The 57,671-nt window shown below is 72.6% G+C and carries 47 protein-coding genes, 1 tRNA gene, 1 pseudogene and 1 riboswitch; of the genes and pseudogenes, 33 read left to right on the top strand and 16 right to left on the bottom strand.

Going from position 1 to position 57,671, the window contains the following annotated elements:
- Window positions 1–544: 544 nt before the first annotated feature.
- The 5 genes from MXD57_RS01400 to MXD57_RS01380 all read left to right on the top strand — a co-directional run bounded on the left by MXD57_RS01400 (window position 545) and on the right by MXD57_RS01380 (window position 9,470).
- Window positions 545–1,333: an ABC transporter ATP-binding protein gene (locus tag MXD57_RS01400; protein WP_250399382.1), complete on the top strand. Its 789-nt coding sequence runs from the start codon at window positions 545–547 to the stop codon at window positions 1,331–1,333.
- Window positions 1,330–3,906: an ABC transporter permease gene (locus MXD57_RS01395; protein WP_250399381.1), complete on the top strand. Its 2,577-nt coding sequence runs from the start codon at window positions 1,330–1,332 to the stop codon at window positions 3,904–3,906. Before MXD57_RS01400 ends, MXD57_RS01395 begins: the two co-directional genes overlap by 4 nt.
- Window positions 3,907–4,217: 311 nt before the next feature.
- Window positions 4,218–7,751, top strand: a complete 3,534-nt coding sequence (gene mfd, locus MXD57_RS01390; RefSeq protein ID WP_250399380.1) for a transcription-repair coupling factor — start codon at window positions 4,218–4,220, stop codon at window positions 7,749–7,751.
- A 206-nt stretch (window positions 7,752–7,957) separates the two neighbouring features.
- Entirely contained in the window at window positions 7,958–8,677 is a 720-nt protein-coding gene (locus MXD57_RS01385; RefSeq protein WP_250399379.1) for an HNH endonuclease family protein, read from the top strand.
- Between the two features lie 49 nt (window positions 8,678–8,726).
- Window positions 8,727–9,470: a GNAT family N-acetyltransferase gene (locus MXD57_RS01380; protein WP_250399378.1), complete on the top strand. Its 744-nt coding sequence runs from the start codon at window positions 8,727–8,729 to the stop codon at window positions 9,468–9,470.
- 24 nt (window positions 9,471–9,494) lie between these two features.
- Here MXD57_RS01380 and MXD57_RS01375 read toward each other — a convergent pair whose 3' ends face one another.
- Both MXD57_RS01375 and MXD57_RS01370 read right to left on the bottom strand, forming a co-directional pair.
- Entirely contained in the window at window positions 9,495–10,247 is a 753-nt protein-coding gene (locus MXD57_RS01375; protein WP_250399377.1) for a hypothetical protein, read from the bottom strand.
- A gap of 146 nt (window positions 10,248–10,393) precedes the next feature.
- Complete coding sequence (locus MXD57_RS01370; protein WP_250399376.1) at window positions 10,394–11,095, bottom strand: hypothetical protein; 702 nt, start codon at window positions 11,093–11,095, stop codon at window positions 10,394–10,396.
- 189 nt (window positions 11,096–11,284) lie between these two features.
- Here MXD57_RS01370 and MXD57_RS01365 point away from each other — a divergent pair, with 189 nt between their 5' ends.
- The 16 genes and pseudogenes from MXD57_RS01365 to MXD57_RS01290 all read left to right on the top strand — a co-directional run bounded on the left by MXD57_RS01365 (window position 11,285) and on the right by MXD57_RS01290 (window position 30,109).
- Entirely contained in the window at window positions 11,285–13,381 is a 2,097-nt protein-coding gene (locus tag MXD57_RS01365; RefSeq protein WP_250399375.1) for an N-6 DNA methylase, read from the top strand.
- Between the two features lie 146 nt (window positions 13,382–13,527).
- Complete coding sequence (locus tag MXD57_RS01360; protein ID WP_250399374.1) at window positions 13,528–14,184, top strand: hypothetical protein; 657 nt, start codon at window positions 13,528–13,530, stop codon at window positions 14,182–14,184.
- A gap of 38 nt (window positions 14,185–14,222) precedes the next feature.
- Window positions 14,223–15,716, top strand: coding sequence for a serine/threonine-protein kinase (locus tag MXD57_RS01355; protein WP_284504977.1), 1,494 nt, complete (start codon window positions 14,223–14,225; stop codon window positions 15,714–15,716).
- A gap of 193 nt (window positions 15,717–15,909) precedes the next feature.
- A complete protein-coding gene (locus MXD57_RS01350) occupies window positions 15,910–16,737 on the top strand; it encodes a glycoside hydrolase domain-containing protein (RefSeq protein WP_250399373.1) in 828 nt (275 codons plus the stop codon).
- Between the two features lie 147 nt (window positions 16,738–16,884).
- On the top strand, window positions 16,885–17,532 hold the full coding sequence (locus MXD57_RS01345) for a SurA N-terminal domain-containing protein (RefSeq protein WP_250399535.1): 648 nt from the start codon (window positions 16,885–16,887) through the stop codon (window positions 17,530–17,532).
- Window positions 17,533–17,860: 328 nt separating this feature from the next.
- Window positions 17,861–18,829, top strand: coding sequence for a nucleoside triphosphate pyrophosphohydrolase (locus tag MXD57_RS01340; protein WP_250399372.1), 969 nt, complete (start codon window positions 17,861–17,863; stop codon window positions 18,827–18,829).
- A gap of 214 nt (window positions 18,830–19,043) precedes the next feature.
- Window positions 19,044–20,339: a cytochrome P450 family protein gene (locus MXD57_RS01335; RefSeq protein ID WP_250399371.1), complete on the top strand. Its 1,296-nt coding sequence runs from the start codon at window positions 19,044–19,046 to the stop codon at window positions 20,337–20,339.
- Between the two features lie 142 nt (window positions 20,340–20,481).
- On the top strand, window positions 20,482–21,537 hold the full coding sequence (locus MXD57_RS01330) for a transglycosylase family protein (RefSeq protein ID WP_250399370.1): 1,056 nt from the start codon (window positions 20,482–20,484) through the stop codon (window positions 21,535–21,537).
- Between the two features lie 176 nt (window positions 21,538–21,713).
- A riboswitch (cyclic di-AMP (ydaO/yuaA leader) is annotated at window positions 21,714–21,886 on the top strand.
- Window positions 21,887–21,890: 4 nt separating this feature from the next.
- The gene (locus MXD57_RS01325) at window positions 21,891–22,568 is read left to right on the top strand and encodes a LysM peptidoglycan-binding domain-containing protein (RefSeq protein WP_250399369.1); all 678 of its coding nucleotides are present in this window, start codon (window positions 21,891–21,893) and stop codon (window positions 22,566–22,568) included.
- 337 nt (window positions 22,569–22,905) lie between these two features.
- On the top strand, window positions 22,906–24,213 hold the full coding sequence (gene eno, locus MXD57_RS01320) for a phosphopyruvate hydratase (RefSeq protein ID WP_250399368.1): 1,308 nt from the start codon (window positions 22,906–22,908) through the stop codon (window positions 24,211–24,213).
- Window positions 24,214–24,335: 122 nt separating this feature from the next.
- Window positions 24,336–24,812 (top strand): FtsB family cell division protein, encoded by a 477-nt coding sequence (locus tag MXD57_RS01315; RefSeq protein WP_250399367.1) that lies wholly within the window; start codon window positions 24,336–24,338, stop codon window positions 24,810–24,812.
- Window positions 24,813–24,912: 100 nt separating this feature from the next.
- Entirely contained in the window at window positions 24,913–25,452 is a 540-nt protein-coding gene (locus tag MXD57_RS01310; protein WP_250399366.1) for a DUF501 domain-containing protein, read from the top strand.
- On the top strand, window positions 25,449–26,420 hold the full coding sequence (locus MXD57_RS01305) for a Ppx/GppA phosphatase family protein (protein WP_250399365.1): 972 nt from the start codon (window positions 25,449–25,451) through the stop codon (window positions 26,418–26,420). Before MXD57_RS01310 ends, MXD57_RS01305 begins: the two co-directional genes overlap by 4 nt.
- A gap of 5 nt (window positions 26,421–26,425) precedes the next feature.
- A pseudogene (locus MXD57_RS01300) lies at window positions 26,426–26,665 on the top strand (GNAT family N-acetyltransferase); the annotation flags it as partial.
- A gap of 561 nt (window positions 26,666–27,226) precedes the next feature.
- Window positions 27,227–28,609: an NAD(P)/FAD-dependent oxidoreductase gene (locus MXD57_RS01295; protein WP_250399364.1), complete on the top strand. Its 1,383-nt coding sequence runs from the start codon at window positions 27,227–27,229 to the stop codon at window positions 28,607–28,609.
- Window positions 28,610–28,819: 210 nt separating this feature from the next.
- Entirely contained in the window at window positions 28,820–30,109 is a 1,290-nt protein-coding gene (locus tag MXD57_RS01290; RefSeq protein ID WP_250399363.1) for an SAM-dependent methyltransferase, read from the top strand.
- 64 nt (window positions 30,110–30,173) lie between these two features.
- Here MXD57_RS01290 and MXD57_RS01285 read toward each other — a convergent pair whose 3' ends face one another.
- Window positions 30,174–32,702 (bottom strand): ABC transporter permease, encoded by a 2,529-nt coding sequence (locus MXD57_RS01285; protein ID WP_250399362.1) that lies wholly within the window; start codon window positions 32,700–32,702, stop codon window positions 30,174–30,176.
- Entirely contained in the window at window positions 32,702–33,520 is an 819-nt protein-coding gene (locus tag MXD57_RS01280; RefSeq protein ID WP_250399361.1) for an ABC transporter ATP-binding protein, read from the bottom strand. The genes MXD57_RS01285 and MXD57_RS01280 overlap by 1 nt, the downstream gene beginning before the upstream one ends.
- Window positions 33,521–33,911: 391 nt before the next feature.
- Between MXD57_RS01280 and MXD57_RS01275 the strand changes: the two genes are divergently transcribed.
- A tRNA-Leu gene (locus MXD57_RS01275) sits at window positions 33,912–33,998 on the top strand.
- A 290-nt stretch (window positions 33,999–34,288) separates the two neighbouring features.
- Window positions 34,289–35,131, top strand: coding sequence for a Bax inhibitor-1/YccA family protein (locus MXD57_RS01270; RefSeq protein WP_250399360.1), 843 nt, complete (start codon window positions 34,289–34,291; stop codon window positions 35,129–35,131).
- A 204-nt stretch (window positions 35,132–35,335) separates the two neighbouring features.
- Here the strand turns inward: MXD57_RS01270 and MXD57_RS01265 are convergent, their stop codons facing one another.
- Window positions 35,336–35,566 carry a DUF4287 domain-containing protein gene (locus tag MXD57_RS01265; RefSeq protein WP_250399359.1) on the bottom strand — a complete coding sequence of 77 codons (231 nt, stop codon included), beginning with the start codon at window positions 35,564–35,566 and terminating at the stop codon, window positions 35,336–35,338.
- 99 nt (window positions 35,567–35,665) lie between these two features.
- On the opposite strand from MXD57_RS01265, the gene MXD57_RS01260 reads away from it, so the two are divergent.
- Entirely contained in the window at window positions 35,666–35,977 is a 312-nt protein-coding gene (locus MXD57_RS01260) for a hypothetical protein (protein WP_250399358.1), read from the top strand.
- A gap of 25 nt (window positions 35,978–36,002) precedes the next feature.
- Here the strand turns inward: MXD57_RS01260 and MXD57_RS01255 are convergent, their stop codons facing one another.
- The 3 genes from MXD57_RS01255 to MXD57_RS01245 all read right to left on the bottom strand — a co-directional run bounded on the left by MXD57_RS01255 (window position 36,003) and on the right by MXD57_RS01245 (window position 39,465).
- Window positions 36,003–36,797, bottom strand: coding sequence for a hypothetical protein (locus MXD57_RS01255; RefSeq protein ID WP_250399357.1), 795 nt, complete (start codon window positions 36,795–36,797; stop codon window positions 36,003–36,005).
- A 273-nt stretch (window positions 36,798–37,070) separates the two neighbouring features.
- The gene (locus tag MXD57_RS01250; RefSeq protein WP_250399356.1) at window positions 37,071–38,291 is read right to left on the bottom strand and encodes an acetyl-CoA C-acetyltransferase; all 1,221 of its coding nucleotides are present in this window, start codon (window positions 38,289–38,291) and stop codon (window positions 37,071–37,073) included.
- Between the two features lie 154 nt (window positions 38,292–38,445).
- A complete protein-coding gene (locus MXD57_RS01245; protein ID WP_250399355.1) occupies window positions 38,446–39,465 on the bottom strand; it encodes an SGNH/GDSL hydrolase family protein in 1,020 nt (339 codons plus the stop codon).
- Between the two features lie 161 nt (window positions 39,466–39,626).
- On the opposite strand from MXD57_RS01245, the gene MXD57_RS01240 reads away from it, so the two are divergent.
- Complete coding sequence (locus MXD57_RS01240; RefSeq protein WP_250399354.1) at window positions 39,627–41,018, top strand: cystathionine beta-synthase; 1,392 nt, start codon at window positions 39,627–39,629, stop codon at window positions 41,016–41,018.
- Window positions 41,019–41,391: 373 nt separating this feature from the next.
- Here MXD57_RS01240 and MXD57_RS01235 read toward each other — a convergent pair whose 3' ends face one another.
- The gene (locus MXD57_RS01235) at window positions 41,392–41,823 is read right to left on the bottom strand and encodes a hypothetical protein (RefSeq protein WP_250399353.1); all 432 of its coding nucleotides are present in this window, start codon (window positions 41,821–41,823) and stop codon (window positions 41,392–41,394) included.
- A gap of 177 nt (window positions 41,824–42,000) precedes the next feature.
- On the opposite strand from MXD57_RS01235, the gene MXD57_RS01230 reads away from it, so the two are divergent.
- Entirely contained in the window at window positions 42,001–42,870 is an 870-nt protein-coding gene (locus tag MXD57_RS01230; protein WP_250399352.1) for a MurR/RpiR family transcriptional regulator, read from the top strand.
- Window positions 42,871–42,967: 97 nt separating this feature from the next.
- Complete coding sequence (locus MXD57_RS01225; protein ID WP_250399351.1) at window positions 42,968–43,552, top strand: hypothetical protein; 585 nt, start codon at window positions 42,968–42,970, stop codon at window positions 43,550–43,552.
- Between the two features lie 123 nt (window positions 43,553–43,675).
- Here MXD57_RS01225 and MXD57_RS01220 read toward each other — a convergent pair whose 3' ends face one another.
- The 5 genes from MXD57_RS01220 to MXD57_RS01200 form a co-directional block, all read right to left on the bottom strand.
- Complete coding sequence (locus MXD57_RS01220) at window positions 43,676–44,050, bottom strand: hypothetical protein (RefSeq protein WP_199210808.1); 375 nt, start codon at window positions 44,048–44,050, stop codon at window positions 43,676–43,678.
- Window positions 44,051–44,060: 10 nt separating this feature from the next.
- On the bottom strand, window positions 44,061–44,561 hold the full coding sequence (locus MXD57_RS01215) for a roadblock/LC7 domain-containing protein (protein ID WP_250399350.1): 501 nt from the start codon (window positions 44,559–44,561) through the stop codon (window positions 44,061–44,063).
- A gap of 34 nt (window positions 44,562–44,595) precedes the next feature.
- Window positions 44,596–45,414, bottom strand: coding sequence for a transcriptional regulator (locus MXD57_RS01210; RefSeq protein WP_250399349.1), 819 nt, complete (start codon window positions 45,412–45,414; stop codon window positions 44,596–44,598).
- Window positions 45,411–45,800, bottom strand: coding sequence for a hypothetical protein (locus MXD57_RS01205; RefSeq protein ID WP_250399348.1), 390 nt, complete (start codon window positions 45,798–45,800; stop codon window positions 45,411–45,413). Before MXD57_RS01205 ends, MXD57_RS01210 begins: the two co-directional genes overlap by 4 nt.
- Before the next feature lie 201 nt (window positions 45,801–46,001).
- Window positions 46,002–47,420 (bottom strand): diaminopimelate decarboxylase, encoded by a 1,419-nt coding sequence (locus MXD57_RS01200; RefSeq protein WP_374114636.1) that lies wholly within the window; start codon window positions 47,418–47,420, stop codon window positions 46,002–46,004.
- Window positions 47,421–47,514: 94 nt separating this feature from the next.
- Here MXD57_RS01200 and hutU point away from each other — a divergent pair, with 94 nt between their 5' ends.
- From hutU to hutI, 4 genes are all read left to right on the top strand, one after another.
- Window positions 47,515–49,179, top strand: coding sequence for a urocanate hydratase (hutU, locus tag MXD57_RS01195; protein ID WP_250399346.1), 1,665 nt, complete (start codon window positions 47,515–47,517; stop codon window positions 49,177–49,179).
- A gap of 161 nt (window positions 49,180–49,340) precedes the next feature.
- Complete coding sequence (locus MXD57_RS01190) at window positions 49,341–50,543, top strand: allantoate amidohydrolase (protein ID WP_250399534.1); 1,203 nt, start codon at window positions 49,341–49,343, stop codon at window positions 50,541–50,543.
- Window positions 50,540–51,877: a formimidoylglutamate deiminase gene (locus tag MXD57_RS01185; protein WP_250399345.1), complete on the top strand. Its 1,338-nt coding sequence runs from the start codon at window positions 50,540–50,542 to the stop codon at window positions 51,875–51,877. Before MXD57_RS01190 ends, MXD57_RS01185 begins: the two co-directional genes overlap by 4 nt.
- Before the next feature lie 38 nt (window positions 51,878–51,915).
- Window positions 51,916–53,091, top strand: a complete 1,176-nt coding sequence (gene hutI / locus MXD57_RS01180) for an imidazolonepropionase (protein WP_250399344.1) — start codon at window positions 51,916–51,918, stop codon at window positions 53,089–53,091.
- Between the two features lie 22 nt (window positions 53,092–53,113).
- On the opposite strand, the gene MXD57_RS01175 is transcribed toward hutI, so the two are convergent.
- Window positions 53,114–54,667 (bottom strand): RICIN domain-containing protein, encoded by a 1,554-nt coding sequence (locus MXD57_RS01175; protein WP_250399343.1) that lies wholly within the window; start codon window positions 54,665–54,667, stop codon window positions 53,114–53,116.
- A 272-nt stretch (window positions 54,668–54,939) separates the two neighbouring features.
- Window positions 54,940–55,833: an RNA polymerase sigma factor SigF gene (locus MXD57_RS01170; protein WP_250399342.1), complete on the bottom strand. Its 894-nt coding sequence runs from the start codon at window positions 55,831–55,833 to the stop codon at window positions 54,940–54,942.
- 249 nt (window positions 55,834–56,082) lie between these two features.
- Between MXD57_RS01170 and MXD57_RS01165 the strand changes: the two genes are divergently transcribed.
- Both MXD57_RS01165 and MXD57_RS01160 read left to right on the top strand, forming a co-directional pair.
- On the top strand, window positions 56,083–56,460 hold the full coding sequence (locus MXD57_RS01165; RefSeq protein ID WP_250399341.1) for an STAS domain-containing protein: 378 nt from the start codon (window positions 56,083–56,085) through the stop codon (window positions 56,458–56,460).
- A 283-nt stretch (window positions 56,461–56,743) separates the two neighbouring features.
- Window positions 56,744–57,304, top strand: coding sequence for an ATP-binding protein (locus tag MXD57_RS01160; protein WP_250399340.1), 561 nt, complete (start codon window positions 56,744–56,746; stop codon window positions 57,302–57,304).
- The last annotated feature ends 367 nt before the right edge of the window (window positions 57,305–57,671 follow it).

The raw sequence follows: 57,671 nt of genomic DNA, 5'->3' as shown, positions 1-57,671 counted from the left end.
GGAGACGGAGTCACGCACGCTACTCGCGGGCTCCGCGGCCGCGCGGGTTTTTCACCGAACTGGCCGGTCGGTATGCATTTCCTGCACAGAACCGTGTCCTGCCCGTGTCGTCACCCGCGGCAACCAGGGCGTTCGCGCCGCGGCCCGCCGGCGCCCGCCCGGGCTGAAGCCGCCCCGCGCCGGCCCGACTTGCACCTGACGCGACGGGAGGGTGGAGCCTTTCCGGGCCGGCGGGTGGAGCGGACCCCGAGCGGGTCTCCACCCGACGGTGGACGACCCCTAGGGGTATCTCCGTACTGCGGGTCGGGGAGGGTTCGTCCCGCCGGAGGACGAGGAAGGCACCCGGCCGTCCTTAACCTGGCTTTACGCCGCAGGGGGTGGCTGACCGAACCGGCGGGGGTGGGGCTTTCCCCCGCACAACAGGGGGCTTCGCACCAGCGCGCGGCACGCCCGACCCACGCCAGACTCGGCGTCGTACCCGGAACACGCGCGACGGAACACCGGGCGCGCCCGACGACCTGTCGACCGACATAGGAGACGTACCGTGACATCGGCTGTGACCATTCCCAGGCACGGGGGCACTGGAGGACCTACGGCCGTTGCCGCGCGGGCCCGGCAGGTCGTCAAGGCGTACGGGTCCGGCGAGACCCGCGTCGTCGCGCTGGACCACGTCGACGTGGACATCGCCCGCGGCCAGTTCACCGCGATCATGGGCCCCTCGGGGTCCGGCAAGTCCACCCTCATGCACTGCCTCGCCGGCCTGGACACGGTGACGAGCGGTCAGATCCATCTGGACGAGACCGAGATCACCGGCCTGAAGGACAAGAAGCTCACCAAGCTGCGCCGGGACCGCATCGGATTCATCTTCCAGGCGTTCAACCTGCTGCCCACGCTGAACGCGCTCGAGAACATCACGCTCCCCATGGACATCGCCGGCCGCAAGCCGGACCGGGCCTGGCTGGACCGGGTGGTGGAGACCGTCGGGCTGGCCGGGCGGCTCAAGCACCGGCCCACCCAGCTCTCCGGCGGGCAGCAGCAGCGCGTCGCGGTGGCCCGCGCGCTCGCCGCCCGCCCGGAGATCATCTTCGGTGACGAGCCGACCGGGAACCTGGACTCGCGCGCGGGCGCCGAGGTGCTGGGCTTCCTGCGCCGCTCCGTGACCGAACTCGGCCAGACCATCGTGATGGTCACCCACGACCCCGTCGCCGCCTCCTACGCGGACCGCGTGCTCTATCTCGCCGACGGCCGGATCGTCGACGAGATGCACCAGCCGACGGCCGAGCAGGTCCTGGACCGCATGAAGGACTTCGACGCCCGGGGGCGCACGTCATGACCGTGCTGAAGACCTCGATGCGCAACTTCTTCGCCCACAAGGGCCGGATGGCGCTGTCGGCGATCGCGGTGCTGCTGTCGGTGGCCTTCGTCTGCGGGACGCTGGTGTTCACGGACACGATGAACACCACCTTCGACAAGCTGTTCCAGGCGACGGCCTCGGACGTCACGGTCACCGCCAAGGACGCGTCCGACACCGGCGAGACCACCTCCCGCACCGGAAAGCCGCCGGTCATGCCGGCCTCCGTGCTCGGCGACGTGCGGGGGGTCCAGGGCGTCACGAAGGCCGAGGGGACGGTGTTCTCCACCTCGGTGACCGTCGTCGACCACGACCTGGACAAGCTCTCGCCCAAGAGCGGCGCTCCCACCATCGTCGGCAGCTGGAACGGCAACGACGCCCGCACGATGAAGATCACCTCGGGTGCGGCGCCCGAGGGTCCCGACCAGGTCATGGTCGACGCGGACACCGCGGACAAGCACCACCTGAAGCTGGGCGACGAGATCGGCATCATCTCCGTCGTGGGCACGCACCACGCGCGCGTGTCCGGCATCGCCACCTTCACCGTCACCAACCCCGGCGCGGCGATCTTCTACCTGGACACGAAGACCGCCCAGCAGACCCTGGTCGGCCGCACCGGCGTGTACACGAACGTCAACCTCACCGCCGCCAAGGGTGTGACCGACGCGCAGCTGAAGAAGAACGTGACCGCCGAACTCGGCCACACCTACAAGGTGCAGACCGCCAAGGAGGTCGCCGACGCCAACCAGAAGGACGTCAAGAGCTTCCTGGACGTCTTGAAGTACGCGATGCTCGGCTTCGCCGGGATCGCCTTCCTGGTCGGCATCTTCCTGATCGTCAACACCTTCTCGATGCTGGTCGCCCAGCGCACCCGGGAGATCGGCCTGATGCGCGCCATCGGCTCCTCCCGCAAGCAGGTCAACCGTTCCGTGCTCGTCGAGGCCCTGCTGCTCGGCGTCATCGGGTCCGTCCTCGGTGTCGGCGCGGGGGTCGGCATCGCGGTCGGCCTGATGAAGCTCATGGGCACCATGGGCATGCACCTGTCCACCGACGATCTGACCGTCGCCTGGACCACTCCGGCCCTCGGCCTGCTCCTCGGCGTGGTCGTCACCGTCCTCGCCGCGTACCTGCCCGCCCGGCGCGCCGGCAAGGTCTCCCCGATGGCGGCGCTGCGCGAGGCGGGCGCCCCGGCCGACGCCAGGGCGGGTGTCGTGCGGGCCGTGACCGGCCTGGTCCTGACCGGTGCCGGCGGCTGGAGCCTGCACCTCGCCGCCATCGCCGACCAGGCCAAGGTCGGCTCGGCGTGGCTGGGCCTGGGCGTGGTGCTGACCCTGATCGGCTTCGTCGCCATCGGCCCCCTGCTCGCCGGCGGCCTGGTACGTGTTCTGGGCGCGGTCATGCTGCGGATCTTCGGTCCGGTCGGCCGGATGGCCGAGCGCAACGCGCTGCGCAACCCGCGCCGCACCGGTGCCACCGGCGCGGCGCTGATGATCGGCCTGGCCCTGGTGGCCTGCCTGTCGGTCGTGGGCTCCTCGATGGTGGCCTCGGCCACCGACGAGCTGGACAAGTCGGTCGGTGCCGACTTCATCATCGAGTCGAGCGGCGGTGCCAAGCCCCTCACACCGGCGGCGGTGAAGGCGGTGCAGGACACCCCCGGCCTCATCAACGTCTCCCGCGTCAAGGAGGTGCCCGCCGAGGTGACCCTGCCGAACGGCAGCGCCCAGAAGCAGAAACTGTTGGCCGCCGAAGCCGCCTACCCGCAGGACGTGCGCCGCACGACCCTCTCGGGCCGGCTGTCCGCCGTCTACGGGCGCGACGCGATGTCCGTCGGGTCGGACTTCGCTGACAAGAACGGCGTCAAGGTCGGCGACACCTTGAAGGTCGCCTTCGACGGGGCACGCACCGCCCGGCTCCGGGTGGCCGCCGTGACCTCGGACGACACCACGGTCGACAAGGGGAGGATGTACACGGCCATCACCACGGTCGGCAGGTACATGCCCGCGGACCGGATGCCGCTGGACCTCGCGGTGCTCGCCGGGCACAGCGGTGACGAGCACCAGGTCTACGCCGCGCTCAAGAAGGCGGTGGCCGCGGACCCGTCGGTGACGGTCATGGACCGGTCCGACTACAAGAAGAACCTGCGCGACCAGGTGGGGCAGCTGCTCAACATGGTGTACGGCCTCCTCGCCCTCGCGATCGTGGTCGCGGTCCTGGGTGTGGTCAACACCCTGGCGTTGTCGGTGGTCGAGCGGACCCGGGAGATCGGCCTCATGCGGGCGCTCGGCCTCTCCCGGCGCCAGATGCGCCGCATGATCAGGCTGGAGTCGGTGGTCATCGCCCTGTTCGGCGCCCTGCTCGGCCTCGGCCTGGGCATGGGCTGGGGCGCGACCGCCCAGAAGCTCCTCGCCCTTGAAGGCATGAAGGTCCTGGAGATCCCCTGGCCCACGATCATCACGGTCTTCGTCGCCTCGGCCTTCGTGGGCCTGCTCGCGGCCCTGATCCCGGCGTTCCGGGCGGGCCGGATGAACGTACTGAACGCCATCGCGACCGAGTAGCCACCCCGGACGGGGGACACGGGGGACACGGGGGACACGGCGCCGAGAAGTCACGGGGGACTTCTCGGCGCCGGGCGTCGTCACCCGGGCACGGTCGCGGCGCCCCACCGAGCAGCGGTCCCCGGAGAGGCGGCCGGAGTCCCCGCGGAGGTGCCCCGGCCCTGCCACGCGTCGTCCCCGCGCCCCTCCGGCGGGCCGGCGTGTTCACTCCGCCGGGTGACCGGAGCCCGGGCGACGTACCCTGGGAACCCCCGGCCCGCCCCGCGTGTCGGGCGATTCGCGTTGCCCATACCCGGACGGAAAGCCTCTCCATGAGCCTGCACGGTCTGCTCGACGCCGTAGTCAAGGACCCCGCCCTCGCCGAAGCGATCGAGGCGGCGGCGGACGGCAACCGCATGCACGTCGACCTGGTCGGCCCCCCTGCGGCCCGCCCCTTCGCGGTCGCCGCCCTGGCCCGCGAGTCCTCCCGCACGGTGCTCGCGGTCACCGCCACCGGACGGGAGGCCGAGGACCTGGCCGCCGCCCTGCGCACCCTGCTGCCTCCGCAGACGGTGGCGGAGTACCCCTCCTGGGAGACACTGCCCCACGAGCGGCTCAGCCCGCGCAGCGACACCGTCGGCCGCCGCCTCGCCGTCCTGCGCCGCCTCGCCCACCCCCGCCCGGACGACCCCGAGACCGGCCCGGTCTCCGTGGTCGTCGCACCCGTGCGCTCCGTACTCCAGCCGCAGGTCAAGGGCCTCGGCGACCTGGAACCTGTGTCCCTGAAGACGGGGCAGGCCGCGGACCTGGACGACATCGTGGAAGCCCTCGCGGCCGCCGCGTACGCGCGCGTGGAACTGGTCGAGAAGCGCGGCGAGTTCGCCGTGCGCGGCGGGATCCTGGACGTGTTCCCGCCCACCGAGGAACACCCCCTGCGCGTCGAGTTCTGGGGCGACGACGTCGAGGAGATCCGCTACTTCAAGGTCGCCGACCAGCGCTCCCTCGAAGTCGCCGAACACGGCCTGTGGGCACCGCCCTGCCGCGAACTGCTGCTCACCGACGACGTGCGCGCACGCGCGCGTGCCCTCGCCGAACAGCACCCGGAGCTGGGCGAACTCCTCGGCAGGATCGCCGAGGGCATCGCGGTGGAGGGCATGGAGTCCCTGGCCCCCGTCCTGGTGGACGACATGGAACTGCTGGTCGACGTCCTGCCCAAGGGCGCCATGGCGGTCGTGTGCGACCCGGAGCGGGTACGCACGCGTGCCGCGGACCTCGTCGCCACTTCGCAGGAGTTCCTCCAGGCGTCCTGGGCGGCCACCGCGGGCGGCGGCGAGGCGCCCATCGACGTCGGCGCGGCCTCCCTGTGGTCCATCGCCGGCGTCCGCGACCGCGCGCGCGAGCTGGACATGCTGTGGTGGTCGGTGTCGCCGTTCGCCGCTGACGAAGACCTCGACGCGGACACGCTCAAACTCGGCATGCACGCCACCGAGACCTACCGCGGCGACACCGCCCGCGCCCTGGCCGACACCAAGGGCTGGCTCGCCGACGGCTGGCGCACCGTCTTCGTCACCGAGGCCCACGGCCCCGCCGCCCGCACCGTCGAGGTGCTCGGCGGGGAGGGCGTCGCCGCCCGCCTGGACGCCGACCTCGGCGAGCTGAGCCCCGCCCTGGTGCACGTCGCCTGCGGCTGCATCGACTACGGCTTCGTGGACCCGGCGCTGAAGCTGGCCGTCCTCACCGAGACCGACCTGTCCGGCCAGAAGGCCGCCGGCAAGGACGGCGCCCGCATGCCGGCCCGGCGCCGCAAGACGATCGACCCGCTCACCCTGGAGGCGGGCGACTACATCGTCCACGAGCAGCACGGCGTCGGCCGCTACATCGAGATGGTGCAGCGCACCGTGCAGGGCGCCACCCGCGAGTACCTGGTCGTGGAGTACGCCCCCGCCAAGCGCGGCCAGCCCGGCGACCGCCTCTACATCCCCACCGACCAGCTCGAGCAGATCACCAAGTACGTCGGCGGCGAGGCCCCCACCCTGCACCGCCTGGGCGGCGCCGACTGGACCAAGACCAAGGCGCGCGCGAAGAAGGCCGTCAAGGAGATCGCCGCCGACCTGATCAAGCTCTACAGCGCCCGCATGGCCGCCCCCGGCCACTCCTTCGGCGCCGACTCGCCGTGGCAGCGCGAGTTGGAGGACGCCTTCCCCTACGCGGAGACCCCCGACCAGCTCACCACCATCGCCGAGGTCAAGGAGGACATGGAGAAGTCGATCCCCATGGACCGCCTGATCTGCGGCGACGTCGGCTACGGCAAGACCGAGATCGCGGTGCGGGCCGCCTTCAAGGCCGTACAGGACGGCAAGCAGGTCGCCGTGCTCGTCCCCACCACCCTGCTGGTGCAGCAGCACTTCGGGACGTTCTCCGAGCGGTACGCGCAGTTCCCGGTGAGCGTGAAGGCCCTCTCCCGCTTCCAGACCGACACCGAGGCGAAGGCCGTCCTGGAGGGACTGAAGGAGGGCTCGGTGGACGTCGTCATCGGCACCCACCGCCTGTTCTCCTCCGAGACCAAGTTCAAGGACCTCGGCCTGGTCGTCGTGGACGAGGAGCAGCGCTTCGGCGTCGAGCACAAGGAGCAGCTCAAGAAGCTCCGCGCCAACGTCGACGTCCTGACCATGTCCGCCACCCCGATCCCGCGCACCCTGGAGATGGCGGTCACCGGCATCCGGGAGATGTCCACCATCACCACCCCGCCCGAGGAGCGGCACCCCGTCCTCACCTTCGTCGGACCGTACGAGGAGAAGCAGATCGGTGCCGCCGTACGCCGTGAACTGCTGCGCGAGGGCCAGGTCTTCTACATCCACAACCGGGTCGAGTCCATCGACCGGGCGGCTGCGCGCCTGCGCGAGATCGTCCCCGAGGCACGGATCGCCACGGCTCACGGCCAGATGTCGGAGTCCGCGCTGGAACAGGTGGTCGTCGACTTCTGGGAGAAGAAGTTCGACGTGCTGGTGTCGACCACGATCGTCGAGTCCGGCATCGACATCTCCAACGCCAACACCCTCATCGTGGAGCGCGGCGACAACTTCGGCCTGTCCCAGCTCCACCAGCTCCGCGGCCGGGTCGGCCGGGGACGGGAACGGGGCTACGCCTACTTCCTGTACCCGCCGGAGAAGCCGCTGACGGAGACCGCGCACGAGCGCCTGGCCACCATCGCCCAGCACACCGAGATGGGCGCGGGCATGTACGTCGCCATGAAGGACCTGGAGATCCGCGGCGCCGGAAACCTCCTCGGCGGCGAGCAGTCCGGGCACATCGCGGGCGTCGGCTTCGACCTGTACGTCCGGATGGTCGGCGAGGCCGTCGCCGACTACCGGCGGCAGCTCGAGACCGGCGGGATCGAGGAGGAGCCGCCGCTCGAGGTGAAGATCGAGCTGCCCGTCGACGCGCACGTCCCGCACGACTACGCCCCCGGCGAGCGGCTGCGCCTGCAGGCGTACCGCGCCATCGCCTCCGCCAACTCGGAGGAGGACATCAAGGCCGTCCGCGAGGAGCTCACCGACCGCTACGGCAAGCTGCCCGAGCCGGTGGAGAACCTGCTGCTGGTGGCCGGGCTGCGGATGCTCGCGCGCGCGTGCGACGTCGGCGAGATCGTGCTCCAGGGCAACAACATCCGCTTCGCACCGGTGGAACTGCGCGAATCGCAGGAGCTGCGGCTCAAGCGGCTGTACCCGGGTACGGTCGTCAAGCCGGCCGCACACCAGGTCCTCGTCCCGCGGCCGAAGACCGCGAAGGTCGGCGGCAAGCCGCTCGTCGGCCGGGAACTGCTGGTCTGGGTGGGCGAGTTCCTGGCCTCGGTCCTGGGGTCGTAGCAGGTACGGCCGCGGGGCGGGGGCGGTCCTCCCGCCCCGCCGCCGTGGCCGGTTACGGCGCGTCGAATTTCGCGCCGATCGCACCCATTGCGCCACCGATCACCCCATTGGGCCCCATCTGCTGTGCGCCGTACGCCCGTTACGGTGGACGCGGACACGATCCGCCCGCACATCGGGGCGGACAGGGCTAGTGAGGGAGGCGCACCGTGACGCGTCTGAGGGGCGGGGCGGTCGCCGCGGCGGTCGTCATGGCGGTCTCCGTGGCCGGCTGCAAGGGCGATCCGATCGGCGGGACCGCGGGTCCCGGGGAGAAGGCGCACGGCGGAGCGGCCCTGGCCGCCGCCGACTCGCTGACCGTCAAGGGACGCGCCCCCAAGACCGGCTACTCCCGTGCGCGCTTCGGCTCCGCCTGGGCCGACACGGACTCCAACTCCTGCGACACGCGCGACGACATCCTCAAGCGCGACCTGGAGCAGGTGCGGTTCACCGACGGGGACTGCAAGGTCTCCTACGGCGTGCTGAAGCCCGACCCCTACTCCGGCAAGACCATCACCTACCGGCGCGGCCGCAGCCAGGTCGACATCGACCACCTCGTCGCCCTCTCGGACGCCTGGCAGAAGGGCGCCAAGTACTGGGAGCCCAGCAAGCGCATAGCCCTGGCCAACGACCCGCTCAACCTCCTCGCGGTCGACGCGGGCGCCAACCGCGGCAAGGGCGACGGTGACACGGCCACCTGGCTGCCGCCCGACAAGGACTACCGCTGCGACTACGTCGCCGCGCAGGTGGCCGTGAAGAAGAAGTACGGCCTGTGGGTCACCGCCGCGGAGAAGACCGCGATGAAGAAGGTGCTCGCCACCTGCCCGGACCAGAAGCTCCCCACCGGCGGCAATCCGACGAACGCCCCGGAGCGCTTCAAGGCCCGGTGAACGCGGACCCGGTTTCCCGGGGTGGTCCGCACCGCCTACGGTGACCGGCATGGACGTGAAGGTGTACAGCGTCGCCGAGCGGCCCGACCGGCTCCCGGCGGTGGTCGAGATGGCCGACTCCTGGCCCGAGTTCGTGACCAACGACCCCGTGGGCAGCGCCCACTACGGCCGCATCCCCGCCGAGCTGCCCGCGTACGCGCTGTTCGCCGAGGACGAGCGCGGTGAGGTCGTCGCCCACGCCTTCGGCGTCCCCTTCCGCCTCGCCGCCGAGGGCCGGGGCGCCCTGCCCGCCCGCGGCTGGGACCAGATCCTGCTGTGGGTCTTCGCGGACCTGCGCCGCGGCACCCGCCCCGACACGGTCGGCGCCGTCTCCGTCGTCATCGCCCCGCACGCCCAGGGGCGCGGCCTGTCCGCCGTCATGCTCTCGGCGATGCGGGACAACGCCCGCGCCCGCGGCTTCCGCGAGGTGGTCGCCCCCGTCCGCCCCAGCGCCAAGCACCGCGAACCGCAGACCCCGATCGCCGAGTACGCCCACCGGGTCCGCCCGGACGGTCTGCCGGAGGACCCGTGGCTGCGCGTGCACGCCCGAGCGGGTGCCACCGTCGACTCCGTCGCCACGGCCTCCATGACCGTCGGCGCCTCCCTCGAGGAGTGGCGCCGCTGGACCGGGCTGCCCTTCGACACCCGGGGGGACGTCGAGGTGCCCGGCGCGCTGGTCCCGGTCCACTGCGAACCGGAGCGCGGGTACGCCGTCTACGTCGAACCCAACGTGTGGATGCGGCACCCGCTGTGACCCGGCGCCGGGCCCGGTCCGGACTCAGCCGCCCAGGGCGTCCAGGTCGAGGACGTTCCCGGCGGGCTTCCGCGCCGCGACGGGCTTGTCGTAGTCGCTGAAGGACAGGTGCACCGGCTCCTTGGCGCCGGCCGCGCTGTCGACCCGGAGCAGGTACGGCTTGCCCTCGGTCGCCACGTACAGCGTGTAGCGGTCCTTGCCGTCCTTCTCGTGCAGCACGATCGCCGGGGTGCCGTCGACGGTGGTGGTCTTCCCGCGGGTGGCGTCCGAGCTGACGTCATCCGCGCCGGCCAGCACCGAGTCCAGGTCGCAGAAACCCGCGATGTCCTTGGCGTCCTGGCCCTTCACCGCCATCTTGGTCCACTTCCCGGCCAGCATGTCCACGGCCGCGTCGGTGTCGGCCTTGGACTCGCCCTCGCTCTGGGCGCGCAGGAACGCCTCGTCGTACTTCATGTAGACGGTGCTCCCGGTCTTGATCAGGTCGGCCTTGCCCTGGCCGCCCATGCTCATGGTGCCGGCGCATTCGCCCTTCTTGTCCAGGGCCATGTCGAGTCCGATGGTGCCCTTGCTCTCGTCGTCGGCGACATCGCCCTTCATCCGCAGCGAAGCGGCCCCGGTGGTGGCCTTCAGCGCGCGGTCGGCGATCTCGCCGCCGCTCAGCCCGGCGAACGGGCCCTTCGGCTCGCTGCCCGCCTTGTCCTGCCCCGGCAGACAGCCGGTGATTCCCGCGGTGGCCGCGGCGGCGAGACAGAGGGCGGCAAGTGCGGTTCGGCGCATGACAGTTCCTTGCTGAGAGAAGTGGGGTGAGATGTGGTGAGAAGCGGAGCGGTGCGCGGCGCGCCGCGCGCCGGGGCGCGCCGGCGCGCGGCGAGGTGGTGCGAGGTGGTGCGAGGTGGTGCGTGGTGCGGCGGTGAACGGGTCGGTCAGGCCGTCTTCTTCCAGTTCCCGCAGCCGTTCGTCTTGAAGTAGGCGTCGCCGGCGCCGATGGTGACGACGGCCGTGCCCTTCACGTTGTTGTTGGCGATGATCGAGTCCAGCCCGTGCTCGGCGTCCTTGGCGCGCTCCCAGTAGCAGGAGTCGTCGCTGTTGCCGACGGACTTGTAGGTGCCCGGCGCGATGTCGGTGCCGACCTTGAACATGCCGCCGTCGCCGTCCATCGAGGAGGCGGGTGAGCCCTTCGTCTTCGCGGTGACGGCCTCCCAGTCCGCGCAGTCGTTCGACTTGAACAGCTTGTCGCCGGCCTTGACGGTGACGTAACTCGTGCCCGAGACGTTGTCGTTGGCCAGGATGGAGTCCATCTCGCCCGAGGCGTCCTTGGCGCGCTCCCAGTAGCACAGGCCGTCGGTGTTGCCGGTGGTGCGGTAGGTGCCGGGCTTGATGTCGGAGCCGACCTGGAACTCGCCGTCCCCCTCGAAGGCGGCCTTCTTCTTCTCGGCGGCCCTGTCGCCCGAGTCCTCCCCGGTGCCCTTGCCCTGCTTGGAGCCGGGCCGGTGCGCGCCGGACGCCGAGGTGTCCTTGCCGCTGCCGGAACCGCCGTCCTTGCTGTCGTCGGCGTTGGCGGACACGGCGGCGATGACGACGACACCCACGACGGCACCCAGCGCGATCTTGCCCTTCATGCCCATGACGGAACCCCTCCCCGATGCGGCGACCGCCCCCTCCGGCTGGCCGCTCGTTCGCTGGGTCAATAAGAACAGAGACTGTGAACCGAGTCAACACGCTTCATACTCGCGATGCGATACACGGTCGTGAAGGCGGAGATCTTGTGTACGCCGGTATGCTCGGCACACAACGGGACGAGGGGAGCGGGGCCGGTGCAGGACAACGCGACAGAGGTGACCGCCGCCGGTATCGCGCGGCTCGCCGGAGTGGGCCGAGCCGCCGTCAGCAACTGGCGCCGCCGTCACGCCGACTTCCCCAAACCGGTCGGCGGCACCGAGACCAGCCCGTCCTTCGCGCTCGCCGAGGTGGAGGCATGGCTGCGCGAGCAGGGCAAGCTCGCCGAGGTCCCCCTGCGCGAACGCGTCTGGCAGCAGCTCGCCGGGCATCCGGAGGGCCCGGTCGCCGCGCTCGTGCACGCGGGTTGCGTGCTGCTGCTCATCCACGAGCGCCCCACGGTCTGGCTGGACGTGAGCGCCGGCTCCGACGAGCGCCTGGCCGCCATGCTGCCCGGTGCGCTGGAGCAGGTGCTGAGTGTGAAGCCGCCACTGCCTGTGAACACCGGCCCATCCGCTCACATTGCGAAGGCCGCTCACATCCCGACCGCCTCGACCGGCGCGCACACCCCCGCGCTGCGCGCCCCGACCGGCCCGCAGCTCCTCCCCTCCGCCCCCCTCCTGCGCGGCGCCGCCGAACTGGCCGCCGAGACGGGGGCGCGGCAGACCTTCGAGTTCCTGCTGGGCCGTCATCTGGACGCCAGCCCGCGCCAGTACACGCTGACCCCGGCCGAACTCGCGGGGCTGATGGCCGACCTCGCCGGCCCCGCCCGCACCGTCCTCGACCCCGCCTGCGGCACCGGCGCCCTGCTGCGCGCCGTCGACACCCGCCCCGAGCAGGAGCTGTACGCCCAGGACGCCGCCCCCGACCTCGCCGCGCTCACCGCGCTGCGCCTCAGGCTGCAGTCCCGTGCCACCGTGCACGCCGCCGTCGGCGACACCCTGCGCGCCGACGCCCACCCGGAGCTGCGCGCCGAGGCCGTGCTGTGCCACCCGCCGTTCAACGAGCGCAACTGGGGCCACGACGAACTCGCCTACGACGCCCGCTGGGAGTACGGCTTCCCGGCACGCACCGAGTCCGAGCTGGCCTGGGTGCAGCACGCGCTGGCCCGGCTGGCCGACGGCGGCACCGCCGTGCTGCTCATGCCGCCGGCCGCCGCCTCCCGCCGCTCCGGCCGCCGGATCCGGGCCGACCTGCTGCGCCGGGGCGCGCTGCGCGCCGTCGTCGCGCTGCCGGTCGGGGCGGCGCCGCCGTACAACATCCCGCTCCACGTGTGGGTGCTGCGCCGTCCCGACCGGGCGCCCGCGGCCCCCGAGGTGCTGCTCGCCGACACCGGGCGGTTCGCCGGCGAGGCGCGCGGCGGCCCCGACTGGCAGGCGGTGCGGGAGTCCGTGCTGGACGCCTGGCGCGCCTTCGAACGCGCCGGACGGCTGGCGGAGCGGCCGGGACTGGCCCGGTCCGTGCCGGTCATCGAACTGCTCGACGACGACGTGGACCTGGCCCCCGCCCGCCATCTGCCGCCCGCGGCGGCCGCCGACGGCGCGGAGCAGCTCACGGTGGTCCGCGAGCGCCTCGGCGAGACACTCCGGCTGACCGCGGACCTCACCCCGCCCCCCGTGGACCCGGCGCCCCCCGCCCGCTGGCCGCTCACCACCGTCGGCGAACTCGCGCGCGGCGGCACGCTGGTGCTGCGCACCGGCGGAACCGGCGGCCGCGCGCGCGTGCCCGTCCTCACCGACCACGACGTGCTCGCCGGGACGGGTCCCTCCGGGACACTGCCGGAGAGCGACGAGGAGGCCGTGCTGACGGAACCGGGCGACGTGGTGGTGCCGGTGCTCGGCGGCGGCTCGGTGGCGCGCGTGATCGGCGAGGCGACCCGGGGCGCCGCCCTGGGCCGCAACCTGGTGCTGCTGCGGCCCGATCCGGCCGCGCTGGACCCGTGGTTCCTCGCCGGCTTCCTGCGCGGCACGGCCAACCACCGCCAGGCCAGCAGCTATGCCTCCACGGCCACCCGCCTGGACGTGCGCCGCCTCCAGCTTCCCCGGCTCCCGTTCGACGAACAGCGCCGCTACGGCGCCCGGTTCCGCGCCCTCGACGAGTTCGAGCGGGCCGTGCGGCACGCGAACCGGCTCGGTGAGCAGTTGGTGCGCGGGATGTACGACGGGCTCACGGACGGCACCGTCGCGCCGGATTGACGGTGCTCCCGGACAACGGTTCGGTACAACCCGGACCGCTTGTCCGTGCCGGGCCATATGCTCGAACCGACCATCGCACGCGTGGTGTCGGCCCGGCGAGCACGCCGAGCGGACAGGCACGCCCATTCCAGGCATCAGGAGCAGCCATGCAAGGCCACGGCTACGCACAGCCGGTGAAGCAGCCGCCGCACAACGCGTGGCTGGTCCTCCTGCGCGTGCTGCTGGTGGCCTTCGGTGTCCTCAGTGCCGGCTTCCTGGCCTGGGCGATGCTGCTCCGGCTGGCCGCCGTCACGCGCAGGTCGCTGGACTGGGGCCTGTTCGTGGCCGCGCTGGCGGCCGATCTCCTGGCCATCGTCCTGGTGGGCAGCGAGCCCGGCGAAGAGGTCCACACCCCCGGTGGCTACCTCGGCATGACGCTGCTGCTGGGCGGCCTGGTGGTCATCGTCGTGTACTACCTGGTCGCCGAGATCCGTCACTACCAGCGGCTGCGCCAGGCGTACGGGAGCGGGGCGCAGCCCGGCTACGGGTACCCGGGGCCGGCGGCACCGTTCCTGGCGGCCGCCGCGACGCACCACACGCCGGTGCCCGCGACGCCCCCGGCGCACCACACGCCCGTGCCCCCGGCGCACCACACGCCCGTGCCGCAGCCCCCGCCGGCCGGCCCGCCGCCGCAGCGCCCGGCGCCCGCCCGTATCGACCAGGTGCGTGCCGAACTGGACGAGCTGAGCGACTACCTGCGCCGGCACGACGGCCACCCCGACGGCGACGGCGTGCGGGACTCCGGCCACGAGGGCGGACGGTGAGCGTGGCGGCGGGACGTGTCGTCGCCGGCCGTTACGAACTGTCCACGCTCATCGGCCAGGGCGGCATGGGCCAGGTGTGGACGGCGTACGACCAGCGGCTGGACCGCCGGGTGGCGGTGAAGCTGCTGCGGCCGGACAAGGTGGCCGGGCAGGAGGCGGACGAGCTGCGCCGCCGCTTCGTGCGCGAGTGCCGGGTGACCGCGCAGGTCGACCACCCGGGCCTGGTCACGGTGCACGACGCGGGCAGCGAGGGCGAGGAGCTGTTCCTCGTCATGCAGTACGTCGACGGCGCCGACCTCTCCGACCACCTCGCCGAGCACGACCCGTACCCGTGGCAGTGGGCGGTGGCGGTGGCCGCGCAGCTCTGCGCGGTGCTGAGCGCGGTGCACGCCGTGCCGATCGTGCACCGCGACCTCAAACCGCGGAACGTCATGGTGAAGCAGGACGGCACGGTCACCGTCCTCGACCTGGGCGTGGCCTCCGTCATGGACACCGACACCACCCGCCTCACCCACACCGGCTCCCCGATCGGCTCGCCCGCCTACATGGCGCCCGAGCAGGCCATGGGCGGCGCGGTCGGCCCGTACACCGACCTGTACGCGCTCGGTGTGCTGATGCACGAACTGCTCAGCGGCGACGTGCCGTTCGCCGGCTCCACCGCGCTCGGTGTGCTGCACCGGCACCTGTACGAGCCGCCGCTGCCGGTGCGCCGCATCCGCCCCGAGGTCCCCGAGGCCCTGGAGTCGCTCGTCCTGCGCCTGCTGGCCAAGGATCCGCAGCACCGGCCGGACTCCGCGCAGGAGGTGTACGAACACCTCGCGCTGCTGCTGCCCGCGCGTGGCATGCCCACCGGGGCGCCGCTGGATCCGACGCGCCCCTTCCTGCGCCCGCACGCCCCCTGGCCGGACCGCGCGCGCACGCCCGCGCCGCAGCCCACCCCCGTCGCGACCGCGCCGCCCGTCGCCGGGAAGCCCGACGTCGCCGCCGCCGTCGACGAGGTCAAGCGCCTGCTCGGGGAGGGCCGCATCACCCAGGCCGTGGACATGCTCGGCGCGATCCTGCCCGCCGCCGCGGAACAGCACGGCGAGCGCTCCCCGGTGGTGCGCACCCTGCGCAAGCAGTACGCGGCCACCCTCCTGGACGACGGTCAGTACCGGCGTGCCCTGCCCGAACTGCGCCGCCTCGCCGACGAGCGCGCCGCCGAGGCCGGGCAGGCCGACCCGCAGTCCCTGCGCTTCCGCTACGAGGCGGCCCAGTGCCTGGAGCAGCTCGGCGAACCGGCGGCGGCACTCGCCGAGTACCGCGCGCTGCTGCCGTACTACGAGAACCAGTACGTCTCCGGCGATCCGCAGCTCGCGCACGACGTGCGCCGCCGCATCGGCCACCTGCTGCTCGCCCTCGGCGACCGGCCGGCCGCCCACGACACGCTGGCGCGGCTGCTGTTGGACGTCGAGCGCTTCCGCGGCCCCGGCGACCCGCTGGCCGCGGAGATCCGCCGGACCCTGCAATGGCTGGGCCAGGTGCGCGGCTAGTGCTGTGACCGGAAAGGCGAGCCGGTGAGCCTTTTCGGTCGCAGCACTGGGGGCGGGAGGCCGCCCAGTCTTTGCCGTTGCCTGGGAGATTCTTGTGCTCTACAAGGGATTGTGTTTCCCGAACGCATGATCGGCGCCAGATAGGTTGCGGTTCGTTTTCGCCAAGCACTTTTCCGAGCAGGGGTGGGGTTTCATGGCAGGTCACCGGCAGTCCAAGAGGCGCAGGTACATCACGTGGGCCGTGGCGGGCACGGCCGTCGTCGCGGGTGGGGGCATCGCCGCGCAGACCTCGATGGCCGCCACCTCGTGGCCCGCGCAGAAGACCTTCACCGGCCGTGCCTTCGACACCTGCACCGCGCCCTCCAAGGCGACGATGAAGGCCTGGCACACCGGCTTCTACGGCGCGGCCGCCGTCTACGTGGGCGGCAAGAACCGCGGCTGCGCCCAGCCCAACCTGACGTCCTCCTGGGTGACGTACGTGAGCGGCCTCGGCTGGAAGCTCGTCCCCATCTACGTCGGCGCCCAGCCGCCCTGCCAGACCAGCTCCAACCCGGAGAAGCTCACCGCGTCCACCGCCGCTTCCCTCGGCACCAGTGACGCCGCCGACGCCGTGGCCAAGGCCGCCGCGCTCGGCATGAAGGCCGGTAGCCCGATCTACCTGGACATGGAGCCGTACGACATCACCGACAAGTCGTGCAACGACGCCGTGCTCACCTACGTCCGCGCCTTCGACAAGGAACTGCGCGTCAAGACGTACCGCGCCGGCTACTACGGCTTCACCAGCTCCAGCGCCAAGGCCATCGCCACCGCGACCGACAAGACCGACCTGCCGGGCAACCTCTGGTACGCGCTGTGGGACAAGCACAACACCACGACCTCGGACTGGCCCTGGGGTTCGACCCAGTTCACCAACCACAGCCGCGCCCATCAGTACATGGTCAACAGCAAGGAGTCGCACGGCGGCGTCACGCTCACCGTCGACCGTGACGCCTGGGACGCGCCGGTGGCCATCACCGGCTGACCCGCACCCCGGCCCGGGGAGGCACGGCGGTGCCCGAAGCGCGTGCGAATCGTTGGTCGAATGGGTTGGCCACAGGCTGCCCACTGCCTAACATCGATCACCGCAAGACTTTGTGCACCGCCGCACAAGCTCCCCTTGGAGGTCTCCTTGCACCGCCGCCGTCGCACCGCGCTCCTCCTCTCCGCCGCGATCGCCGCCGCGGCACCCGCCCTCACCGCCTGCGGAAGCGAAGCGCACCCGGGCGCCGCCGCGGTCGTGGGAGGAGAGCGGATCACCGTCGCCCAGCTCGAGGGCCGGGTCAACGAGGTACGCCGGGCACAGCGGGCCGCGGTGCGCGACGACACCCAGTACCAGCAGGTCCTCGCCTCCACCGGGAGCCTGACCCGCGACACCCTGCACAACATGGTCCTGGACCAGGTGCTGCACCGCGCCGCGCGGGACGAGGGGATCGCGGTCACCCGCAAGGAGGTCTCCCGGATGCGGGCCGGCCTGGAGCAGCAGGCCGGCGGCGCCAAGGGCCTGGAGACCGCCTGGCTGCAGAAGTACGGCATCGCGCCCGGCCGCCTGGACGACAACCTCCGGCTCCAGCTGGAGGCGCAGAAGCTCGCCGCCAAGCTCGGCACCGACACCACGCAGCCGGCGTTCTGGAAGGCCCTCTCCCAGGCCTCCGAGGAACTCCACGTCGACCTCAATCCGCGCTACGGCGCCTGGGACGTGCAGAAGAGCGGCCGTGTGGACGCCAAGACGCCCTGGGTGCGGGAGGTCACGACGGCGGGGGCGCAGCAGCCCGCCTAGTGCTGCGACCGGAAAGGTTCACCGGCTCGCGGCCCCGGCACGGCACCGCGCCGCGTCGTCGCATCACTCGAGTACGTCCGGTACGCGGACGATGCTCCGCCTTGCGATGCACCGCACCGGACGCCGCGAGCCTTCCGGCAAACCTCTCCGGTCACAGCACTGGCGGGCGGCCGGTGGCCGCGCGCCGCGTCGCGGGAACGGTACGGCGGAGGGCGGCGGAGGGCCGGTGGAGGGCCGGTGGAGAGTGGCCGGTCATACGGTCAGACTTCACTCCCGGCCCTGTGGACGACCGATCACGTCCCTCCGCCCCGTGGGTTACGTTCGGATGGTGAACGCAACCAGCCCCGAAGCCGCCCCCGGCCGCATCGTCCTGCTCACCACCAGCCACCGTGTCGCGCCCGGCCTGCTGTCCTGGCCCGCCTGGCAGGCGCTGCGCGCCGCCGACGCCGTGCTGTGCGCGGACGGCGCCCATCCGCAGCTCCCCTATCTGCGGGAGGCCGGGATATCCGTGGCGGAGGCGTCGCCCACCGCGCGGGACCTGGTCGACTCCTGCGCGGGCGGGCGGACCGTGGTGGTCGTGGCCACGGGAGAGGGGGAGCCCGCCCTCACCGACGGCCTCGCCCGCCTCGCGGGTTCCGGGCGGTTCCGGATGCCCGAGCTGGAACTGCTGCCCGCCTCCTACGACCTGCCCGGCGCCCGGCTCCTCGACCTCGTCCAGGTCATGGACCGCATCCGTACCGAATGTCCCTGGTCGTCCCGGCAGACCCACCTGGGCCTGGCCAAGTACGGGATCGAGGAGGCCTACGAACTGGTCGAGGCGATCGAGGCCGGCGACCGGGAGGAACTGCGCGAGGAACTGGGGGACGTCCTGCTCCAGGTCGTCTTCCACTCCCGCATCGCCGAGGAGGACCCGCAGGCGCCGTTCTCCGTCGACGACGTGGCCGGCGGCATCGTCGCCAAGCTGATCCACCGTCACCCGCACGTCTTCGGCGACGAGACGGCCGAGACCCCGGAGGACGTCAAGGAGCACTGGCTGCGCACCAAGGCCGAGGAGAAGCGGCGCACCTCCGTCACCGAGGGTGTCCCCCTCGGCCAGCCCGGCCTGGCCCTCGCCGCCAAGCTCGCCTCCCGTACCCGCACGGCGGGCCTGGAGGTGGCACTGCCCGAGGGCGAGGGCGTCGGCTACGAACTGCTGGCCCTGGCGGTCCGCGCGGAGGCCGACGGTGTGGACCCCGAGGCTGCCCTGCGGGCGGCGGCGCGGGTGTACCGGGACGCGATACGGGCGGCCGAGAGCTGACATCTCGCGACGCCGGGCGCCGGGCTCCCCGGGGACGCACGGCGGGAGGGGCGCCTGCCCGTCGCCCGGGGCCGGCCGGGCACGGTGACGCCGACGCCGCGCCCGCTTCCGTCCGGGCCGCGGGGAGGGCCGGCCACCGGATCCCGCGGGCCGCCGCCGTCGCTCACGCGGCGGCCGGGGTGGAGCGGGCCCCGGCTGCGGATACCGTCAGGGAGTGACCGACCAGCCCGCCCCGCCCAGCACCGCCCCGGAACTGTTCACCTGGGAGTTCGCCGCCGACCCCTATCCCGCCTACGCCTGGCTGCGCGAGCACGAGCCGGTGCGCCGGACACGGCTGCCCAGCGGGGTCGAGGCCTGGCTGGTCACCCGGTACGCCGATGCCCGGCAGGCCCTCGCCGACCAGCGGCTGAGCAAGAACCCCGCGCACCACGACGAGCCCGCGCACGCCAAGGGGAAGACCGGTATCCCGGGCGAGCGCAAGGCCGAGTTGATGACGCACCTGCTGAACATCGACCCGCCGGACCACACCAGGCTGCGCAGACTGGTCAGCAAGGCGTTCACGCCCCGCCGGGTCGCCGAGTTCGCGCCCCGGGTGCAGGAGCTGACCGACGACCTCATCGACCGTTTCGTGAGGACGGGCTCCGCCGACCTCATCCACGAGTTCGCCTTCCCGCTGCCCATCTACGCCATCTGCGACCTGCTGGGCGTCCCGCGCGAGGACCAGGACGACTTCCGCGACTGGGCCGGGATGATGATCAGGCACGGCGGTGGCCCGCGGGGCGGGGTCGCCCGGTCGGTGAAGAAGATGCGCGGCTACCTCGCCGAGCTGATCCACCGCAAGCGTGCGGCGCTGCCGGCCGAGCCCACCCCGGGTGAGGACCTGATCTCCGGCCTCATCCGCGCCTCCGACCACGGCGAGCACCTCACCGAGAACGAGGCCGCCGCGATGGCCTTCATCCTTCTGTTCGCCGGCTTCGAGACGACCGTCAACCTCATCGGCAACGGCACCTACGCCCTGCTCACCCACCCCGAGCAGCGCCACCGGCTGCAGGACTCCCTCGCCCGCGGCGAGCAGGGCCTGCTCGAGACCGGTGTCGAGGAACTGCTCCGCTACGACGGCCCGGTCGAGCTGGCCACCTGGCGGTTCGCGACCCGGCCGCTCACCCTCGGCGGGCGGGACATCGCGGCCGGGGACCCGGTGCTCGTGGTCCTCGCCGCCGCCGACCGGGACCCGGAGCGGTTCGCCGACCCCGACGCCCTCGACCTCGCCCGCGGGGACAACCAGCACCTCGGCTACGGCCACGGCATCCACTACTGCCTCGGCGCCCCGCTCGCCCGGCTGGAGGGCCGGACCGCGCTCGCCACGCTCCTCACCCGCCTGCCCGACCTGCGGCTGGCGGCCGATCCGGCCGATCTGCGCTGGCGCGGCGGGCTCATCATGCGCGGGCTGCGCACGCTGCCCGTGGAGTTCACCCCGGCCGCGGAGCGGGCCGTGCCGTCCCGGACCTGACGCGCGGCCCACTCTGTGATCTTCACGTGATCTGTGCGGCATGAACTTGTGACAAGTGATCGTATGCCTATACGTTCACCCATCAGCGCGGCCCGAGTGTCACTCGCCGCGCCGGTCCCGCTGTCGCACGAAAGGCTTCCGCATGCTCTCCGGGAACGGTCGTCACCGTCGCCCCCGTCAGGCTCCGGCTCTTCTCGTCGCGGCAGGAGTGACCGGCTCCGCCATCGCCATCCCCCTTCTCGGCGCCGCGAGCGCCAACGCGGCCGACGGCACCACCTGGGACAAGGTCGCGGATTGCGAGAGCGGCGGGTCCTGGAGCGCCGACACGGGCAACGGGTACTACGGCGGACTGCAGATCTCCCAGGACGACTGGCACGCCTACGGCGGCACGAAGTACGCGGCGACCGCCGACCAGGCCAGCCGCTCGCAGCAGATCTCGGTCGCCGAGAAGATCCTCGCGGACAAGGGCACCACGCCCTGGGCCACCTGCGCCCTGCTCTCCGGCCTGACCTCCGACTCCGGCTCCCTGGACGTCGACACGGGCGTCGACACGGGCGTCGGGGGCTCCGGGAAGTCCGACTCGGGCAAGGGCCGGTCCGGCGGGGCGGGCGGCTCCACGCAATCGTCCGGTTCCACCGATGAGTCCGACTCGTCCGATCTGCCGGACTCCACCTCTCCGTCCGAGCCCGCCCCGGACCCGGCCGGCGAACCGTCCCCGGACACGGGCGAGAGTGCCGGTTCCGAGGGTGCGGGCAAGGGGGCGGACAAGGGGGTCGAAACTCCCAAGTCCGACAAATCGGCCTCCCCGCGCACCGAGGGGCCGCGGGGAGGCGGCTCCGCGACTCCCGATCCGGTCGTGGAGGAGTCGGACAATTCATGGCAGAGTGCCGGTTCTTGGAACCTCGTCGACACCGGAGCGCTGAGCAGTGGCGGACGTCACCGCGGTGACAGTGCGGACGAAAGCGTGACAAGCGGTCAGAACGCCCTCTCGTCGGGCAGGCACGCCTCCCCGGGGGCGGACACCTACACCGTGCGCGAGGGCGACACCCTCGCCTCCATCGCCGACTCCCTTGACGTGGACGGCGGATGGCACGGGCTCTATGCCCGGAACGAGAAGGTCGTCGGAACCGACCCGAACCACATCTCCGCCGGTCAGACCCTGGAAGTCGGTAGCGAAACGGGCCAAAAGCAGCGGTAGTTGGCGCCCGAATTGCCGACGGATGTCCGATTCGGTGAAAGTGTGGGATGAGTCTCAGAAGCCCTGATCGTCTTTGAAATTCCCTCGATCGCCTGTCTACGGTCATGACCGCTCGTCACCACGAGCCCCGGCCGTCGCAACGCCGAATCCTGCCAGCGGCCGCCCGGGAACAGTCGTCGCGTCATGCGCCGTAGGCAGGAGCGGGGGACCCAAGGTAAGTGCCGGAACCTGCGTTCGCGCCGGAACCGGCTAGGGGTGGAGCCGCGGCCCGTGAGAGCGGGCCCGCGGCCGGGCAACTCAACCGGCCCGAACCCGACAGCTCACCTCGCAGGCGTCGGTGAGGGGATCCATCCATGCTGTTCTCCAGCAAGGGCAAGCACCGTCGTCCGTCCAAGGCCACCCGTGCCATCGCGCTCGCCGGTGTCACCGGCGCCGCCGTCGCCGCCCCGCTGATGGCGGCCGGCAGCGCCTCCGCCGCCACCACCTCCGAGTGGGACGCGGTCGCCCAGTGCGAGTCCGGTGGCAACTGGTCCATCAACACCGGCAACGGCTACTACGGCGGTCTGCAGTTCTCCGCCTCCACCTGGGCCGCCTACGGCGGTACGCAGTACGCCGGGCAGGCCGACCAGGCCTCCAAGGCCCAGCAGATAGCCGTCGCCGAGAAGGTCCTCGCCGCTCAGGGCAAGGGCGCCTGGCCGGTGTGCGGCAAGGGCCTGTCGAGCACCCCCAACAACGGCTCCGCCCCGAGCGGCTCCTCGGGCAGCACCGCCGGCCGCTCCACCGACCAGCAGGCCGCCTCCCGTTCCAGCGAGCGGCCGGCCGCGAGCGCCAAGAAGACCGTCACCACCCCGACCGGCAAGAAGGTCAAGAAGGGCGACGGCGAGTACAAGGTGGTCAAGGGCGACACCCTCGGCACCATCGCCGACAAGCACAAGGTCGCCGGCGGCTGGCAGAAGCTCTTCGAGCTGAACAAGGACGTCGTCGAGGACGCCGACCTCATCTACCCGGGCCAGCAGCTTCACCTGAAGTGACACCTGGCTCCGGCCGGAACCACGGTGCCCTCACGAGGCCGCCCCCCGATCCGAAGGCCTCGTGAGGGCCGTTCCTCCCGTCCCCCACGGGCTCCCCGCCCCGGTGCGTTTTCCCCCGAACGCGCCGGGGCGGGGCTGTGTTCTCCCCGGCACTTCCCCCTTTTGCCGCCGACCTCGCCCGAACCCCTTTGTTCCGGACAGGAACAATGGGTACCGTCTCCCTGTCCACGGGACGGTCGGTCGGTGGCCGACGCCCCCGGGACGGTTAGGCTCTAGTCGCAAGGCGGAGCCGCGAGGCACCCCGCCCCGCACTTCCAGCGTCACATCCAAGAAGGAGATGCTCGTGCCGTCCATCGACGTCGTCGTAGCCCGGGAAATCCTGGACTCCCGAGGCAACCCCACGGTCGAGGTCGAGGTCGGCCTCGACGACGGCAGCACGGGTCGTGCCGCCGTCCCGTCCGGTGCCTCCACCGGTGCCTTCGAGGCCATCGAGCTCCGTGACGGCGACCCCAACCGCTACCAGGGCAAGGGTGTCGAGAAGGCCGTCCTCGCCGTCATCGAGCAGATCGGCCCGGAGCTGGTCGGCTACGACGCGACCGAGCAGCGCCTGATCGACCAGGCCATGTTCGACCTGGACGCCACCGACAACAAGGGCTCGCTCGGCGCCAACGCCATCCTCGGCGTCTCCCTCGCCGTGGCCCACGCCGCCTCCGAGGCCAGCGACCTGCCGCTGTTCCGGTACCTGGGCGGCCCGAACGCGCACCTGCTGCCGGTGCCGATGATGAACATCCTGAACGGCGGCTCGCACGCCGACTCCAACGTGGACATCCAGGAGTTCATGATCGCCCCGATCGGGGCGGAGTCCTTCTCCGAGGCGCTGCGCTGGGGCACCGAGGTCTACCACACCCTGAAGAAGGTCCTGAAGAGCAAGGGCCTGTCCACCGGCCTCGGCGACGAGGGCGGCTTCGCCCCGAACCTCGGCTCCAACCGGGAGGCCCTCGACCTGATCCTCGAGGCCGTCAAGGAGGCCGGCTACACGCCGGGCGAGCAGATCGCGCTCGCGCTCGACGTCGCCGCCTCCGAGTTCTACAAGGACGGCAAGTACCTCTTCGAGGGCAAGGAGCGCTCCGCCGCCGAGATGACGGAGTACTACGAGGAGCTCGTCGCGGCCTACCCGCTCGTCTCCATCGAGGACCCGCTGTTCGAGGACGACTGGGCCGGCTGGAAGATCATCACCGACCGGCTCGGCGACAAGGTCCAGCTCGTCGGTGACGACCTGTTCGTCACCAACCCCGAGCGCCTCGCCCGCGGCATCGACGAGGGCGCCGCGAACGCCCTGCTGGTCAAGGTGAACCAGATCGGCTCGCTCACCGAGACCCTGGACGCCGTGGAGCTGGCCCAGCGCAACGGCTTCAAGTGCATGATGTCCCACCGCTCCGGCGAGACCGAGGACGTCACCATCGCCGACCTGGCCGTCGCCACCAACTGCGGCCAGATCAAGACCGGCGCCCCGGCCCGCTCCGAGCGCGTCGCCAAGTACAACCAGCTGCTGCGCATCGAGGAGATCCTCGACGACGCCGCGGTGTACGCCGGCCGCAGCGCCTTCCCGCGCTTCCGCGGCCGCGTCGAGGTCTCCAAGGGCTGACCTCCACCGGGCCGGTCCGTACGGGACGGCCCGGGTATCAGCCAGTCGTACGTACGTCCCCGTACCCGGTCCCGTACCGTGTGCGGGGACGTACGCACGTGGAAGGGGAGGCGGAGAGCCAGATGGCCGTCAAGGACCGGGACCGTTTCTCCACCACGACCCGGCTTCGGGCGCTCGGCGAGCAGACCGCGGCCCGGGTCTACCGCTCCCAGACCAAGCGGCAGGCCCGCCGCTCGCGGCTCACCGGCCGCGCGGCCCTGCTGGCTCTGGTGCTGTGCTCACTGATCGTGGCCCTCGCCTACCCGATGCGGCAGTACGTCTCCCAGCGGGCCGAGATCTCCGACCTCCGGCGGGAGCGGGGGCAGGCCCGGCAGCGCGTCGAACAACTGCGTGACCTCAAGGCACGCTGGCAGGACGACGCCTACGCCGAGCAGCAGATCCGGCGCCGGCTGCACTACGTGATGCCCGGGGAGACCGGCTACGTCGTCATCGACCCGGGCGGGGCCAAGCAGTCCCGCGCCGACCTCGGGGCCGCCCACCGGCCCTGGTACGCGAACGTCTGGGACGGGGTCGACAAGGCCGACGCCTCCGACCAGTGACCGGATCCCGGCCGGTGACCCGCTCCCGGCCGGTCACCGGCCGCCACCAGTAACCGGCCCGCGGGCCGGCCACCGACAGAAAGCCACCCTGAAAGCAGTCATGGACACGCCTCCGCCGCCCACTCCGCGCACCGAGCCCACCGACGCGGACGTCGAGGCCTTCAAGCAGCAGCTGGGCCGCCCGCCGCGCGGCCTGCGGGCCATCGCGCACCGCTGCCCCTGCGGTCAGCCGGACGTCGTGGAGACGGCGCCCCGGCTGCCCGACGGCACGCCCTTCCCGACGACGTACTACCTGACGTGCCCGCGCGCCAACTCGGCGATCGGCACGCTGGAGGCGGACGGCGTCATGAAGGAGATGACCGAGCGGCTGGGGACCGACCCGGAGCTGGCCGCCGCCTACCGGGCCGCCCACGAGGACTACATCCGGCGCCGGGACGAGATCGAGGTGCTGGCGGGCTTCCCGAGCGCCGGCGGCATGCCGGACCGGGTGAAGTGCCTGCACGTGCTGGTGGCCCACTCGCTGGCCGCCGGGCCGGGCGTCAACCCGCTCGGCGACGAGGCGATCGCGATGCTCCCCGAGTGGTGGGGCAAGGGACCGTGCGTGACGCCGTGCGGGCCGGCCGGGGAGGACGAGAAGTGACCCGCGTGGCCGCCGTCGACTGCGGTACGAACTCCATCCGCCTGCTGGTCGCCGACGCCGATCCGGCGACCGGTGAACTCGTCGAGCTGGACCGGCGGATGACGATCGTGCGGCTCGGCCAGGGCGTCGACCGCACCGGCCGGCTCGCCCCCGAGGCGCTGGAGCGGACCTTCGCGGCCTGCCGCGAGTACGCCGAGGTCATCAGGGAGCACGGCGTGCGGAGGATCCGCTTCGTGGCCACCTCCGCCTCCCGGGACGCCGAGAACCGGGACGACTTCGTGCGCGGTGTCGTCGACATCCTCGGCGTCGAGCCCGAGGTCGTCACCGGCGAGCAGGAGGCCGAGTTCTCCTTCACCGGCGCGACCAACGAACTCAGGGGCCGCGACCACCTGCCCCGCCCCTACCTCGTCGTGGACATCGGCGGCGGCTCCACCGAGTTCGTCGTCGGCGGCGACCACGTACGGGCGGCGCGGTCCGTGGACGTCGGCTGCGTGCGGATGACCGAACGGCACCTCGTGCACGAGGGCGAGGTCGTCGATCCGCCCACCGAGGAGCGGATCGCGGCCATGAGGGCGGACGTGGAGGCCGCCCTCGACCTCGCCGAGCGCACGGTTCCGCTGCGCGAGGCCCGCACCCTGGTGGGCCTGGCGGGCTCGGTCACCACCGTGTCGGCGATCGCGCAGGGGCTGCCCGAGTACGACTCCGCGCGCATCCACCACTCCCTCGTCACACGGGAGCGCGTCCGCGAGATCACGCACGAGCTGCTGCACTCCACGCACGCCGAGCGCGCGGCGATCCCCTCCATGCACCCGGGCCGGGTCGACGTGATCGGCGCGGGCGCCCTCGTGCTGCTCGCGATCATGGAGCGGGCCGGGGCCGAGGAGGTCGTGGTGAGCGAGCACGACATCCTCGACGGGATCGCGTTCAAAGCGGCGGAAGAGGCCGAGGAGGATAAGCAGGGCGACTGACGATCATGGCGAGGGATATTCGGCAGGCGTCGACGTCGGACGTCGAAGCGGTGGCCGAGTTGCGCGCCGCGGTACTGCGGGCGGATCTGGAACGGCTCGGGCGGTACGACGAGCAGCGGGTGCGGCAGCGGCTGCGGGACGGATTCGACCCGGCACACACCTGGGTGATCGAAGTGGCCGGCATGTTCGCGGGCTGCGTGGCGCTTCGACCGGCCGAGGACGCCCACTGGCTGGGGTACGCGTTCCGGTTCACCACGGCGGCACAGCGGCAGCGCCTTCGGCGCGGCGCGGGTCGTGGTGCCGTGACCTCCGGGACCGCCGGCATCGTCCCGTCGGTCCCCTGACGGTCGACGCCCTTTCCCCGGGGGCCCTTCCCAGTGGATGCTACTGGCAAGTAGCCTCTGTTGAGCAGCTCGGACAACGTGTGAGCGAGCCGTTCGGCACCTCCGGCGACACCCCGTCGGGAAAGTTCGTGAAGTTCTTCACAAGGAATTCCGTCCCGTTCGGCCGGGAAACGGGGCCGGTTGGCCCTTCCGGGGGTTCATCTGCCGTTTGAACATGTTCAGATGGTGGGCGCACGAGAGGTCGAGGGGAGGCGTCCCGAGGGTGTCCACGGCTCCTGGCGGATGTCCTGAATCGACAGAGAGGCAGCTCACGCGGCCTTGACAACGGGTCAGACCGCCCCGTGGTTCCAGGGGCGGGGCATGACCTGCGTCACGCGAGCCGCGGAGTTTAGCACAGGGTGTGCGGGAGCTTGTGAAGGGGCGCACGAGCAGCCCCCCTGGGCCGGGTGGATACTCGATGCCATGAGCACCACGGAGCGTCCCAGGATCCTCGTAGTAGGCGGTGGGTACGTAGGCCTGTACGCAGCTCGGCGCATCCTCAAGAAGATGCGCTACGGCGAGGCGACCGTCACGGTCGTCGACCCCCGGTCGTACATGACCTACCAGCCCTTCCTCCCCGAAGCCGCCGCCGGCAGCATCTCCCCTCGGCATGTCGTCGTCCCGCTGCGACGCGTGCTGCCGAAGGCGGAGGTCCTCACCGGCCGGGTCACCACCATCGACCAGGACCGCAAGGTCGCCACGATCGCCCCCCTCGTGGGCGAGGCGTACGAGCTGCCCTTCGACTACCTGGTCATCGCGATGGGCGCGGTCTCCCGCACCTTCCCGATCCCCGGCCTGGCCGAGCAGGGCATCGGCATGAAGGGCATCGAGGAGTCCATCGGCCTGCGCAACCACGTCCTGGAGCAGCTCGACAAGGCCGACTCCACGACCGACGAGGAGATCCGCCGCCGGGCGCTCACCTTCGTCTTCATCGGCGGTGGCTTCGCGGGCGCGGAGACCATCGGCGAGGTCGAGGACATGGCTCGGGACGCGGCCAAGTACTACAAGAACGTCTCCCGCGAGGACATGCGGTTCGTCCTCGTCGACGCCGCCGACAAGATCCTCCCCGAGGTCGGCCCCAAGCTCGGCCAGTACGGCAAGGAGCACCTGGAGAGCCGCGGCGTGGAGATCTACCTCTCCACCTCCATGGACTCCTGCGTCGACGGCCACGTCGTGCTGAAGAACGGGCTCGAGGTCGACTCCAACACGATCGTCTGGACCGCCGGCGTCAAGCCGAACCCGGCCCTCGCCCGCTTCGGTCTGCCCCTCGGCCCGCGCGGCCACGTCGACTGCGAGCCCACGCTCCAGGTCAAGGGCACCGACTACATCTGGGCCGCCGGCGACAACGCCCAGGTCCCGGACCTCGTCGGCCGCAAGGCCGGCAACGAGAACGCCTGGTGCCCGCCGAACGCCCAGCACGCCCTGCGTCAGGCCCGTGCCCTCGGCGACAACGTGATCTCCGGTATGCGCGGCTTCCCGCAGAAGGAGTACGAGCACGCCAACAAGGGTGCGGTGGCCGGTCTCGGCCTGCACAAGGGCGTGGCGATGATCGTCATGGGCAAGATGAAGATCAAGCTCAAGGGCCGCCTCGCCTGGTACATGCACCGTGGCTACCACGGCATGGCGATGCCGACCTGGAACCGCAAGATCCGCGTCTTCGCCGACTGGACCCTCGGCATGTTCCTCAAGCGCGAGGTCGTCTCCCTGGGCGCCATGGAGAACCCGCGCGAGGAGTTCTACGAGGCCGCCAAGCCGGCCCCGGTCGCCGCCGCGAGCAAGAGCGGCGAGAAGGCCAAGGCCTCCTGACCCACGGTCCCGCCACCGGTCCCCGCACCGGTGCCGTGACCACCCGGAAGACCTCCCGCCATCCGTGGTGCGGGAGGTCTTCCGGCGTTCCGGGGGCCGGTGGCAGGAGGAGTTCACGCCCCTGTAACTCCTTTGCGGGACTGCGCCGGGGGCCTCGCGGTGTTTACGTGGTGTCGGACATCCGGGATCGTCGTCTTGGAGGTGTGCGCCATGGCCGACGCCGCGTCGCGGCTGAGGAAGCTTGCCGAGCAGTTGCTGGGAGCACCGCTACGGGTGCGGATCCGCGCCTGGGACGGTTCGCAGGACGGCCCGCCGGGCGCCCCGGCCCTCGTCGTCCGCAACCGCCGGGCCCTGCGCCGACTGCTGTTCAAGCCCGGAGAGTTGGGCCTGGCCCGGGCCTGGGTCTCCGGGGACCTCGACATCGAGGGCGACCTCTACGCGGTCCTCGAGGTCATGGCGGGGCCGGTGTGGGAACGCGGCGAGGACGCCCGCGGCCTCGCCGAGGCGCTGCGCGACCCCGAGGTGCGGGCCGCCGTGCGCGAACTGCTCAGACTCGCCGGGCCGCCGATCCCGCCCGCCCCGCCCCGCGAGGAGGTCCGCAGACGCCGTCACCTGCACACACGGCACAGCGACCGGCGGGCCATCAGCCACCACTACGACGTCGGCAACGACTTCTACGAACTCGTCCTCGGCCCGTCGATGGTCTACTCGTGCGCCTACTGGCAGGACGGCGGCACACTGGAGTCGGCCCAGCGGGACAAGCTCGAACTCGTCTGCGCCAAGCTCGGCCTGACCGAGGGGCAGCGGCTGCTGGACGTCGGCTGCGGCTGGGGCTCGATGGCCATCCACGCGGCCCGTGAGCACGGCGTGCGCGTCGTCGGCGTCACCCTCTCCCAGGAGCAGGCGGCGTACGCCCGCAAGCGCGTCGCGGACGAGGGGCTGACCGACCGCGTGGAGATCCGCGTCCAGGACTACCGGGACGTCACCGACGGCCCCTACGACGCGATCTCCTCCATCGGCATGGCCGAACACGTCGGAGCCGAGGGCTACCTGGACTACGCGCGCGACCTGTACGCCCTGCTCAAGCCCGGCGGGCGGCTGCTCAACCACCAGATCGCCCGCCGCCCGCAGCGCGACGAGTCCTCCTACGAGGTGGACCCGTTCATCGACGCCTACGTCTTCCCCGACGGGGAGCTCGCGCCGATCGGCACCACCGTCACCCAGCTCGAGCGGGCCGGTTTCGAGGTCCGCGACGTGGAGTCGATCCGCGAGCACTACGCCCGCACCCTGCGCCAGTGGGTCATCCGGCTGGAGGCGGGCCGGGACCGCGCGATGCGCCTCACCAGCCCCGGCCGGACCCGCGTCTGGCTGCTGTACATGGCCGCCTCCGCGCTCGCCTTCGAACGCAACCGCATCGGCGTCAACCAGGTCCTGGCCGTACGCACCCCCGGCTCGGGCGCCTGCGGGCTCCCCCTGCGCACCCGCACCTGGAACACCTGACACGCCGGGACACGACGAGGGCCCCGTTCCGGCGCGCGGAACGGGGCCCCGGTCGTCCGTGCGGCTACTCGGCCTTGATCGCCGCCAGCATGTTCAGCCGCGCCGCGCGTCGGGCCGGCCACAGGGCGGCCAGTACGCCGACCACGCCCGCCAGCAGCAGGAAGAGCGCCATCCGGCCCCAGGGCAGGACCAGTTCGTACGTCGGCATCTTGGTGCCCAGCAGTTCGCCGGCCGCCCATCCGAAGAACACTCCGAGGCCGATGCCGAGCACGCCGCCGAACAGGGAGATCACCAGCGACTCCAGGCGGACCATCCGCTTGACCGACCGGCGGTCCAGACCGATCGCGCGCAGCATGCCGATCTCCTGGGAGCGCTCGAAGACCGACATGGCCAGGGTGTTGATGACGCCGAGGACCGCGACGATCACCGCCATGCCGAGCAGGCCGTAGACCATGTTCAGCATCAGCGTGAACATCCTGGCGATGTCGTGGGAGATGTCCTTCTTGTCCTGAACCAGGATCGCCGGGTTGGAGCCGAGGGCCTTCTCCAGCCGGTCCTTCGCGCCGTCGGACGCGCCGCCCCGGGTCCTGACCATCACCCGCATGTCGGCCGGGTCGGCCAGGTGCGGGGTGAGGACCTCGTTGTCGAGCATGATCCCGTTGAACATGTCGTTGCCCTCGTAGATCCCGGCGACCGTGAGGCCGCGCGCCGCGCCGTCCTCGAAGTGCGCGGTGATCCGGGAGCCGACCCGCCAGCCGTGCTCCCGGGCCCGGTCCTTGTCCACCACGATCCGTGAGCCGCCGACGGTGAAGGAGCCGTCGTCCACCTTCAGGTCCGTCAGCCTGCCGATCGCCGAGCCGTCGACGCCGGTCAGGTACTCCGTCTCGCCGCCGATCCGGGACGCGCCGTTGCGCAGCGGACTGCTGGCGGTGACCCCGTCGACGCCCGCGAGCCGGCGCGCCACGTCCGGGGACAGCGGGCCCCGGTTGGCCATCGAGACGACGTAGTCCGCGCGGATCGCCGAACTGGCCATCCGGTCGATCGACGTCTGCAGGCTGCCCGCCATCACCGTCATGCCGGTGATCAGCGTCAGGCCGATCATCAGCGCGGACGCCGTGGCCGCCGTACGGCGCGGGTTGCGCACCGAGTTCTGGCGCGCCAGCCTGCCCGCGACGCCGAACACGCGCAGCACGGGCGCGGCGGCCGCGATCAGCGGGCGGGACAGCAGCGGGGTCAGGATGAACACGCCGATGACGAGCAGCACCGCGCCGACTCCCATCGGGCCCTGGGCGGAGTCGGTGTCCATCGTCGTGGCCGCGAGGACCACGGCGACGCCGGCCGCCGAGAAGAGCGCGCCGAGCGTGTTGCGCAGCACCAGCGACTTGGTGGTCGCCTTGGCGTGCACGCTGCTCATCGCCGCCACCGGCGGGATCTTCGCCGCGCGGCGGCCCGGCAGCCAGGCGGCCAGCACGGTGATGACGATGCCGACGGCGAGCGCGGTCAGCACGGTGCCCGGCGTGACGACCAGCGGCCCGTCGGGCACGCTCGCGCCGAACGCGCCCAGCAGCGAGCGCAGTCCGGCGCCGATGCCGACGCCCGCGGCCAGACCCGTCACCCCGGCTACCGTGCCGACCACCAGCGCCTCGATCAGCACCGAGCGGGTGACCTGGCGGCGGGAGGCGCCGACCGCCCGCAGCAGGGCCAGTTCCCTGGTGCGCTGGGCGACCAGCATGGTGAAGGTGTTGGCGATGATGAACGTGCCGACGAACAGGGCGATGCCGGCGAACACCAGCAGGCTCCGCTTCAGGCCGCTCATCGAGGTGGAGATCATCTCGGCCTGGTCGTCGGCGAGCCGCTTGCCGGTGGTGGTCTCCACGAGCTGTGCCGGAAGTGCCTCGTCCAGCGCGGTCTTGAGCGCGCGCTGGCTGGTTCCCGCCGTCGCCTTCACGTCGATCTCGTCGTACGTGCCCTTCTTGCCGAACAGGGCCTGAGCGGTGGGTGTGTCGAACAGGGCAAGGCTGCCGCCGGCGGCCACGTTGCCGTCGTCGGTGCGGAAGACGCCGCTGATGCGCGGGGTGAGCACGGGGCCGTCCACGGAGAGCCGGACGGTGTCGCCGACCTGGTAGCCGGCCCGCTCGGCGGTCCTGGCGTCGATGAGCACCTCGCCCCGGCCGCTGGGCGCGTGCCCGGCGACCAGCGGGTAGCGGGCGTCCTCGGTGCCCCAGTAGTTGCCTCCCGCGGACTGCCAGCCGTCGCCGAGCAGCTTGCCGTCCTTGCCGGCGATCGCGGTGAAGCCGGTGACGACACCGGTCGCGGAGGCGGCGCCGGGTGCGGCGGCGGCCCGGTCGAGCAGGGCCCGGGTCAGCTCGGGGGTCCTGCCGACCCGGTCCCCGCGGGAGTCCTGGTACTCGGGCCGTACGGCGACGTCGACCTGGTCGAAGCCCTTGGCGGAGCTCTTCTGGTAGGCGTCGGAGATGGTGTTGGTGAAGACGAGGGTCCCGGACACGAAGGCCACGCCCAGCATGACGGCCAGTACGGTCATCAGGAGCCGGGCCTTGTGCGCGGAGACGTTGCGCAGAGCGGTGCGGAACATCAGCGGGCACGGCCCTTCGCGTCGAGTTCGCAGTTCAGGGGCCCGGTGGCCGTGCCGCCGGCGCCGCCGGGAAGGCCGCGCATGAGGTCGAGGACGGAGCCGGCGGTGGGGCCGTGGATCTCGTCGACGATCCGGCCGTCGACGAGGAAGACCACCCGGTCCGCGTACGCCGCCGCCACCGGGTCGTGGGTCACCATGACCACCGTCTGGCCCAGCTCGCGCACGGAGTTGCGCAGGAAGCCCAGCACCTCGGCGCCGGAGCGCGAGTCCAGGTTCCCGGTCGGCTCGTCCCCGAAGATGATCTCCGGCTTGGAGGCGAGCGCGCGGGCGACGGCCACGCGCTGCTGCTGACCGCCGGAGAGCTGCGAGGGCCGGTGCCCGAGCCGTTCGGACAGCCCGACCATCTGGATGACCTGGTCGAGCCACGCCTTGTCGGCCTTCCGGCCCGCGATGTCCATCGGCAGGGTGATGTTCTCCAGCGCGGTCAGCGTCGGCAGCAGGTTGAAGGCCTGGAAGATGAAGCCGATCTTGTCCCGGCGGAGCCTGGTGAGCCGCTTGTCCTTCAGGGAGCCCAGCTCGGTCTCGCCGATGCGCACGGACCCCGAGGAGAAGGTGTCCAGACCCGCCACGCAGTGCATCAGCGTGGACTTGCCGGAACCGGACGGTCCCATGATCGCGGTGAACTCCGCCCGCCGGAAGTCGACCGAGACCCGGTCCAGGGCGACCACCCGGGTCTCGCCCTGCCCGTAGATCTTCGACAGCTCGGTGGCGCGTGCGGCCACGGCCGTGGCCCGGTCGGCGGTGGTTGTGGTGGTCACGGGAGGGTGCTCCTGTCGGGACGGCGTCGTGCTCGGGACTCGATTCATCGTCCCGGCCGCCGGCGGGCGTGTAGTCAGCCGCTGTTCCGGTTCCGGGGGGCGACTCCGGTCGGACGGGGCGGGCCCGTGTCATACCTGGGGAGGACGGGAGGCCCTGACACGCGCGGTGGCCAGAACAGGACGAGCGCCCTCGTTCGGTAGGTGAAATTCCGTCATTCCGCGTACGTGTGCACCCACGCCCCGTCACGCTGGTGGCAAGTGCGGATGGCGAGTTCCGAGTGCTGATGCACCCTCAGACATCAATAAAATAAGACAACATCGGTCCATCGCCCCGTCTGTTCGGGGGATGTGCCCCGATAGGCTCGGAGCCTCGCAGCGGTGCCCATGGCCTGCCCGGATGGTGGAATGCAGACACGGCGAGCTTAAACCTCGCTGCCCCTTCGCGGGCGTGCCGGTTCAAGTCCGGCTCCGGGCACCACCCTCTCCTTTTCCGGCCCGCTTCCCGGCCCCCCGGCGCGCCGCCCCTGGCCGTTGACAGCGGCATGTGCGCGGCCGGTCCGGCGCGACCGCCGCGGCCGGGACCGGCCCGGCCGGTGCCCGAGTGGGGCTTCCGGCCGGAGTGAGCGGTCCCACAGGGGGAATCAGGGGTTCGGGTGGCGTGTTGGGTGACAGCGCGGGGGAAAGATCCCCCTCAAGTAGTACGGCCGCCCTTTTGCCAATCCATTACTCTTGGGCCAAGGCCGCGCACGGTGGCCATGGAGGAGTGAAATGAGGAGCAGTAACCCGGTCTTCTCGCGACGGGGGTTCAGCCGCGACAACGGCTACGCCGGCTTCAACACCGCAGCGCAGGCCGGGTACGCGCAGGGCAACCCGTACGCGCAGAACCCCTACGCCCAGCAGGTCCAGCAGGGCGCGCCGCCCCAGGCCCCGGCCGCCACCGACCGGATGACGATGGACGACGTCGTCATGCGCTCGGCCTTCACGCTCGGCACGGTCGCCGTCGGCGCCGCCCTCGCCTGGGTCCTCCTGCCGGTCTCCACGACCAGCTACGGCCTGGCCTTCGGCGCCGCCATCGTCGCGATGGTCCTGGCGCTGGTGCAGAGCTTCAAGCGCACGCCGTCGCCCGCGCTGATCCTCGGCTACGCCGCCTTCGAGGGTGTCTTCCTGGGCGTCATCAGCGAGATGTTCAACAGCCGCTGGAGCGGTGCGCCCTTCCAGGCGGTGCTCGGCACCATGGCCGTCTCGGCCGCGACCCTGCTCGTCTACAAGGCCGGCTGGGTCCGCGTCACGGCCCGCTACGCCCGCATCGGCATGGCCATCGCCATGGCCTTCATCCTGGTGATGGCGGTCAACCTGCTGCTGGTCGCGTTCGGTGTCGCCGAGGACGGCGGCCTGCGCAGCTTCGGCCCGCTCGGCGCGATCGTCGGCATCATCGCCATCGTGCTCGGCGCCTTCTTCCTCACCCTCGACTTCAAGCAGATCGAGGACGGCATCGCCTACGGCGCCCCGCGCAGCGAGTCCTGGCTCGCCGCGTTCGGCCTCACCCTCACCCTGGTGTGGATCTACGTGGAGATGCTGCGGCTGGTGGCGATCTTCAGCAGCAACGACTAGCGCCGCCCGCGAGAGGTCGTGGGAAAGGGCCCCGGATCCGTCGAAGGCGGATCGCAGGGGCCCTTCGCCATGGCCGGGGCGCCGCGCTCGCCAGGGCCTCCGGTCCGGATCGTGCCGGGCTCGCGGGCCGATCCGGACGAGGGACCCGGTGCCTCGCCGGCCAGGGCCTGCCCGGCGACGGGGCGGACCCTGGCCGCCGCGGCACTAGAGCAGCTTGCGGGCCGCCCTCCTCAGGTCGTACTCGTGGACGATCGCCTTCGCGTGACCGTAGGCGAGGTCGTGCTCGTGCCGGAGCCAGCTGACCTTCTCCTCGAAGCGGAACAGGGCGGGGCCTTCTTCGACGGTGCGCAACCAGTCGGAGACTTCACGGCCGGTGCAATGGGGGATGCGGGCGAGCAGGTTGCGGTGGGTCTCCTCGGAGAAGAGTCGGGACATCGGCGCCTCCGGATGCAAAGGGGATGTAAGCCGGTCCTTCACGTCACCGTGCCTGAGCGTTCGCGTATTGGCAACAGTGCGGCGCGTTACGCTCAGCCCGTGGTTGACACGACACCCTTGACCCGAGCAGTGGATCACTTCGCCGACCGGCTGCGGGCGGCTCCGCAGAGTCGGCTCCAGCGGGGAGCCGCGGCGGAGGCGCTGGCCCTGGCCAACGAGTTGGCCCGGTGGGCGCAGCGCGTGGAGGAGCCGGCCGCCGAGCCCCGGGAGATGCCGGACGCCGGAATGTTCGCCGCGGCGGACCAAATCCTGGTGGCCGCGCACGACTTGTCGCTGGTGCTGCGCACCGACGACGAGGTCGGCGAGGCGGTCGGGCTGGTGGAGGAGGCGCGGAAGCGGGCCGGCGTCTGAGCCGCCGCCACGGCCTCCGCCGCCGTCACAGGGACGCGATGACCCGGTCCGCCAGGATGTAGACCATGTCGCCGCCACCGCACGCGAACGTCAGCGTGTAGGCGCCGGAGATGCCCGAGCCGCCGAGCAGGTACGGCGTGTCGCCCTCCCGCACGGCCGCGGCCAGCCGGTCCGCCGTCTCCCGGTGGCCGGGAGTCATGCACAGGGTGGTGCCGTCGGCGAAGACGTACACGTCCAGGGTGCCCAGGGGGCCGGGCCGGACGTCGGACAGCTCCACCCGGTCGGCGGCGAGCTGCTCCAGGGTGGTCACCGTGCGCTCGTGGTCGTTCACCGCCGCCGACTGCACCGGCACGAAGTCCGGGTGCGAGGGGTGGCGGCGGCGGGCCGCGGCCAGTTCGGGGGACTCGCCCCCGGCGACCTCGTCGGTGTCCGCGGCCGGCTCGGCGACCGGCTCCAGCGAGTCCAGGCCCGCGAAGTCGGCCTGCCGGGGCAGGAACAGGTCGTTCTCGGTGAGGTTCAGCAGGGACGGCGCGTCGGAGGCGTCACGGGCCTCCTGCGCGGCCCAGAACGCGCGGGCCTCGGCCAGTTCCCGCTCCCGCTCCTCGGCGAGCGCCTCGGCCACGGCCGCGCGTATCTCCTCCGCGTCGGCGGTGCGGGCCGCGGGCAGCGGCGCACGCCTGGCGGAGGCCTGGTTCTCGGCGAGCTGCTCCTGCAGCCGCGTGAGCTGGCGGCGCAGCTTCAGCACGGTCCGCAGGACCGCGACGCCCACGGCGCCCGTGGCGGCCGTGGTGAGCAGCAGGGCGAAGGGCATGGCGCTCACTGACGTACTCCCAGGTTCAAAGTCGACCCCCGACTTCCTACATCAGCTTGAAGGGCGGACTAACCCGCTGTCAGTGCGTAACGTCACGAAACGGACAGGGCATCGGTGGCGCGGACTCCTGACTCGCTGCTCTGACCTGCACGGACACCCTCGCGAGGGACATAGGTCACATCCTGAGGGAGATTGGATCACAAAACGGCCCAGAACCCGGGGCTTTCCCGGGTTCTGGGTCACTGCCTGACGTAGGGTGCCGCGCCCGCTACCGAGGGTGCGTCAGCTCAGGCGCTCGATGACCATCGCCATGCCCTGGCCGCCGCCCACGCACATCGTCTCCAGGCCGAACTGCTTGTCGTGGAACTGGAGCGAGTTGATCAGCGTGCCCGTGATGCGCGCGCCGGTCATGCCGAAGGGGTGGCCGACGGCGATCGCGCCGCCGTTGACGTTCACCTTGTCCAGGTCGATGCCGAGGTCGCGGTAGGAGGGGATCACCTGGGCGGCGAAGGCCTCGTTGATCTCGACCAGGTCGATGTCGCCGGCGCCCAGACCCGCGCGGCGCAGGGCCTGCCGGGAGGCCTCGACCGGGCCGAGGCCCATGATCTCCGGGGAGAGGCCGGAGACGCCGGTGGAGACGATCCGGGCGAGCGGGGTGAGGCCGAGCTCGCGGGCCTTGGTGTCGGACATGATGACGACCGCTGCGGCGCCGTCGTTGAGCGGGCAGCAGTTGCCGGCCGTGACGAGCCCGTCCGGACGGAAGACCGGCTTGAGGCCCTGCACGCCCTCCAGCGTGACCCCGGCGCGCGGGCCGTCGTCCTTGGCGACGACCGTGCCGTCCGGCAGGGTCACCGGGGTGATCTCGCGCTCCCAGAACCCGTTCTTGAGGGCCTCCTCGGCCAGGTTCTGCGAGCGGACGCCGAACTCGTCCATGTCCTGGCGGGTCACGCCCTTCCAGCGGGCGAGGTTCTCCGCGGTCTGGCCCATCGCGATGTAGGCGTCCGGGACCAGGCCGTCCTCGCGCGGGTCGTGCCAGGTGGTGCCCTCCTGTGCGGCCACGGCGGCGGTACGGGCCTCGGCCTCGGCGAAGAGCGGGTTGTGCGTGTCCGGAAGGCTGTCCGAGTTGCCCTTGGTGAAGCGGGACACCATCTCGACGCCGGCCGAGATGAAGACGTCGCCCTCGCCGGCCTTGATGGCGTGCAGGGCCATGCGGCTGGTCTGCAGCGACGAGGAGCAGTAGCGGGTGACCGTGCAGCCCGGCAGGTGGTCCATGCCCATCTGCACGGCCACGATGCGGCCGAGGTTGTTGCCCTGCTCGCCGCCCGGCAGACCGCAGCCGAGCATCAGGTCGTCGATGTCCCTGGGGTCGAGCTCGGGAACCTTGGCCAGCGCCGCCTGGATGATCGTGGCGGTCAGGTCGTCCGGGCGCAGGTCCTTGAGGGAGCCCTTGAAGGCGCGGCCGATGGGGGAGCGGGCGGTCGAGACGATGACGGCTTCGGGCATCACGGCTCCAGAGGACGGAGTTGGGCAGGGCCGGTTGGGAAGTTACCCGGCCGTATGGTTCAGGTCACCCGTGTCGCGGTGTGACACTGACCGCAATTTACTAAGCGCTTGCTTGGGTCCCAGGGGTTTCGCGTGACCACCCGCCCCACGGTGCTCACACCGCGGGCCGGGCCGGTTCGGGCTCGCTCACCCGGCGCCGGCGGCGGCGCTTGAGGAGGGCCCAGGGGCCGCGGGGGCCCGTGGGCATGGCCGCCGTGACCTCGGTGCCCGCCTCGGAGGCGGCCTCCGCCGCCGCCCTGGCCACCGGCAGGAAGCCCTCGCGCCGGGACGCGTCCGGCCGTTCCTCCTCGGCCGGCCACAGGCCGAGAGCCGCGCAGACCGTGGGCAGGACCGCCATCGCCGCCGTCGCGTAGCCCTCCGCCGACGGGTGGTAGTTGTCGGGACCGAACAGCTCCCGGGGATTCGCCTCGAACTCCGGGCCCAGCAGGTCGCCCAGCGACACCGTCCGCCCGCCCTGCTCCACCGCCCCGATCGTCTGCGCCGCCGCCAGTTGCCGTGAGGTCCGGCGGGCCAGCCAGCGCAGCGGCTGCTGCACCGGCTCGATGGTGCCGAGGTCGGGGCAGGTGCCGACGACCACCTCCGCACCCGCCGTCCGCAGCCGGCGCACCGCCGCCGACAGGTGCCGTACCGAACGCGTCGGCGGCATGCGGTGGGTCACGTCGTTCGCGCCGATCATGATCACGCAGATGTCCGGCACCGGATCGGCGGCCGAGAGGATCAGCGCCACCTGCCGGTCCAGGTCGTCCGACTGGGCGCCCGGCAACGCCACGTTCCGCAGCTCCACCGGCCGTTCCGCCACCGCCGCCAGCCCCGACGCCAGCAGCGCGCCCGGCGTCTGGCCCGCCCGGTGCACGCCCTGTCCCGCGGCCGTGGAGTCGCCGAGCAGGGCCAGCCGCAGCGGCGGTTCACCGGGGATGTCGTAGGCGTGCCCGTACACCCCGTCGGCCACCGGTACCCGGCCCACGCCGCCGTTGCCCACATGGCGCCGGGCCAGTTGCATCTCCGCCAGCAGCAGGCCGACCGCGGCCGCTCCGACGAGCCCCACCCCGCCGCCGCCGTACGCCGCTCCGGCCGCGATGCGCCGGGCCACCCGTGCCCTCGACATGCTCGTCATGCGTCGCCGCCACCTCCTCGTAGCCGTACACCCACTCCTTGCCCCGTACAACCCGTGCGCCAATCTCAACGGGGAGTGAACGCCCGTCCGGGGCCGGTCCGGGGCCGTAGGCTGGCGGCACCACCAAGACAGATGTTTTTTGCAAGCAACCGGAGACAACGGTGCGATTCCACGACTCGATGATCAGCCTCGTCGGCAACACCCCGCTGCTGAGGCTCAACAACGTGACCAAGGGCATCCAGGCGACCGTCCTGGCCAAGGTGGAGTACTTCAACCCGGGCGGTTCCGTGAAGGACCGCATCGCCCTGCGGATGATCGAGGCGGCCGAGCAGAGCGGGGAGCTCAAGCCGGGCGGCACGATCGTCGAGCCGACCAGCGGCAACACGGGCGTGGGCCTGGCCATCGTGGCCCAGCAGAAGGGCTACAAGTGCATCTTCGTCTGCCCTGACAAGGTCTCCACCGACAAGATCAACGTGCTGCGGGCCTACGGTGCCGAGGTCGTGGTCTGCCCGACCGCCGTGGACCCCGAGCACCCGGACTCGTACTACAACGTCTCCGACCGCCTCGTCCGCGAGACCCCGGGTGCCTGGAAGCCGGACCAGTACTCCAACCCCAACAACCCGCTCTCGCACTATCACTCGACCGGACCCGAGCTGTGGGAGCAGACCGAGGGGAAGATCACCCACTTCGTGGCGGGCGTCGGCACCGGTGGCACGATCTCCGGCACCGGCCGCTATCTGAAGGACGCCTCCGACGGCGCGGTCAAGGTCGTCGGCGCCGACCCCGAGGGCTCGGTGTACTCGGGCGGATCCGGCCGGCCGTACCTGATCGAGGGTGTCGGCGAGGACTTCTGGCCGACCGCGTACGACCGGACCGTGGCCGACGAGATCGTGGCCGTCTCCGACAAGGACGCCTTCCAGATGACCCGCCGCCTGGCCAAGGAGGAGGGTCTGCTGGTCGGCGGCTCCTGCGGCATGGCCGTCGTCGCCGCGCTGCGCGTCGCCGAACGGCTGGGCCCGGACGACGTCGTGGTCGTGCTGCTCCCGGACAGCGGCCGCGGCTATCTCTCGAAGATCTTCAACGACGAGTGGATGGCCGACTACGGCTTCCTCGAGGACGAGGGCCCCAGCGCCCGCGTCGGCGACGTCCTGCAGGACAAGGTGGCCGGCACCATCCCGTCCCTGGTGCACATGCACCCCGAGGAGACCGTCGGCGAGGCCATCGACGTGCTGCGCGAGTACGGCGTCTCGCAGATGCCGGTCGTCAAGCCGGGCGCCGGTCACCCGGACGTGATGGCCGCGGAGGTCGTCGGCTCGGTGGTGGAACGCGAACTGCTGGACGCCCTGTTCTCCCAGCGGGCCTCGCTGGAGGACCCGCTGGAGAAGCACATGAGCGCCCCGCTGCCTCAGGTCGGCTCCGGCGAGCCGGTCGGCGACCTGATGTCGGTGCTGGGCTCCGCGGACGCCGCGATCGTCCTGGTCGAGGGCAAGCCGACCGGAGTCGTCAGCCGGCAGGACCTGCTGGCCTTCCTGGCAAAGGGCGGCGGCAAGTAGCCGAACCCGCGGTGAAGCGCCGGCAACGGCGGCGAACCGGGGGTGACTTGTACCGGCCGAGCCGTTCTGCAACTGGTACGAGGGTGTCACGTGCGCGCAGCACCCGCTTAACACGGGTCCGGCACATTGGTGGTGTCGGCAGGGCGGGAGCGGCTCCCCGCCCGGGCCGGCGCCGTGCGGCGCCACGGACATCCGGAGCGGCTCCCGGACCTTCCATGGACGCCCAAGGACGCGCAGCCCGGTCCTGACCCGGCCCGCGTCCCTCGCGGGGACCGCCGTCGTCCCGCCCCCCGGAAACGGGGGTGCGGCGGTCCCCGCGCACAACTCCTCCCCGGGCCCCGCCTCTCCCGGGAACCCGGTCCTCCCGCGGGCCTCAGCCGCCCTGGGCGGACCGCTCGCCCTCACGACGTCCGGTGACCGGCTCCGGGGTGCGGCGCACCGCCTGGGCCGCGTTCACCCCGACGATGCCGAGCCACGTGGCCACGATGCCGGTGACCCCGGCGAGGGCGCCGGAGATCGCGGACAGCGGGACGGCCAGCACCAGCGACACGACCGCGAGGCCGAACCGGTGCGCCCAGGAGTGGGTCGCCCCGGGGCGCCGGGGGCCGCGCGCGTCGGCCATCCGCTGCTCGGCCAGGTGCCGCCGTACCCGGCGGTCCACCGTGTCGTCGATCCGCTGCTCCACCTTCTCCAGGAAGGAGTCCACGAGTGCGGAGTCGTACTCCTCGCCCAGTTCCCCGCGCGCCCGTACGGTGGCGTCCAGGTCCTTCTTGAGGTCGGTGTCCCGCGGGTCCAGTGCGCTCATGCGCTTCACGGTAGGGAGTGCCGGTGCCCCGCGCACTGGGGTAAACCCCCCTCTTCGGTGCCCGGTGGGCCCGGGCCGGCCGGATCACGAGACGGGCCTTGCCCGGCTGTATAGGCTCATGCAGAGTTCTAGATGTCTGAATAGGCCATGGGTTCACATCCGGAGGGGGAGCACAGCATGAGCGTCGACCGGAGCACGGGCGTGACGGACGCCCCGGCGACCCGTCTGCAGGCGCTCTTCGAGGGGCACCGGCTCACCCCGACCCAGCGCCGTATCGCGCACAGCATGGTGCGTCGGGCCGCGGACGTCCCCTTCCTGTCGAGCGTGGAGCTGGCCGAACTCGCCGGGGTCAGCCAGCCCTCGGTGACCCGGTTCGCGGTCGCCCTCGGCTTCGACGGCTACCCCGCGCTGCGCAGGCACCTGCGCGAGGTCGTGCCCGCCGAGCCGGCCGCCGCGGGCTCGGGTCCGGGCTCGTACAACGAGTACCAGCAGGCCGTCGAGGCCGAGATCGAGAACCTGCGGCACCTCGCGGAGCTGCTCGCCGACCCCCGGCCGGTGCAGAAGGCCGGCCGGATACTGGCGGCCTCGCGTCCGCTGCCGGTGCTCGGGCTGCGCGCCGCCGCTTCCCAGGCGTACGGCTTCGCGTACTTCGCCGCCAAGGTGCACCCGGACGTCCGGCTGCTCGACGAGGGCGGCACGATGATCCAGGACCGCATCGACGCGGCCGTCCGAGCGGGGGCCACGGCCCTGCTGTGCTTCGCGCTGCCCCGGCATCCGCGCGAGGTGGTCGACACCCTCGCCTACGCCCGGGAGGCGGGGCTGACCGTCGTCACGGTGGCCGACTCCGCGTTCGCACCCGTCGCCCGCCACTCCGACCTGCTGCTGCCCGCCGCCGTCGGCACCGGGCTCGCCTTCGACACCGCGTGCGCGCCGATGCTGCTCGGGCGGGTGCTGCTGGAGGCGCTGTGCGACGACCTGCCGGACGCCCAGGCCCGGTTGGAGCAGTTCGACGCGAACGCCGCCGCCCGGGGGCTGTTCGTGGAGTGACCCGACGCGCTCTCAGACTCGTCTCACGTTCTGCCGTTAGCGTCGTGCCCGGACCCAGGGACTGGGTGGACACGCAGACGTGACACGGGAGGCTGACGTGGCGCGCGGAGGACAGGGACTGGCCCGGGTGGCCGTCGTCGTACGGGCGGGTGCCGCACCGCTGTGGTGGTCCGGGGTGGTGGCCGCCGGGATCGGGGTACTGCCGCCCGGGGTGACCGGGCGCCGGATCGGGGTGCTGGCGGGGGCCGCGCTGTACCTGGTCGCGGCGGTGGTCGTGGCGCTGGCGCGCAGGAAGCGGTACGACGCCCTCGCCCGCGGCGCCGCCCGCGCGGGCAGGTACGACGTGCTGCAGGACCGGGCGGTGACCGTGCGCAACTGGCGCCGGGGCCACCGGTGGTGGCTGCTGTCGGCGTTCGCGGTGGCGCTCGGCGCCTCGTTCGCGGTGCCCGCGGCCGGAGGCATGCTGCTGGCCGGGGCCGGCACCGGGCTCAGGCTGAAGGCCGCCTGGCTGGGGCGCCGGGAGCGGGCCGGCGAGGAACTGCTGTGGGTGCGGGTCGACTGGCTCGACCGGCGGTGCGGCGGCCCCGCGGGCAGGGCCGTCAAGGGGCTGCGCGCCACGGGCGTCGCGGCCGGTGACGCGAGCCCCGGCGGGGCCCGCCGCCGCACCGCGGCACTGGTGTGACCGCGAGCGCCCCGGGGCCCCGGGGCCTGTGGTGCGGGGACTTCCGGCCGCACGCCGGGAGTCCCCGTCGGACGCCGCGGGGCCTGCCCCGCGGGCGGACGACGGGACGTTCGCGACAGGCCCTCAGACCTCCAGCTCCTCCTCGATCCGCTTGAGCTGGTGCCGGGCCATCGCCAGGTTGGCCCGGTTCTGCTCCAGGACGAGGTAGAGGAACAGGCCGTTCCCGCCGCGGCCCTTGAGCAGGCGGATCAGGTGGTACTGGTCCGTCAGCGTGATCAGGATGTCGTCGATCTCGGCCTTGAGGCCCAGCATCTCCATCGTGCGCATCTTGGCGCGGATCACGTCCGTGTTGCCCGCGGCGGCCACGTTGAGGTCGAAGGTCTTGCCGCCGCCCATCGTGCCCAGAGCCATGCCGCTGGTGTAGTCGACGAGTGCGACGCCGGTGGCGCCCTCGATGGAGGTCAGGGCTTCCTTCAGGGCGGTCTCGGTGTTGGCCATGGTGGTCCTCTCAGTTGTCGGTGGTGGTGCGCGCTTCGGTGGCCGTGGGGCGCGGCGCGCGTGTGGTGCGAGTGCGTGCGGGCGGGGTCCTGGTGGGCCGTGCGGCGGGTGCGGCGGCCAGGGCGGCGGCCTCGGCGGCGTCGAGCAGCTCCCCGATGCGGGCGCCGGACCGGCGGCCCTCCAGGTGCAGCCGGCCGACGTTCACCCGGTCCCGGGTGAGCAGGGTCAGCACGGCGGTGCGGCCGGCCGCGTAGGTGGCGACGTATCCGTGTTCGCCGCGCACCAGCAGTTCCCGGAAGCCGCCGTTGCCGGTGGCGTCGGCGACCCGTACCGCCACGCCGAGGGCGGCCGCGGTCAGCGCCGCCAGGCCCTCCGGGTCCACACCGGGTGTGTCGTGGGCGACGACGAGTCCGTCGACGCCGGCCGTGAGGGCGCCGGTGAGCTGCGGGACGCGGGTGCGCAGCCGGCGCAGTTCGTCCAGCACCGCCTCCAGGTCCTGTTCGGGCACCATCAGCTCTCTCCTCTCGGCGGCGGGGTGGTGCCGTTCAAAGCGCCTCCAGCGCATCCCTGAGCCTCTTCAGCAGCGCGATGTCGGGGTCGGTGACCGTGAGCGGGGGAGCCGGCGGGAGCGGTGGCGGGACGGGTGTCCCGCGCACCGGCCGAACGAGTCCGGCCGCTGCCAGCCGGCGCACGTCCACCAGCGTGTGGAAGGCCTGTCTGCCCAGGTCACGAGCGATCTCCGGGGCCGTGCGGACGCCGTCCACCCGGTCCAGGACGGCCCGCCGGCGCGCGGTGACCTGCGCTCCCGCGGCCGGGTCGGCGCGGATCAGCGGGGCGCTGTCGGCCGCCGGGTCCGGCCAGAGCCGGTGCAGCAGCAGCCGGCGGCGCAGCGTCTCGCGTTCCAGCGCGATGACCGGGACCGAGGGCAGTGGACCGATGCGGGGCGTGCCGTCGTACCGGAACCGGCCGGGGGTGCTGCTCGGTGCCAGGGCGAAGTACCCGGCGTCGTACAGCGCGTCCAGGTGGCACAGTTCCAGCGCGCCCGAGGGCAGCAGCCCGGCGTCGAGCAGCAGCAGGGCGGCGTCCGCCGTGCCGCCGGCCCGCTCGGCCGCCCGCTGCCACGCGGCCGCCGCGAGGGTGCCGTGGGCGGTGAGCAGCACGTTCAGGCCGGGCGCGAGGGGACTCTCGGCGTGCACGACCCGGCCGCGGGCGAGGTGCAGGGTGCCGTGTTCACGGACGAGTACGCCGGTGGCCTGCTCCTCGGCGAGCCGTCTGAGCATCGGTGAGAGCGCGCCCGCGGTCCGGTCGTCCGTGGCCGCTCTGTCCCGCACCGGCAGCGGGGGAGGTGTGCCGACCATGGTCATCCCAGCACCAGCCGGTCGGCCATCTCGCCGAGCCGGATGCGGGCCAGGGCGAGGTTGCCCTCCTCGCGGCCCAGCCACAGGTGGAGGAAGACGCTGCTGTCGAAGGACGTGACCACGAACCGCAGCAGGTGATAGCTGTCGCGGTTGCTGATGATCACGTCCTCGACGGGCGGACGTCCGTCCTCGGCGTGCCCGGCCGTGAAGGCACCGTGCTCGGCGGCCAGCCTGGCCAGTTCCGCGGCCTCGGCCGCGGTGGTCTCGTGGTCACCGCCCGGGGCTTCCCCGACGGATCCGAGCGCCAGTCCGCTCGTCCAGTCCACCAGCGCGGCTCCCCGGGCACCGGGCAGCCGCATAGCATCCAGTAGGCACTCGTCGATTCCGGGCACGCCGGTTCCCCTCCCCGCCTGTACTCCGGTTGAGTGACAGTGACACTACGCAACGTGTACGCGCCGAGTGAGGGCTTTGGCATTTTCCGTTGGAACGTGCTCGCGGCGTACTAGGGTGGGTCAACTGACGACTACTCTGCGCCTGTTGGTCCATCCGTTCGACGGGGTTTCGACGGGGTTTCGACGGGGTGGGGGAGTGCGTCAGCGGCTCCCGGGTGCGGGCAGGGTGGTGAGCGCGGACGCGTGCGCCCCGCCGGACTCGGCCACGACCTCCGCCACGGTCTGCGGCTCCCGCACGGTCGCGAGGGCGACGCCCCCGGAACCGTCCGGCACGAACCCGTAGATCCCGGGCCGGGCAAGGGAGTTGTAGGCGTAGTGGTGCGCGAAGTAGTACGCGCCCGTGTCCAGCGCCGCCGCGTAGTCGCCCTGCTCCAGCAGGGGCAGGGCGCGCCCCTCGGCGAGCAGGTCGCCCGAGAAGCAGGCCGGGCCCGCCACGTCCTGCGTCACCTCGGGGCCGGGCTTCGGCCGGCCCTTGGCGTCGTAGGCGGCGATCCGCAGCGGCCACGCGCCCGGCGCGTACACCGTCCGCGTGGCCACCTGTACGCCCGCGTGGGTCACCGCGATCCGCCGTCCGCCGGAGCTCTTCGCGTACTCCACCCGTGCCACCACCGTGCCGTGCTTGGCCAGCAGTGACCGCCCGAACTCGGTGACGATGCCGTAGCGCCCGTCGAACAGCCCCGGCACCTCCTGCCGGAGCGTGCGCGCGTACTCGGCGTACGTGGGTGCGGTCGCCTCCGCGTCGAAGTTGACCGGCAGCCCGCCGCCGATGTCGAGGGTGTCGATCTGCCGCCGCCCGATCCGCGCGTTGATCTCCTCGGCCAGCGCGTACGTCTCCGCCACCCCTCGCGCCAGCAGCGGCAGCGGGATGCCCTGGGAGCCGGTGTGCGCGTGCAGCCGGGTCAGCCACGGCCGGTCGGCGTACGCCCGGACGACCCACTCGCGGGCTCCCTCGTCGCGCAGCGCCACCCCGAACTTCGAGGTCTCGGTCGCGGTCGAGGTCGCCCCGATGGAGCCGCCGCCGATCTGCGGGTTGACCCGGATGCCGAGCGGCGACCGGACGGCGTCCGCCCCCACCAGCGAGTCGAGCCGCTCCAGCTCCTGGGGGTTGTCCGCGTTCACCGCGACGCCCAGCGCCAGCGCCTCGCGCAGCTCGGCCGGCGTCTTGGCGGGGGAGTCGAGCACCGTGTCCCGGTGCGGCAGTCCCGCCGCCCGCGCCAGCGCCAGTTCGCCCGGGCTCGCCACCTCGGCGCCGATGCCCTCCGCGTGCAGCAGCCGCAGCACCGGCACCAGCGGGCACGCCTTCACCGCGAAGGCGTGCAGCACCGGTGTCCCCGGCGCCGCCACCGCGTCGAAGGCCGCCCGCAGCGCGGCCGCCGACTCCCGGATGCCGGTGACGTCCAGCAGTCCCACCACGGCCGCGTCCGGTCCCAGCAGCCCCTGCTCCACCGCGCCGCGTACCGCCTCGTCGCGCCGTGCGGCCCGCCCCCGGGCCTCGCCGTCGGTCTCGTGGTCCACGGTCTCTCCCCTCCTGTCGGCCTTCGTGTACTTCCAGCCAAACATCCGGGGCGCGCGGGTGCGGACGCGAGGAGGTGTTGACTAGTTCTATTCACGACGTCAGGATGTGAATAGGCGTAGTAACAGCAGGAGGCAGACGATGTCGGGACCCCGCCCCGTACGAGCACCGCGCGGCACGGAACTGAGCACCCTGGGATGGCAGCAGGAGGCCGCCCTGCGGATGCTGCAGAACAACCTCGACCCCGAGGTCGCCGAGCACCCCGACAAGCTCGTCGTCTACGGCGGCACCGGCAAGGCCGCCCGTGACTGGCGCTCCTTCGACGCGATGGTGCGCACGCTGCGGACGCTCAAGCAGGACGAGACCATGCTGGTCCAGTCCGGCCGCCCGGTCGGCGTGATGCAGACCCACGAGTGGGCGCCGCGCGTCCTCATCGCCAACTCCAACCTCGTCGGGGACTGGGCCAACTGGGAGGAGTTCCGCCGCCTGGAGGCCCTCGGCCTGACCATGTACGGCCAGATGACCGCCGGCTCCTGGATCTACATCGGCACCCAGGGCATCCTCCAGGGCACCTACGAGACCTTCGCCGCCGTCGCCGCGAAGAAGTTCGGCGGCACCCTCGCCGGGACCATCACCCTCACCGCCGGTCTCGGCGGCATGGGCGGCGCCCAGCCCCTCGCCGTGACCATGAACGACGGCGTCGCCATCTGCGTCGACTGCGACCCGCGCGCCATCGAGCGACGCATCGAGCACCGGTACCTGGACGTGCGGGCCGACTCCCTCGACCACGCGCTCCGGCTGGCCACCGAGGCCCGCGACGCCCGCCGCCCGCTGTCCATCGGCGTCCTCGGCAACGCCGCCGAGCTGCTCCCGCAGCTCCTGGCGATGGACGCGCCGATCGACATCGTCACCGACCAGACCTCCGCCCACGACCCGCTGGCGTACCTGCCCGTGGGCGTCGCCTTCGAGGACATGGCCGACGCCGCCGCGAAGGACCCGGCCGGCTTCACCACGCGTGCCCGTGAGTCCATGGCGCAGCACGTGGAGGCCATGGTCGGGTTCATGGACGCCGGTGCCGAGGTCTTCGACTACGGCAACTCCATCCGCGGCGAGGCCCAGCTCGCCGGCTACGACCGCGCGTTCGCCTTCCCCGGCTTCGTCCCCGCCTACATCCGGCCCCTGTTCTGCGAGGGCAAGGGCCCGTTCCGCTGGGCCGCCCTGTCCGGCGACCCCGCCGACATCGCCAGGACCGACCGGGCGATCCTCGACCTCTTCCCGGAGAACGAGTCCCTGGCCCGCTGGATCAGGATGGCCGGCGAGCGCGTCCACTTCCAGGGCCTGCCCGCGCGCATCTGCTGGCTCGGCTACGGCGAGCGCGACCGGGCGGGCGAGCGCTTCAACGACATGGTGGCCTCCGGCGAGCTGACCGCTCCGCTGGCCATCGGCCGCGACCACCTGGACTGCGGCTCCGTCGCCTCCCCGTACCGCGAGACCGAGGCCATGCTCGACGGCTCCGACGCGATCGCCGACTGGCCGCTGCTGAACGCCATGGTCAACGTGGCGTCCGGCGCGTCGTGGGTGTCCCTCCACCACGGCGGCGGTGTGGGCATGGGGCGCTCCATCCACGCCGGCCAGGTGACCGTGGCCGACGGCACCAGGCTGGGTGGGGAGAAGATCCGGCGGGTGCTCACCAACGACCCCGGCATGGGTGTCATCCGGCACGTGGACGCCGGCTACGACATCGCGGAGTCCGTCGCGGACGAGCGCGGGGTCCGGGTGCCGATGCGTGAGGGTGACGAGGCGTGAGTCCGGTGCGCGGCGAAGGCGGCGGCGCTCCGGCGGAGGCCGGGGTGCCGTCGCCGGCCGCGGGGCGGGCCGCGGCCGCCCGCCCCCGGCCGGCCGGGCGGACCCCCGCCGTCCCGCGGAACGACGGCCCGCGGTCTCCTGCGGGCGCCTCCTTCCAGGAGATGTGGGCGGAGCTGCTGCCCATCGGGCGGCATCCCGGCTCCGGTGGGTACCGGAGGTACGCCTGGAGCGGGGCCGACAGGGAGTGCCGGGCCTGGTTCGAGGAGCAGGCCGGGGCGCGCGGACTGGCCTACGAGGTGGACCGGAACGGCAACCAGTGGGCCTGGCTGGGCGACCCGGCCGCCGGGGACGCCGTCGTCACCGGGTCGCACCTGGACTCGGTGCCGGACGGGGGCGCCTTCGACGGCCCGCTCGGCGTCGTGTCCTCCTTCGCGGCGCTCGACGAACTGCGCGCCAGGAAAACGCGGTTCACCAAGCCGCTCGCCATCGTCAACTTCGGTGACGAGGAGGGCGCCCGGTTCGGTCTCGCCTGCGTCGGCTCCCGGCTCACCGCCGGGCACCTGACCGCCGAGCAGGCCCGGCGCCTCACCGACGCGGACGGTGTCACCCTCCCCCGGGCCATGGAGGCCGCCGGCCACGACCCCGAGGCCATCGGGGCCGACCCGGAACGGCTCGCCCGGATCGGCGCCTTCGTGGAACTCCACGTCGAACAGGGCCGCGCCCTGGACCTGTCCGGCGACCGGGTCGGCGTCGCCAGCGCCATCTGGCCGCACGGCCGCTGGCGCTTCGACTTCCGCGGCGAGGCCAACCACGCGGGCACCACCCGCCTGGTGGACCGGCGCGACCCGATGCTGTCGTACGCGCAGACGGTGCTCGCCGCCCGCCGCGAGGCGGAACTCGCCGGTGCCGTCGCCACCTTCGGCAAGATCTCCGTGGAGCCGAACGGCGTCAACGCCATCCCCTCCCTGGTGCGCGGCTGGCTCGACTCCCGCGCCGCCGACCAGGCGACCCTGGACACCGTCGTCGACGGCATCCGGAGGGCCGCGGGCGAGTACGCCGACGCCCACGGCATCGACCTCGACGTCGTCCGGGAGTCCTTCACCCCGGTGGTCGAGTTCGACCACGCGCTGCGCGACGAACTCGGCCGCCTCCTCGGCAAGGACACCGGCCTCGTGGTGCCCGTCCTGGGGACCGGCGCCGGACACGACGCCGGAATCCTCTCGGGGCGCATCCCGACCGCCATGCTGTTCGTGCGCAACCCCACCGGTGTCTCGCACTCCCCGGCCGAGTTCGCGGCCGAGGACGACTGCCTGGCCGGCGTACGCGCGCTCGCCGACGTACTCGAAGGGCTGGCCTGCACGTGACCGACGCGACCTACTGGCTGGAGCACGCCTGGCTCGGCACCCGGGTCGAGCCGGGCGTGGTGGTGGCGGCCGCGGACGGCCGGATCACCGCCGTCCGCACCGGCGTGCCCACCCCGCCACCCGGGGCCGAGGCGCTGCGCGGCCTGACCCTGCCCGGTCTGGCGAACGCCCACTCGCACGCCTTCCACCGGGCCCTGCGCGGCACGGTCCAGGTGGGCAGCGGCACCTTCTGGACCTGGCGCGAGGTGATGTACGCCGTCGCCGACCGCCTGACCCCGGACAGCTACCACGCGCTCGCCCGCGCGGTGTACGCCGAGATGGCGCTGGCCGGCATCACCTGCGTCGGCGAGTTCCACTACGCGCACCACGCCCCCGGCGGCACTCGCTACGCCGACCCCAACGCGATGGGCGAGGCGCTGATCGCGGCCGCCGCCGAGGCCGGGATCCGCATCACCCTGCTGGACACCTGCTACCTCTCCGCCGGCTTCGGGGAGCCGCCGGGCGCCCACCAACTGCGCTTCTCCGACGGCAGCGCGGAGGCCTGGGCCGAACGCTGTTCGGTTCTCAAGGAACGGGATCACGCGCGGATCGGTGCGGCGATCCACTCCGTACGGGCCGTGCCCGCGGACCAGATGGCCACCGTGGCACGCTGGGCTGAGGAACGGCGGGCCCCGCTGCACGTGCACCTTTCGGAGCAGACCGCCGAGAACGAGGCATGCCGGGCCGCGCACGGCCGCACCCCCACCCGGCTGCTCGCCGACCACGGTGTCCTCGGGCCGCGCACCACCGGTGTGCACAGCACCCACCTCACCGACGAGGACATCGCGCTGCTCGGCGGCTCGCGCACCGGCACCTGCATGTGCCCCACCACCGAACGCGACCTGGCGGACGGCATCGGCCCGGCCGTCGCCCTGCAGCGGGCGGGCTCGCCGCTCTCCCTCGGCTCCGACAGCCACGCGGTCGTCGACCTGTTCGAAGAGGCCCGCGCGATGGAGCTGAACGAGCGGCTGCGCACCCGCACCCGTGGCCACTGGACGGCCGCCGCACTGCTGAGCGCGGCCTCGACGGACGGCCATGCGGCACTGGGCTGGCAGGAAGCCGGCCGCCTGGAGACGGGCGCGCTCGCCGATCTCACGACGATCGCCCTGGACTCCGTCAGGACAGCGGGGCCGCCACCGCGGCTCGGTGCCGAGACGGCCGTATTCGCCGCGTCCGCCGCGGACGTACGCCACACCGTGGTGGGCGGCCGCCATGTCGTGCGCGACGGAGTCCACTCCCTCGTGCCGGACGTGCCGTCGGCACTGGCGGACGCCGTCGCGACCCTGCGGGGCTGACCCCCGCCGACCCCCACCCGGCCACCCCGGAGGACACCATGAGCAGCAGCACCGTCATCACCAACATCGCCGCGCTGGTCACCAATGACCCCTCCCTCGGTGACGGATCCCCCCTCGGCCTGATCCAGGACGCGGCCGTCGTCATCGACGGCGACCGCGTCGTGTGGACCGGTGAATCCAGGAAAGCACCCGCCACTGACAACCGGGTCGACGCGGGCGGCCGGGCGGCGCTGCCGGGCTTCGTGGACTCCCACTCCCACCTGGTCTTCGCCGGTGACCGCACCCAGGAGTTCAACGCCCGGATGTCCGGCCGCTCCTACACCGCGGGCGGCATCCGCACCACGGTCGCGGCCACCCGCGCCGCCACCGACGCGGAGCTGGAGGCGAACCTCACCCGCTACCTCACCGAGGCCCTCCGCCAGGGCACCACCACCTTCGAGACGAAGTCGGGCTACGGCCTCACCGTCGAGGACGAGGCCCGCGCCCTGCGGGCCGCGGCCCGGCACACCGACGAGGTGACGTTCCTCGGCGCCCACATCGTCCCGCCCGAGCACGCCGACGACCCGGCCGCCTACGTGGCCCTGGTCACCGGCGAGATGATGGACGCCTGCGCCCCGCACGCCCGGTGGATCGACGTCTTCTGCGAGAAGGGCGCCTTCGACGGCGACCAGGCCCGCGCGATCCTCACCGCCGGCCGGGACAGGGGCCTGCACCCCCGGATCCACGCCAACCAGCTCTCCTACGGACCCGGCGTCCAGCTCGCCGTCGAGCTGGACGCGGCCAGCGCCGACCACTGCACCCACCTCACCGACGCGGACGTCGACGCCCTCGCCCACAGCGACACGGTCGCCACCCTGCTGCCCGGCGCCGAGTTCTCCACCCGCGCCGAATGGCCCGACGCCCGGCGACTGCTGGACGCGGGCGTCACCGTGGCCCTGTCCACGGACTGCAACCCGGGCTCGTCGTTCACCTCCTCGGTCCCCTTCTGCGTCGCGCTCGCGGTGCGGGACATGGGGATGACGCCGGACGAGGCGGTCTGGTCGGCCACGGCCGGCGGCGCGGCGGCCCTGCGCCGCACGGACATCGGCCGCCTCGCCCCGGGCGCCCGCGCCGACCTGCTGCTGCTCGACGCCCCGAGCCATGTGCACCTGGCCTACCGGCCGGGCGTACCGCTGGTCGCCGGTGTCTGGCGGCGCGGCGTGCGCGAGATCTGACCAGGGCGGCCGCGCCGGCCGGTCAGACGGCCCCGGCCCGCCACCGCTGCGCCGGCTCCCCGGTCAGCGGCCGCAGCACGACCCCGTCGCCGCCGTACGGGGTCACCGCCGTGCCCGTGTCGATCGCCGGGCGGATCGTGCCGTCGGGGTCCACCTCGAAACGGAGGTTGCGGCCGTTGCGTCCGCGGACCGAGCCGCACTCCCATATGCCCACGCCCCGGTCGGTCGAGCCGCGGCTGTCCAGGCAGTAGTCGGAGTCGGCGGCGGAGCGCAGCACGCCCGGCTCCGCTTCGACCCGCCAGCGCTGGGTGGCGGAGGAGTCGCAGGGCGCCATGACGACATCGTTGCCCTTCCACAGCTCGCCGTCCCGGATGTCCAGGCAGCGGCCCGTGGCCAGGTTCACCACCTGGGCGAAGGCGCCGCCCGGTGGCGCGGGCGCCGGGGACGCGGGCGGGGCGCCGGGGCTCGGTGGCGGTGAGGTGGCCGGGCGGTGCGCGGTCCCGCTCGGCGACGGCGACGGTGACGGCGGCGGTGACGGCGACCCGGTGGTGCGCGAGGGCGCCGGGGTGGAGGACGGTGACGGCGCGACGGCCGCCGTCACCGTCACCGGCGGGGGAGCGGGCGTCGCCGCCGTCGCGTGCCGGTCGGCGGCCTCGGACGGGGCGAGCAGGAAGACCAGCAGCGGGGCCAGGGCCACGCCCAGCGCCGTGGAAGCCAGCAGGTAGCGGCGGCCCGGCGGCCGGTCCCGGAGCGCGACACGCGGGCCGGGCGCGGGCGCCGGGCCGGACGCGCGGAGGTACGACGAGCCGTGCCAGGGCAGCAGGCCCTCCGCCAGGGTCCGCCGCGGGGCGTCCCGCAGCGCGGCCAGCTCCTCGACGGCGGCCGTGCAGTGCGGGCAGTGGGCCCGGTGTGCCTCCAGGTCGGCGCTGCGGCGGGGGCCGTCGGGCCGTACCGACTCCTCGATCAGCCGCCGGAAGTCGGCGCAGCGCGGGTCGTCCGAGCGGGCCAGGCGGTGCCGCAGGCAGGTCTGGGCCAGCGCCTGCACCGCCCGTGGCGTGTCATGGATCACGTCCACGCGGCTCAGACCGAGATAGGCGGCGGTGCGCTCCACGGGTTCTGCTTCCAGAACGCCGTACCAGAGCAGGCCCTGGGCGCGGGACGGGAGCGTCTGGAACGCCGGGAGGAGCGGCGGTGCCGGGCCGTCGGGACCGCCGGCGGCCAGCACCGGCAGCAGGCCCGCGTCGACGCCCGCGGATCGTTCGTCGGCCGCCCAGGCGGCCGCGGACCGGGCGGTGAGCAGCAGGAGCTGGTGGCGCAGGGGCACGTTCGGCTCGTGGCCGCGGGCCGTCTCGCGGGCCGCCGCGGTGAAGGTCTCCGCGGTCAGCCGGCCGGCCGCCGACTCGTCCGCGGTGCACAGCCGGGCGTAGGCGAGGACCGCCTGGTGGTGCCGGCGGCGCAGTTCCCGGAGGGCCGGGAAGGCCGTCGGGGACGGCGCCCGCAGCAACGCCGTCAGCCGCGCGTCCGGCGCCCCGGCGAGTTCCGTGTCCGCCTCGGCCCCGTCGCCGCCCTGAGCCATCGCGTGCCCTCCGTCCCCCGAACTCTCCGGCGTACCAGCCGGTTTGGGGGCTCATGGTGGTGGAGCGGCGCGGTTCGGGAAAGAGGTTTCCCCGGGTAACGCCGGTAACGGTTCAGACCGTGCAGCGGTGCGCGGACCCGAGGCTCCGGGCAGGTGAGCCGGGTTTGGGAGTGGAGCGCCGGGTACCCGGCAGGCGGAGTGGTCCGTCCCGGGAACGGCGAAGCGGCCCGGCCGTCGCGGGCCGGGCCGCCTTGCGCGCGGCACCACAGGGATCACTCCTCGACGGTCAGCCCCTTGCGCAGCCGCACGAGCGTCCGCGACAGCAGCCGGGAGACGTGCATCTGGGAGATGCCCAGTTCCTCGCCGATCTCCGACTGGGTCATACCCGCGACGAAGCGCAGTGAAAGGATCTTCCGGTCTCTGGAGGGGAGTTCGGCGATCAGCGGCTTCAGCGACTCGACGTACTCGATGCCTTCGAGCCCGTGGTCCTCGTACCCGATGCGGTCCGCGAGCGCGCCCTCGGAGTCGTCCTCCTCCGGCTGGGCGTCCAGGGAGGAGGCGGTGTAGGCGTTGGAGGCGGCCATGCCCTCGACGACCTCGTCGTTGGAGATGCCGAGCCGCTCGGCGAGCTCCGCCACGGTGGGGGCGCGGTCCAGCTTCTGCGCCAGCTCGTCCCCGGCCTTGGCGAGGTCCAGCCGCAGTTCCTGGAGCCGGCGCGGCACCCGCACGGACCACGAGGTGTCACGGAAGAAGCGCTTGATCTCGCCGATGATGGTCGGCATCGCGAACGTGGGGAACTCCACACCGCGGGACAGCTCGAAGCGGTCGATCGCCTTGATCAGGCCGATGGTGCCGACCTGGATGATGTCCTCCATCGGCTCGCTGCGGGAGCGGAAGCGGGAGGCGGCGAACTTGACCAGCGCGAGGTTCAGCTCGACGAGGGTGTTGCGTACGTACGCGTAGTCGGACGTCCCCTCCTCGAGCGACTCGAGGCGCTCGAACAGCGTCCGGGACAACGCGCGGGCGTCGACCGGTTCGACCTCGTCGAAGGGCGGGATCTCCGGGAGTCCCTCGATCGCGTCGAGGGGATTGATGGGATGATCCAGTTCCGGTAGGGGTGTCGACGTCGCGATCGGGGTATGCGATTCGTCGAGCCGGGGTGACATGGGTGTCCTCCATCGTTCTCGGCATATGGCTGCCGAAGCCAAAAAGCGTGCACTTGCGGTGTGCGGCGCCTCCGAAGCCGGCGTGTAGGGATGTGTGTCCTTACTAGCCCTACCTGCATCACCGATGACGTCGCAAGTGCGCTCTGTTGTGATATGTCCGATTGTGGGAGGTTGTTCGGGTGTCGAAGTGCGATTGAAAGGCGTAATGTTCGAGGGCATCAGCAGCCACGACCTCGGGAGAGAGACGGCATGGACCACGGGACGGTCGGCAGCGCACAGTCGGGCCGGCTTCTGGTGGAGGTGCGGGAAGAGGGTCCCAGCGCCGTAGTGACACCTGCGGGTGAACTGGACCACCACACCGCCGATCTTCTGCGCGAGCCGCTCGACGACCTTCTGGGCAAGGGGTTCTCACGGCTCGTGGTGGACTGCTCGCGGCTTGAGTTCTGCGACTCCACGGGGCTGAACGTGCTGTTGGGGGCGCGGCTGAAGGCGGAGGCCGCCGGCGGCGGCGTGCACCTGGCGGGCATGCTCCCGGTGGTGGCGCGCGTGTTCGAGATCACCGGAGCCGAGGCGGTCTTCACCGTCCACGACTCCGTCGCGGCCGCGCTGGCCGGCGACTCCGACTGAACCCGTGCTTCCCGCCGCGCCCGGACGACCGGTGTCCGTACGGGGCACCGGTCGCGGTCAAACGGGGGGTGTTCCGCCGGATCCGTCGGGCAGGAGTCATCCTGAAAGCCGTCGATCGCGAGCGCGCCGAGCCGGCGGGGAACCGATGAACGGCCCGGGCGTGACGTACGTGCGAAGGGCGGACGACGGAGGAGTCGTGGGCGGACTGTGTACGGACCGCCCGGCACTGACCGGTGCCGGAATGTTGAACTGTGAACTGGTGGATCGGTGAGGTGAAGCGCTGATGAGCACCACCCGGCCTTACTCGCCGGGCGACCGCGGCCCGGAGCCCAGCGGCGCTTCCGGGGCGTCCGAAGGGGGTGCGCCGGAGCTCGGCGCGCCCACGGGGGCAGCCGCGCCGTCCGTGCCGTCCGAGGGCTCGCCCCCGGGGCGGGGGCGGCAGGTACGTACGCTGCGCCTGGACGGCGAGAGCGGCGTCGTCCCGCTCGCCCGTGACTTCACCCGCCAGGCGCTGTACGCGTGGGGCTGGCTGCCCGCGGCCGGCGCCGATCAGCGTGCCGCCGCCGAGGACGTGCTGCTCGTGGTGTCCGAGCTGGTCACCAACGCCTGCCTGCACGCCGAGGGCCCGGACGAGCTGCTGCTCGCCTGCGACAACAAGGTGATCCGGCTGGAGGTCTCCGACCGGGGCACCGGCCAGCCGGCCCCCCGCACTCCGCACCGCGCCGGCCGTCCCGGCGGCCACGGCATGTTCATCGTGCAGCGGCTCTGCCTGGACTGGGGCGTCCTGCGCGTGCCCGGACGCGACGGCAAGACCGTGTGGGCGGAGCTGGGCGCACCGGCGTAGCCCGCCGCGCCGCGCCCCCTGGGCCCCCTGCGCCGCGCCGACGCCGTCCGCCCGCGCCGGCCCGCTCCGCTGCTTCCGCACCGGCCGCGGGCATCCCGACCGCACCCGGTCGCCTCGGCGGAGCCGGGGCCGCCGAGTGCGCCCGCTCCACCCGCGCTGACGCAGCCGCCGTGGGCGCGCAGCCGCAGGCGCGGCGGCCGCCGGGCGCCCCCACGTTCGACGTTCGTGGACACCGATCCGCGTGGGCATCGACCCCGATGGGCGGAGAGAGCACGGCGGGCGGCGTGCTCGCAGCCGTCCGCACGGCGGCGGGCACCGGCTCGTTCATCGCGGGCACGTGGGCCCGGCCGGTCGGCACGACGCCCGG

Origin of the sequence: Streptomyces cellostaticus (assembly GCF_023630175.1) — a bacterium.
Lineage (GTDB): Bacteria > Actinomycetota > Actinomycetes > Streptomycetales > Streptomycetaceae > Streptomyces > Streptomyces cellostaticus_A.
Note: the sequence above shows the minus strand (reverse complement) of the source record. Positions and strands in the feature narration are given on the sequence as shown.

What these genes read in the sequence shown, in the direction of transcription:
- MXD57_RS01395 (WP_250399381.1), top strand. Translation starts at nt 1,330, where the DNA reads ATGACCGTGCTGAAGACCTCGATGCGCAACTTCTTCGCCCACAAGGGC.
- mfd (WP_250399380.1), top strand. Translation starts at nt 4,218, where the DNA reads ATGAGCCTGCACGGTCTGCTCGACGCCGTAGTCAAGGACCCCGCCCTC.
- MXD57_RS01380 (WP_250399378.1), top strand. Translation starts at nt 8,727, where the DNA reads ATGGACGTGAAGGTGTACAGCGTCGCCGAGCGGCCCGACCGGCTCCCG.
- MXD57_RS01375 (WP_250399377.1), bottom strand. Translation starts at nt 10,247, where the DNA reads ATGCGCCGAACCGCACTTGCCGCCCTCTGTCTCGCCGCCGCGGCCACC.
- MXD57_RS01370 (WP_250399376.1), bottom strand. Translation starts at nt 11,095, where the DNA reads ATGGGCATGAAGGGCAAGATCGCGCTGGGTGCCGTCGTGGGTGTCGTC.
- MXD57_RS01360 (WP_250399374.1), top strand. Translation starts at nt 13,528, where the DNA reads ATGCAAGGCCACGGCTACGCACAGCCGGTGAAGCAGCCGCCGCACAAC.
- MXD57_RS01350 (WP_250399373.1), top strand. Translation starts at nt 15,910, where the DNA reads ATGGCAGGTCACCGGCAGTCCAAGAGGCGCAGGTACATCACGTGGGCC.
- MXD57_RS01330 (WP_250399370.1), top strand. Translation starts at nt 20,482, where the DNA reads ATGCTCTCCGGGAACGGTCGTCACCGTCGCCCCCGTCAGGCTCCGGCT.
- MXD57_RS01325 (WP_250399369.1), top strand. Translation starts at nt 21,891, where the DNA reads ATGCTGTTCTCCAGCAAGGGCAAGCACCGTCGTCCGTCCAAGGCCACC.
- eno (WP_250399368.1), top strand. Translation starts at nt 22,906, where the DNA reads ATGCTCGTGCCGTCCATCGACGTCGTCGTAGCCCGGGAAATCCTGGAC.
- MXD57_RS01315 (WP_250399367.1), top strand. Translation starts at nt 24,336, where the DNA reads ATGGCCGTCAAGGACCGGGACCGTTTCTCCACCACGACCCGGCTTCGG.
- MXD57_RS01310 (WP_250399366.1), top strand. Translation starts at nt 24,913, where the DNA reads ATGGACACGCCTCCGCCGCCCACTCCGCGCACCGAGCCCACCGACGCG.
- MXD57_RS01295 (WP_250399364.1), top strand. Translation starts at nt 27,227, where the DNA reads ATGAGCACCACGGAGCGTCCCAGGATCCTCGTAGTAGGCGGTGGGTAC.
- MXD57_RS01290 (WP_250399363.1), top strand. Translation starts at nt 28,820, where the DNA reads ATGGCCGACGCCGCGTCGCGGCTGAGGAAGCTTGCCGAGCAGTTGCTG.
- MXD57_RS01285 (WP_250399362.1), bottom strand. Translation starts at nt 32,702, where the DNA reads ATGTTCCGCACCGCTCTGCGCAACGTCTCCGCGCACAAGGCCCGGCTC.
- MXD57_RS01270 (WP_250399360.1), top strand. Translation starts at nt 34,289, where the DNA reads ATGAGGAGCAGTAACCCGGTCTTCTCGCGACGGGGGTTCAGCCGCGAC.
- MXD57_RS01265 (WP_250399359.1), bottom strand. Translation starts at nt 35,566, where the DNA reads ATGTCCCGACTCTTCTCCGAGGAGACCCACCGCAACCTGCTCGCCCGC.
- MXD57_RS01250 (WP_250399356.1), bottom strand. Translation starts at nt 38,291, where the DNA reads ATGCCCGAAGCCGTCATCGTCTCGACCGCCCGCTCCCCCATCGGCCGC.
- MXD57_RS01245 (WP_250399355.1), bottom strand. Translation starts at nt 39,465, where the DNA reads ATGACGAGCATGTCGAGGGCACGGGTGGCCCGGCGCATCGCGGCCGGA.
- MXD57_RS01235 (WP_250399353.1), bottom strand. Translation starts at nt 41,823, where the DNA reads ATGAGCGCACTGGACCCGCGGGACACCGACCTCAAGAAGGACCTGGAC.
- MXD57_RS01230 (WP_250399352.1), top strand. Translation starts at nt 42,001, where the DNA reads ATGAGCGTCGACCGGAGCACGGGCGTGACGGACGCCCCGGCGACCCGT.
- MXD57_RS01220 (WP_199210808.1), bottom strand. Translation starts at nt 44,050, where the DNA reads ATGGCCAACACCGAGACCGCCCTGAAGGAAGCCCTGACCTCCATCGAG.
- MXD57_RS01215 (WP_250399350.1), bottom strand. Translation starts at nt 44,561, where the DNA reads ATGGTGCCCGAACAGGACCTGGAGGCGGTGCTGGACGAACTGCGCCGG.
- MXD57_RS01210 (WP_250399349.1), bottom strand. Translation starts at nt 45,414, where the DNA reads ATGACCATGGTCGGCACACCTCCCCCGCTGCCGGTGCGGGACAGAGCG.
- MXD57_RS01200 (WP_374114636.1), bottom strand. Translation starts at nt 47,420, where the DNA reads ATGTTTGGCTGGAAGTACACGAAGGCCGACAGGAGGGGAGAGACCGTG.
- hutU (WP_250399346.1), top strand. Translation starts at nt 47,515, where the DNA reads ATGTCGGGACCCCGCCCCGTACGAGCACCGCGCGGCACGGAACTGAGC.
- MXD57_RS01190 (WP_250399534.1), top strand. Translation starts at nt 49,341, where the DNA reads ATGTGGGCGGAGCTGCTGCCCATCGGGCGGCATCCCGGCTCCGGTGGG.
- hutI (WP_250399344.1), top strand. Translation starts at nt 51,916, where the DNA reads ATGAGCAGCAGCACCGTCATCACCAACATCGCCGCGCTGGTCACCAAT.
- MXD57_RS01175 (WP_250399343.1), bottom strand. Translation starts at nt 54,667, where the DNA reads ATGGCTCAGGGCGGCGACGGGGCCGAGGCGGACACGGAACTCGCCGGG.
- MXD57_RS01170 (WP_250399342.1), bottom strand. Translation starts at nt 55,833, where the DNA reads ATGTCACCCCGGCTCGACGAATCGCATACCCCGATCGCGACGTCGACA.
- MXD57_RS01165 (WP_250399341.1), top strand. Translation starts at nt 56,083, where the DNA reads ATGGACCACGGGACGGTCGGCAGCGCACAGTCGGGCCGGCTTCTGGTG.
- MXD57_RS01160 (WP_250399340.1), top strand. Translation starts at nt 56,744, where the DNA reads ATGAGCACCACCCGGCCTTACTCGCCGGGCGACCGCGGCCCGGAGCCC.